The sequence below is a fragment of the Clostridium sp. 1001283B150225_161107_B6 genome (assembly GCF_015556325.1).
In the GTDB taxonomy this organism is placed as follows: domain Bacteria; phylum Bacillota; class Clostridia; order Lachnospirales; family Lachnospiraceae; genus Enterocloster.
On the sequence record NZ_JADNMD010000002.1, the window covers coordinates 626,919 to 684,589 of the forward strand.

Annotated in this window: 52 protein-coding genes, 1 tRNA gene and 1 riboswitch (2 of these 54 cut by a window edge); of the genes, 37 read left to right on the plus strand and 16 right to left on the minus strand. The window is 49.1% G+C overall.

Going from position 1 to position 57,671, the window contains the following annotated elements; translation table 11 throughout:
* From I2H39_RS07935 to I2H39_RS07950, 4 genes are all read left to right on the plus strand, one after another.
* On the plus strand, window positions 1–213 hold the final stretch of the coding sequence (locus I2H39_RS07935; protein WP_138307870.1) for an ABC transporter substrate-binding protein. 903 nt of this gene lie to the left of the window's left edge; 213 of the gene's 1,116 nt are visible here — the last part of the coding sequence; its start codon lies beyond the left edge, outside the window; it ends in the stop codon at window positions 211–213.
* A 74-nt stretch (window positions 214–287) separates the two neighbouring features.
* Window positions 288–1,034, plus strand: coding sequence for an ABC transporter ATP-binding protein (locus I2H39_RS07940; protein ID WP_195626203.1), 747 nt, complete (start codon window positions 288–290; stop codon window positions 1,032–1,034).
* A 178-nt stretch (window positions 1,035–1,212) separates the two neighbouring features.
* Complete coding sequence (locus I2H39_RS07945; protein WP_227146952.1) at window positions 1,213–4,185, plus strand: EAL domain-containing protein; 2,973 nt, start codon at window positions 1,213–1,215, stop codon at window positions 4,183–4,185.
* Between the two features lie 58 nt (window positions 4,186–4,243).
* Window positions 4,244–4,999, plus strand: a complete 756-nt coding sequence (locus I2H39_RS07950) for an EFR1 family ferrodoxin (RefSeq protein WP_195626204.1) — start codon at window positions 4,244–4,246, stop codon at window positions 4,997–4,999.
* Between the two features lie 30 nt (window positions 5,000–5,029).
* Here the strand turns inward: I2H39_RS07950 and I2H39_RS07955 are convergent, their stop codons facing one another.
* Window positions 5,030–6,052 (minus strand): PTS sugar transporter subunit IIC, encoded by a 1,023-nt coding sequence (locus tag I2H39_RS07955; protein ID WP_195626205.1) that lies wholly within the window; start codon window positions 6,050–6,052, stop codon window positions 5,030–5,032.
* Window positions 6,053–6,260: 208 nt separating this feature from the next.
* On the opposite strand from I2H39_RS07955, the gene I2H39_RS07960 reads away from it, so the two are divergent.
* From I2H39_RS07960 to I2H39_RS07980, 5 genes are all read left to right on the plus strand, one after another.
* Window positions 6,261–6,827, plus strand: coding sequence for a phosphatase PAP2 family protein (locus I2H39_RS07960; protein WP_138307879.1), 567 nt, complete (start codon window positions 6,261–6,263; stop codon window positions 6,825–6,827).
* Window positions 6,828–6,867: 40 nt separating this feature from the next.
* Window positions 6,868–7,893 carry an MBL fold metallo-hydrolase gene (locus I2H39_RS07965; protein ID WP_195626206.1) on the plus strand — a complete coding sequence of 342 codons (1,026 nt, stop codon included), beginning with the start codon at window positions 6,868–6,870 and terminating at the stop codon, window positions 7,891–7,893.
* Between the two features lie 81 nt (window positions 7,894–7,974).
* Window positions 7,975–8,087: riboswitch (THF riboswitch) on the plus strand.
* A gap of 230 nt (window positions 8,088–8,317) precedes the next feature.
* The gene (locus tag I2H39_RS07970; protein ID WP_195626207.1) at window positions 8,318–8,890 is read left to right on the plus strand and encodes a folate family ECF transporter S component; all 573 of its coding nucleotides are present in this window, start codon (window positions 8,318–8,320) and stop codon (window positions 8,888–8,890) included.
* A gap of 318 nt (window positions 8,891–9,208) precedes the next feature.
* The gene (locus I2H39_RS07975) at window positions 9,209–10,456 is read left to right on the plus strand and encodes an NAD(P)-dependent oxidoreductase (protein ID WP_195626208.1); all 1,248 of its coding nucleotides are present in this window, start codon (window positions 9,209–9,211) and stop codon (window positions 10,454–10,456) included.
* A gap of 45 nt (window positions 10,457–10,501) precedes the next feature.
* Complete coding sequence (locus I2H39_RS07980) at window positions 10,502–11,353, plus strand: sugar phosphate isomerase/epimerase family protein (protein ID WP_195626209.1); 852 nt, start codon at window positions 10,502–10,504, stop codon at window positions 11,351–11,353.
* A 144-nt stretch (window positions 11,354–11,497) separates the two neighbouring features.
* On the opposite strand, the gene I2H39_RS07985 is transcribed toward I2H39_RS07980, so the two are convergent.
* Complete coding sequence (locus tag I2H39_RS07985) at window positions 11,498–12,871, minus strand: MATE family efflux transporter (RefSeq protein WP_138307889.1); 1,374 nt, start codon at window positions 12,869–12,871, stop codon at window positions 11,498–11,500.
* Between the two features lie 391 nt (window positions 12,872–13,262).
* On the opposite strand from I2H39_RS07985, the gene I2H39_RS07990 reads away from it, so the two are divergent.
* From I2H39_RS07990 to I2H39_RS08005, 4 genes are all read left to right on the plus strand, one after another.
* Entirely contained in the window at window positions 13,263–14,258 is a 996-nt protein-coding gene (locus tag I2H39_RS07990) for an ADP-ribosylglycohydrolase family protein (protein ID WP_138307891.1), read from the plus strand.
* Window positions 14,255–15,187, plus strand: a complete 933-nt coding sequence (locus I2H39_RS07995; RefSeq protein WP_195626210.1) for a PfkB family carbohydrate kinase — start codon at window positions 14,255–14,257, stop codon at window positions 15,185–15,187. The genes I2H39_RS07990 and I2H39_RS07995 overlap by 4 nt, the downstream gene beginning before the upstream one ends.
* A 26-nt stretch (window positions 15,188–15,213) precedes the next feature.
* The gene (pnuC, locus tag I2H39_RS08000) at window positions 15,214–15,900 is read left to right on the plus strand and encodes a nicotinamide riboside transporter PnuC (RefSeq protein WP_138307894.1); all 687 of its coding nucleotides are present in this window, start codon (window positions 15,214–15,216) and stop codon (window positions 15,898–15,900) included.
* Window positions 15,901–15,964: 64 nt separating this feature from the next.
* The gene (locus I2H39_RS08005) at window positions 15,965–16,690 is read left to right on the plus strand and encodes a GntR family transcriptional regulator (protein WP_138307896.1); all 726 of its coding nucleotides are present in this window, start codon (window positions 15,965–15,967) and stop codon (window positions 16,688–16,690) included.
* A gap of 54 nt (window positions 16,691–16,744) precedes the next feature.
* Here the strand turns inward: I2H39_RS08005 and I2H39_RS08010 are convergent, their stop codons facing one another.
* The gene (locus I2H39_RS08010) at window positions 16,745–18,304 is read right to left on the minus strand and encodes a polysaccharide biosynthesis protein (protein ID WP_138307899.1); all 1,560 of its coding nucleotides are present in this window, start codon (window positions 18,302–18,304) and stop codon (window positions 16,745–16,747) included.
* A 107-nt stretch (window positions 18,305–18,411) separates the two neighbouring features.
* Complete coding sequence (locus tag I2H39_RS08015; protein ID WP_138307901.1) at window positions 18,412–19,791, minus strand: MATE family efflux transporter; 1,380 nt, start codon at window positions 19,789–19,791, stop codon at window positions 18,412–18,414.
* A gap of 177 nt (window positions 19,792–19,968) precedes the next feature.
* Here I2H39_RS08015 and I2H39_RS08020 point away from each other — a divergent pair, with 177 nt between their 5' ends.
* The 7 genes from I2H39_RS08020 (at window position 19,969) to I2H39_RS08050 (ending at window position 30,132) form a co-directional block, all read left to right on the plus strand.
* A complete protein-coding gene (locus I2H39_RS08020) occupies window positions 19,969–21,756 on the plus strand; it encodes a sensor histidine kinase (protein ID WP_195626211.1) in 1,788 nt (595 codons plus the stop codon).
* 41 nt (window positions 21,757–21,797) lie between these two features.
* Window positions 21,798–23,456 carry a response regulator gene (locus I2H39_RS08025; protein WP_195626212.1) on the plus strand — a complete coding sequence of 553 codons (1,659 nt, stop codon included), beginning with the start codon at window positions 21,798–21,800 and terminating at the stop codon, window positions 23,454–23,456.
* 142 nt (window positions 23,457–23,598) lie between these two features.
* On the plus strand, window positions 23,599–24,978 hold the full coding sequence (locus I2H39_RS08030; RefSeq protein WP_138307907.1) for a sugar ABC transporter substrate-binding protein: 1,380 nt from the start codon (window positions 23,599–23,601) through the stop codon (window positions 24,976–24,978).
* A 103-nt stretch (window positions 24,979–25,081) separates the two neighbouring features.
* Window positions 25,082–25,996: a sugar ABC transporter permease gene (locus I2H39_RS08035; RefSeq protein WP_330640828.1), complete on the plus strand. Its 915-nt coding sequence runs from the start codon at window positions 25,082–25,084 to the stop codon at window positions 25,994–25,996.
* Window positions 25,997–26,008: 12 nt separating this feature from the next.
* Window positions 26,009–26,836, plus strand: a complete 828-nt coding sequence (locus tag I2H39_RS08040; RefSeq protein WP_138307908.1) for a carbohydrate ABC transporter permease — start codon at window positions 26,009–26,011, stop codon at window positions 26,834–26,836.
* A 48-nt stretch (window positions 26,837–26,884) separates the two neighbouring features.
* A complete protein-coding gene (locus tag I2H39_RS08045; RefSeq protein WP_195626213.1) occupies window positions 26,885–28,921 on the plus strand; it encodes an alginate lyase family protein in 2,037 nt (678 codons plus the stop codon).
* A 32-nt stretch (window positions 28,922–28,953) separates the two neighbouring features.
* Window positions 28,954–30,132 (plus strand): glycoside hydrolase family 88 protein, encoded by a 1,179-nt coding sequence (locus tag I2H39_RS08050; protein ID WP_138307913.1) that lies wholly within the window; start codon window positions 28,954–28,956, stop codon window positions 30,130–30,132.
* On the opposite strand, the gene I2H39_RS08055 is transcribed toward I2H39_RS08050, so the two are convergent.
* The 5 genes from I2H39_RS08055 to I2H39_RS08075 form a co-directional block, all read right to left on the minus strand.
* Window positions 30,129–31,490 (minus strand): ATP-binding protein, encoded by a 1,362-nt coding sequence (locus tag I2H39_RS08055; protein WP_138307915.1) that lies wholly within the window; start codon window positions 31,488–31,490, stop codon window positions 30,129–30,131. The genes I2H39_RS08050 and I2H39_RS08055 overlap by 4 nt on opposite strands.
* Window positions 31,483–32,400: a hypothetical protein gene (locus tag I2H39_RS08060; protein ID WP_195626214.1), complete on the minus strand. Its 918-nt coding sequence runs from the start codon at window positions 32,398–32,400 to the stop codon at window positions 31,483–31,485. Before I2H39_RS08060 ends, I2H39_RS08055 begins: the two co-directional genes overlap by 8 nt.
* Window positions 32,400–33,353 carry a hypothetical protein gene (locus I2H39_RS08065; protein WP_195626215.1) on the minus strand — a complete coding sequence of 318 codons (954 nt, stop codon included), beginning with the start codon at window positions 33,351–33,353 and terminating at the stop codon, window positions 32,400–32,402. The genes I2H39_RS08060 and I2H39_RS08065 overlap by 1 nt, the downstream gene beginning before the upstream one ends.
* Window positions 33,350–33,919, minus strand: a complete 570-nt coding sequence (locus I2H39_RS28835; protein ID WP_207746776.1) for a hypothetical protein — start codon at window positions 33,917–33,919, stop codon at window positions 33,350–33,352. The genes I2H39_RS08065 and I2H39_RS28835 overlap by 4 nt, the downstream gene beginning before the upstream one ends.
* A 504-nt stretch (window positions 33,920–34,423) precedes the next feature.
* Window positions 34,424–35,320 carry a hypothetical protein gene (locus I2H39_RS08075; RefSeq protein ID WP_195626217.1) on the minus strand — a complete coding sequence of 299 codons (897 nt, stop codon included), beginning with the start codon at window positions 35,318–35,320 and terminating at the stop codon, window positions 34,424–34,426.
* Window positions 35,321–35,501: 181 nt separating this feature from the next.
* On the opposite strand from I2H39_RS08075, the gene I2H39_RS08080 reads away from it, so the two are divergent.
* From I2H39_RS08080 to I2H39_RS08105, 6 genes are all read left to right on the plus strand, one after another.
* Window positions 35,502–36,275, plus strand: coding sequence for a hypothetical protein (locus I2H39_RS08080; protein ID WP_138307923.1), 774 nt, complete (start codon window positions 35,502–35,504; stop codon window positions 36,273–36,275).
* Between the two features lie 19 nt (window positions 36,276–36,294).
* Window positions 36,295–37,245, plus strand: coding sequence for a hypothetical protein (locus tag I2H39_RS08085; protein ID WP_138307925.1), 951 nt, complete (start codon window positions 36,295–36,297; stop codon window positions 37,243–37,245).
* Between the two features lie 35 nt (window positions 37,246–37,280).
* A complete protein-coding gene (locus I2H39_RS08090; protein WP_138307927.1) occupies window positions 37,281–37,850 on the plus strand; it encodes a hypothetical protein in 570 nt (189 codons plus the stop codon).
* Between the two features lie 18 nt (window positions 37,851–37,868).
* A complete protein-coding gene (locus I2H39_RS08095) occupies window positions 37,869–39,371 on the plus strand; it encodes a WG repeat-containing protein (protein WP_171042586.1) in 1,503 nt (500 codons plus the stop codon).
* 336 nt (window positions 39,372–39,707) lie between these two features.
* On the plus strand, window positions 39,708–40,478 hold the full coding sequence (locus tag I2H39_RS08100) for a hypothetical protein (protein WP_138307931.1): 771 nt from the start codon (window positions 39,708–39,710) through the stop codon (window positions 40,476–40,478).
* A gap of 32 nt (window positions 40,479–40,510) precedes the next feature.
* Window positions 40,511–41,344: a hypothetical protein gene (locus tag I2H39_RS08105; protein WP_227146956.1), complete on the plus strand. Its 834-nt coding sequence runs from the start codon at window positions 40,511–40,513 to the stop codon at window positions 41,342–41,344.
* Between the two features lie 134 nt (window positions 41,345–41,478).
* Here the strand turns inward: I2H39_RS08105 and I2H39_RS08110 are convergent, their stop codons facing one another.
* Entirely contained in the window at window positions 41,479–42,195 is a 717-nt protein-coding gene (locus I2H39_RS08110; RefSeq protein ID WP_138307936.1) for a LytTR family DNA-binding domain-containing protein, read from the minus strand.
* A gap of 367 nt (window positions 42,196–42,562) precedes the next feature.
* On the opposite strand from I2H39_RS08110, the gene nifS reads away from it, so the two are divergent.
* From nifS to I2H39_RS08140, 6 genes are all read left to right on the plus strand, one after another.
* Window positions 42,563–43,756 (plus strand): cysteine desulfurase NifS, encoded by a 1,194-nt coding sequence (gene nifS / locus I2H39_RS08115; protein ID WP_138307939.1) that lies wholly within the window; start codon window positions 42,563–42,565, stop codon window positions 43,754–43,756.
* Between the two features lie 57 nt (window positions 43,757–43,813).
* The gene (nifU, locus tag I2H39_RS08120) at window positions 43,814–44,251 is read left to right on the plus strand and encodes a Fe-S cluster assembly scaffold protein NifU (RefSeq protein WP_138307941.1); all 438 of its coding nucleotides are present in this window, start codon (window positions 43,814–43,816) and stop codon (window positions 44,249–44,251) included.
* A complete protein-coding gene (gene mnmA / locus I2H39_RS08125) occupies window positions 44,248–45,327 on the plus strand; it encodes a tRNA 2-thiouridine(34) synthase MnmA (RefSeq protein ID WP_195626218.1) in 1,080 nt (359 codons plus the stop codon). Before nifU ends, mnmA begins: the two co-directional genes overlap by 4 nt.
* Before the next feature lie 23 nt (window positions 45,328–45,350).
* Window positions 45,351–46,619, plus strand: a complete 1,269-nt coding sequence (locus I2H39_RS08130; RefSeq protein ID WP_330640832.1) for an N-acetylmuramoyl-L-alanine amidase — start codon at window positions 45,351–45,353, stop codon at window positions 46,617–46,619.
* A gap of 113 nt (window positions 46,620–46,732) precedes the next feature.
* A complete protein-coding gene (locus I2H39_RS08135; RefSeq protein WP_138307947.1) occupies window positions 46,733–47,536 on the plus strand; it encodes a DUF6612 family protein in 804 nt (267 codons plus the stop codon).
* Window positions 47,537–47,657: 121 nt separating this feature from the next.
* Window positions 47,658–47,746 (plus strand) — tRNA-Ser (locus I2H39_RS08140).
* A 150-nt stretch (window positions 47,747–47,896) separates the two neighbouring features.
* Here the strand turns inward: I2H39_RS08140 and I2H39_RS08145 are convergent.
* From I2H39_RS08145 to I2H39_RS08160, 4 genes are all read right to left on the minus strand, one after another.
* Window positions 47,897–48,076: a hypothetical protein gene (locus tag I2H39_RS08145; protein ID WP_138307949.1), complete on the minus strand. Its 180-nt coding sequence runs from the start codon at window positions 48,074–48,076 to the stop codon at window positions 47,897–47,899.
* A 5-nt stretch (window positions 48,077–48,081) separates the two neighbouring features.
* Window positions 48,082–48,264: a hypothetical protein gene (locus I2H39_RS08150; RefSeq protein WP_138307951.1), complete on the minus strand. Its 183-nt coding sequence runs from the start codon at window positions 48,262–48,264 to the stop codon at window positions 48,082–48,084.
* Between the two features lie 64 nt (window positions 48,265–48,328).
* Window positions 48,329–49,201, minus strand: a complete 873-nt coding sequence (locus I2H39_RS08155; RefSeq protein WP_138307954.1) for a DUF3298 and DUF4163 domain-containing protein — start codon at window positions 49,199–49,201, stop codon at window positions 48,329–48,331.
* Window positions 49,170–49,721: a sigma-70 family RNA polymerase sigma factor gene (locus I2H39_RS08160; protein WP_195626220.1), complete on the minus strand. Its 552-nt coding sequence runs from the start codon at window positions 49,719–49,721 to the stop codon at window positions 49,170–49,172. The genes I2H39_RS08155 and I2H39_RS08160 overlap by 32 nt, the downstream gene beginning before the upstream one ends.
* 189 nt (window positions 49,722–49,910) lie before the next feature.
* Between I2H39_RS08160 and I2H39_RS08165 the strand changes: the two genes are divergently transcribed.
* Window positions 49,911–50,870: a peptidoglycan recognition family protein gene (locus tag I2H39_RS08165; protein WP_195626221.1), complete on the plus strand. Its 960-nt coding sequence runs from the start codon at window positions 49,911–49,913 to the stop codon at window positions 50,868–50,870.
* A 40-nt stretch (window positions 50,871–50,910) separates the two neighbouring features.
* On the opposite strand, the gene I2H39_RS08170 is transcribed toward I2H39_RS08165, so the two are convergent.
* Window positions 50,911–51,720: a histidinol-phosphatase HisJ family protein gene (locus tag I2H39_RS08170; RefSeq protein ID WP_195626222.1), complete on the minus strand. Its 810-nt coding sequence runs from the start codon at window positions 51,718–51,720 to the stop codon at window positions 50,911–50,913.
* A 274-nt stretch (window positions 51,721–51,994) separates the two neighbouring features.
* On the opposite strand from I2H39_RS08170, the gene gap reads away from it, so the two are divergent.
* The 4 genes from gap to gpmI all read left to right on the plus strand — a co-directional run bounded on the left by gap (window position 51,995) and on the right by gpmI (window position 56,978).
* Entirely contained in the window at window positions 51,995–53,026 is a 1,032-nt protein-coding gene (gene gap / locus I2H39_RS08175) for a type I glyceraldehyde-3-phosphate dehydrogenase (RefSeq protein WP_002569449.1), read from the plus strand.
* Between the two features lie 149 nt (window positions 53,027–53,175).
* Window positions 53,176–54,390: a phosphoglycerate kinase gene (locus I2H39_RS08180; RefSeq protein WP_138307963.1), complete on the plus strand. Its 1,215-nt coding sequence runs from the start codon at window positions 53,176–53,178 to the stop codon at window positions 54,388–54,390.
* 32 nt (window positions 54,391–54,422) lie between these two features.
* A complete protein-coding gene (gene tpiA / locus I2H39_RS08185) occupies window positions 54,423–55,175 on the plus strand; it encodes a triose-phosphate isomerase (RefSeq protein ID WP_138307965.1) in 753 nt (250 codons plus the stop codon).
* A 261-nt stretch (window positions 55,176–55,436) separates the two neighbouring features.
* Window positions 55,437–56,978 carry a 2,3-bisphosphoglycerate-independent phosphoglycerate mutase gene (gene gpmI, locus I2H39_RS08190; RefSeq protein WP_195626223.1) on the plus strand — a complete coding sequence of 514 codons (1,542 nt, stop codon included), beginning with the start codon at window positions 55,437–55,439 and terminating at the stop codon, window positions 56,976–56,978.
* An 87-nt stretch (window positions 56,979–57,065) separates the two neighbouring features.
* Here the strand turns inward: gpmI and I2H39_RS08195 are convergent, their stop codons facing one another.
* A protein-coding gene (locus I2H39_RS08195; RefSeq protein WP_195626224.1) for a cation:proton antiporter crosses the window boundary here: on the minus strand, window positions 57,066–57,671 show its 3' portion. The gene runs 783 nt beyond the window's last position; 606 of the gene's 1,389 nt are visible here — the last part of the coding sequence; the start codon falls outside the window, past its right edge — the gene reads right to left on this strand; its stop codon occupies window positions 57,066–57,068.

Sequence of the window (57,671 nt, forward strand, 5' to 3'; positions counted from 1 at the left end):
GACATTCTGTTAAAGGCTGCGCCGGAGCTGGACCCGGAGCTGGTAAAAGCCAGTCAGGAATACCTGGCGGATAAATACCGGGCCGACGCACCCCAATGGGGATACATTGACCAGGAGCGCTGGGATGGGTATTACGCGTGGCTGAATGAAAAAGGGCTTACGGAAACGCCCATTGAGGCGGGAACCGGATTTACCAACGATTATCTGCCGTAAGGCCGGGGACGGAAAGGCAGTGGACAGATTGTCCGGCGGAGAAAAGGCCGGACCAGCCGGGCCAGGAGGAGAACATGGAGCAACTGAAGGTAGAGGGAATTTCAAAATCCTTTGACGGGGAGCCGGTGCTGGCGGATATATCCATAACCCTGAACAAGGGTGAGCTGGTGTCGCTTCTGGGAATCAGCGGAGGCGGAAAAACCACGCTTTTTAATATCATTGCAGGGCTGTCAAGACCGGATGCAGGGCGGGTCCTTCTGGACGGGGAGGACGTGACCGGCTGTCCGGGCCGGGTGAGCTATATGCTGCAGAAGGACCTGCTCCTTCCCTACCGGACCATAGAGGACAATGTGTCCCTTCCGCTGGTTGTAAAAGGAATGAAGAAGGGGAAGGCGCGGGAGCAGGCAGCGCCCTACTTCCGTCAGTTCGGCCTGGAGGGCACACAGAAGAAATATCCGGCCCAGCTGTCAGGAGGCATGCGTCAGAGGGCGGCCCTGCTTCGCACCTATCTGTTTTCAGGCAGTGTGGCCCTGCTGGACGAGCCCTTTTCAGCACTGGACATGCTGACCAAGAAATCAGTCCATGACTGGTATCTGAAGGTGATGGATGAAATCCACCTGTCCACCCTGTTCATTACCCATGACATTGAAGAGGCCATATTGCTGTCCGACCGGATATACCTGCTGACAGGCAGGCCTGGAAGGATAACGGAGGAGCTTGTTATAAGAGAGCCCAAGCCCAGGGACAGGGATTTCAGCCTTACGGAAGAATTCCTGGAATATAAGAGGCACATACTGAGACATCTGGAAAGAACAACCTGAAAAAGAACAGCCTGAAAAATGAGGAGCCCTTTCACCGGTTCCTTATTTTATTTTTCTATCTATTATGTTTATATATATTGTTTTCCTGTATTTTACCATAAGGTTGACGGGGACAGGTAAAAAATATTATAATTAATATATTTCAATGATAAGCTGCGTGCGGAAAAGAGGTACTTGCATGAGTACGAAAAGAAGCAGTGATGAGACAAGCATTTACATTATAGACAGGGATTACAGGCTGGTGCATTTTAATGACGCCCTGAAGCGGCGGTTTAAGGATGTGCGCTGCGGTGATTTCTGCTATGAGAAGCTGTGCAGCGAGGACAGGCCCTGCCAGGGCTGTCCGCTAAATGAAGATTCGGACGGGGCTGTCATGTTTTATAACAAAGCCATCCAGCAGTGGGTGGAAGTGAGTACAGGTGACATGGACTGGCCGGGACATGGGGCCTGCCGGGTGATTCTGGTCCGGGAAATCTATGAGGGCAATAAGAATCTCTTTTACAACCTTACCAGCATTTCTGCCTATGACGAATTGTTTGAGCTGAATTTCACCAGGGATTACTATAAGATACTGTACCATCAGGAGGGGAAGTATGTAATTCCTGCGCCGGAGGGAACGCTGGGCTCCATGGTCCGGGATGTATCGGAACACATGATTCACCCGGACGATGCCCGGCGGTTCCTGACGTTCTGGGACCCGGAGCGCATCACATCCTGCCTTTGGGACCGTGATGACAGCCGCGTCCTGAAAGGGGAGTTCCGCAAACGGAAGGTGGACGGAACCTGGTGCTGGGTGGCGCAGATTGTAGTGCCTATTTTAAACGGCGCTGAGGACGAGAACATTGTCATGTGCTTTATACAGGACATTGACGAGCAAAAACGCAGGGAAGAATCATTGACCCGGGGAAATCAGGAGCCGGAGGAGCGCCCGGACCCCGTCACCGGGCTTTGCAGGAGGCCGGTGTTTTTCAGGCAGTCGGACGCTTTCCTGAAACATGTAAGAAACCCTGAGGATTACTGCCTCATGGCCATTGATATTGAGCATTTCAAGCTATTTAATGACTGGTATGGGCCGGAAACAGGGGACCGCCTGCTGGCCATGATTGGGGCACTGCTGGATAAGACGCGGGCAGAGGAGGGCGGACTGGCCGGTTATATGGGCGGGGACGATTTCGTTATACTGCTTCCGGATGCGCCCGCTGTCCTGCGCAGGCTGCAGGAGGAGATAACCAGGTACATGAAGGAGTATGGCGGCACAGCCGGCTTCCTTCCGGCCTTTGGCATCTATGGAATTGACGGTGGGGGCCTCCCTGTCAGCAACATGTATGACCTGGCCGTCATAGCCCTGTCCTCGGTGAAGGGTAATTACGCCCAGAGGGTCAGCCGGTATGACAGCCGCATGAAGCAGAAGATGGAGGAGGACCACAGGCTTTTATCTGAGATACAGCGGGCCCTGGCCAATGGCGAATTCACCTTCTATGCCCAGCCCAAGTGCAATATGCGGACCGGAAAGATTGTGGGGCTGGAATCCCTGGTGCGATGGAACCACCCGGTGCGGGGCCTTATAGCCCCCGGCGTGTTCATTCCCCTTTTGGAGAACAACGGGCTCATAACAAAGCTGGACCTGTATGTATGGGAGGAGGTCTGCAGGAATGTCAGAAAATGGATAGACAGCGGCCGCAGGCCCATTCCCATATCGGTCAATGTGTCCAGGATGGACATTTATGCCCTGAATGTGACCCAGGTATTCCAGGAGCTTATCAGACGCTACTGCCTGGACCCCGGACTGATAGAGATAGAGATTACGGAGAGCGCCTATGTGGAGGAATACAAGGTCATAACAGCTGTGGTGGAGGAGCTGCGGACCGCAGGCTTTACCGTGCTTATGGATGATTTCGGCAGCGGTTATTCATCCCTGAACATGCTGAAGGATGTAAATGTGGATGTCCTGAAAATCGACATGAAATTCCTGGATATGGACCGCAGCAGCATGGACAAGGGCATGGGAATCCTGGAGGCGATCACCCGTATGGCCAATATTGTGGGCATACGCATGATAGCGGAGGGAGTCGAGAGCAAGGAACAGATGGAGCTGCTTCTGGACATGGGCTGCACCTACGGGCAGGGATATTATTTCTACCATCCCATGCCCATAGAAGTTTTTGAACCGCTTCTGTCAGATGAGGCCAACATTGATTTCAGGGGAATCAAGGCGAGGCAGATTGAGCGGATTCGTCTTCAGGAGCTGATGAACGGGGACATGGTAAGCGATGCCATGATGAACAATATTCTGGGCGCTGTTGCATTTTATGATTTATACGAGGGCAGGCTGGAGCTTCTTAGGGTTAATGAGCAGTACTGTTCCGTCACCCGCACCACGGGCATGGACCTGGAGGAAGTACGCAAATCCATTATGGACACCATATTTGAGGAGGACAGGAGCCGTGTGATGGAAATATTCAGCCGGGCCAGACAAAATCCTATAAAAGGAGCGGAAGGGGACCTGCGCAGCAGGCGGGGAGACGGAACTTCCATGTGGATGCATCTGAGGGTATTTTTCCTCAGGGAGCAGGACGGCCACTGGCTTTACTACGGAGCCATAAGCGATATATCCCAGCAGAAGCACAGGGAGCAGCAGCTGGAAGCCTCCCGGCGCGCCCTGTCGTCCGCAGTATATATATCGGAAAAGGACGAGTCCTTCATGAAGCTGGACGAGGAGAACCGCAGGGCCGCTGCCTCCATCTTTGCCCAGATGATGCCCGGCGGCATGATAGGAGGTTACTGCGAGGAAGGATTTCCGCTGTATTTTGCCAACCATGAGATGGTAAAGCTGCTGGGCTATGAAACCTTTGAGGAATTGCGGGAGGCAATCCGGGGACAGGTTATCAACACCATTCACCCGGATGACCGGGAACGGGTGGCGGCAGACATAGGACCGCGGTATTACACCGGCCTGGAATACACCACCACCTACCGCATGCCCAAGAAGGACGGCACCTGGTTCTGGACCCTGGACAAGGGCCGCGTCATTGAGGCGGAGGACGGCCGCCTGGCTATCATCAGCGCCTGCACGGACATCTCCGAGAGCATGGAGGCCCGGCGCCTGCTACACCAACCTTTGGGAGATACGGCGGATAATGAATTCAATTGACCTGTCATAATAGAAAAGACGGACAACCAGCCATATAAAGCAGAAGGAGACAACCCTTATGATTCTATATTTTTCTGGAACAGGAAACAGTGAGTATACAGCAAGGAGAATCAGCCTTGAGACAAAGGACAAAATCCTGAATCTGGAAGAAAAAATACGCAGCCGTGATTTTACAGGCATGTACTCGGATACCCCATGGGTGGTGGTTTCCCCCACCTATGCATGGAGAATCCCGCGCATTGTGCAGGAGTGGCTGGAAAACACGGAATTAACCGGAAACAGAAACATATATTTTGTAATGACCTGCGGAGGAAACATTGGAAACGCCGGTAAATACCTGAAAAAATTAGCTGCCGCCAAACACCTGGACTATTCAGGCTGCGCCCAGATAATCATGCCTGAAAACTACATTGCAATGTTTACCACGCCCACACAGGAAGAAGCAGCACGGATAATCCGCCAATCCCAAAGCGCAACCGACAAAACCGCCCGGCTCATCAAACACGGCAGGCCTATCCCCCGGCTTCCCGTAACGCTGAAGGACAGAATCAACAGCGGCATTGTAAACGCACTGTTTTACCCTGTCTTTGTCCACGCCAAAAAGTTCCGCTCCACAGATGCCTGCATCTCCTGCGGAAAATGCGCTGCCGTCTGTCCTTTGAACAACATCCGCCTGAAGAACGGAACTCCTGTATGGGGGCAAAGCTGCACCCACTGCATGGCCTGCATCAGCCGCTGTCCGGCCAAAGCCATTGAATACGGGAAACACAGCCAGAACCTGCCGCGTTACACCTGCCCTGAACATATAAGCTGAATACGAACCACAAGAATAAACCCTTCCATTTTACAAATTCAGCTTCAAATCCCCCTCCTTAATCCACCCCATCTTCCGCAGCACCTCTCCAAACACAAAGGTCAGCACAGCGGGCAGCAGGAAGCACACCAAAAGGATGCCCACCCACATCCTGGTCCCGCCGCCCATGGCCGTGTATACGCCGATGGGGCCTACCAGACCGCAGGTGCCCATGCCTGACCCGGCAGGGATGTTTTCCAGGCAAAAGACCATGGTGGCTATGGGGCCGGTAATCATGGATGCCAGTGTGGGAGGTATCCAGATACGGGGATTCAGCACGATGTTGCCCATCTGCAGCATACTGGTTCCCAGGCCCTGGGCCATCAGTCCGCCCACTTTATTCTCCCGGTAGCTCATGACGGCAAAGCCAATCATCTGGGCGCAGCAGCCGGCTGTGGCTGCTCCCCCGGCCAGTCCGTCCAGGGATAAGGCGATACAGATGGCTGCACTGCTGATGGGAAGGGTCAGGGCAATGCCGATAAGGGCCGACACCAGGATTCCCATGATAAAGGGCTGCATTTCCGTGGCCGTCTTTACCAGATTCCCAAACCAGCTCATGAATCCGGCCACGCCGGGTCCTACAAACTGGGCCATCAGCACACCGGATATAATGGTGAGTCCGGGGGTTACAATGATGTCCAGGCGGGTTTCCTTGGATACAATTTTGCCTAGTTCAGCCGCCACAATGGTGGCCACCAGAGCGCCAACAGGACCTCCCAGGGCATTGCCCGCAATGCCTACCGTGGCGGCGGAGAACAGCACCAGCTGGGGCGCTTTTAAGGCGTGGGCAATGGCGATGCCAAGGGCTGCGCCGGTAGCGCTTTTTGCATAGTCCGCAATGACATTGAAAATTTCTATCTGGAACTGCTGCCCCAGGGTACCGAAAATAGTGCCGATGAGAAGGGAAGCAAACAGGCCGAAAGCCATGGCTCCCAGGGCGTCAATCAGATAGGTCTGTACCGTGATGTTTACATTTTTCCGCTTCAGGAATTCTTTCACACTTGATTTTGTCATACTCATATTCTCCCTTTTTCCGGGCTGGGGGGTGTATTAGCATTGATACGCTCCGGAGCCTTTATTTTGTTAGGGATTTTATCACATATTCATAAAAATGCAAGGATTTTGACTAAAATCGCAATTTTTGTTAAAATATTAACAGATTGCAAAATGATATGGTGTGGGATATAATGGTATGAACAGGGGATATTAACCTGGAAATGAGGTGGACGGTATCGAATTCCGGATTTTATATACACTGCAGGAACTTCACACGCCTTTGGTAGACGGGCTTATGGTGTTCATTACCTCTCTGGGCGACCACGGATGGTTCTGGCTCCTTATGGGTGTCCTGCTTTTTTCATTTCCCAGAACCAGGCTTTTGGGAGGATGCATGCTGGTATCCATAGCAGCCGGATTCCTTTTGGGCAATGTACTGCTTAAGAATATGATAGCCAGGCAGCGGCCCTGCTGGCTGGAGCCTGCCGTGGAGCTGCTGGTCCGTGTGCCCGGGGATTATTCCTTTCCCTCCGGACATTCCCTGGTGAGCTTTGAGGGAGCGGTCTGTATTTTCCTTTTTAACAGGAAATGGGGAATTCCCGCCCTTATGCTGGCTGTGCTCATCGCATTTTCCAGACTGTATCTCTTTGTCCATTTTCCCACGGATGTGCTGGCAGGAAGCATGATGGGAACCCTGATTGCCTGGTCCGTGGTGAGTACAGCTAAAAGGCGGCGGCAAAACAGGGATTGTATAGGGGAAGAACCATGCCAAGGTGGCAAACCCGCAGAATAAAATGACCATAGAATGACAGAATGAAAGACAGGTGGAAGTTATGTTGGAACGCGCTCCGGGAATTTTTGAAGTGGAGCTTCACAGCAATCAGAAAAGTATTGATGAGATTAAGATATTCCTCATTCCCGGAAAGGATGGGGGAAGAAGCCTGATGGTGGACGCTGGTTTCCGCAGCAGGACGTGTCTGCGCGTCATGGAAGCGGAGCTGGAAAAGCTGGGAATCACCTATGACAGGCTGGATATATTCCTGACCCACAAGCACCATGACCACTGCGGCCTGGCCAGCGAGTATGCGGCCAGAGGCGCAAGGCTGTTCATGAATCCCCAGGAAGACAGGCACTGCTATGACTGCCTTTACTACAATCACAGCCACGGCTCCACGGAGGACCAGCCCCAGGTGCTGCAGAGCGTTGGGGTGACAGAGGATGGGACGCCGGAGATTTGGAACATGTTTATGGAAGTGAACCGCAGGATTCGGGAGAACAGGGGATGGGAATTTGAGATACCGGGATATCCCTACACACCGGTCAATGAGGGGCAGATTCTGAGCTATGGGGATTATGACCTGGAGACAGTGGGGCTTAAGGGACATACCTACGGGCAGATGGGACTTTACGACCGGAAGCATAAGATTCTCTTTAGCGCGGACCAGGTCATTGACGGCATTGTGCCTATTGTGGGCACCACCTATCCGGATGAGCATCTGCTTAAGGGGTATTTTGATTCCCTGGAAAGGCTGAAGCACCAGTACGGTGACTGCCTGATTCTCCCGGCGCACAAGGAACCCATCCGGGACGTGAAGCGGGTGGTGGACCGGATTGTATTTGCTTATCTGGATAAGACGGATTTAATCAAGCATATCCTGGACCACGGCCATCACAGGATGACCACCAAGGAGGTGGCCTGCCTGGCTTACGGCATAGACCATGTGCCCAGGGACCAGTCGGAGTTTATCAAGCTTAAAATGGTTATCAGCAAGACCTTTTCCTGTCTGGAATACCTGTATGATGAGGATTTCGCCATCCGCACCCTGGAGAATGGGACTTATTACTGGGAAGCTCCGTAAGGGGTAGCGGGAGCGGGAAAATAAAAAAGTGCTTGCATATCTTTATATATGGTGTATAGTAGAAGATACAATAAAAACAGAAGCAGAGTAGGTATATGTGCGTTAAGTGCCGGCTGGACAGGGAGTTGTCAGCTGGACGAAAGAGGATTCCCCAAGGGAATCTCCCTGCGGTGCATATGCTGCATCCCGCTGCAACAGAGATAGATGGAGCGGCCTGTTTTATGTGCAGCCGGTTTACACCGGTTAAAAGCGTGTTTGGAATTCTGTGACGAAGCACGTTCTCGCACAGGGAAGCCATGTCCCGGCATAAATGTGGATATGGTTCCCGGGGCCGTTTTTTGTATGCCAGGAAGAAAGGTTCCTGCACCTGCCATTGTATATCTCCGTTTGTAGTCCGTGAAATCTGCAAAGGAGGTAATGAATCATGAAGAAATTAGCAGAACTGTTTGGCAGCTCCTCCCGGGAGCTAAAGAGTGTCAGGACCATCACTGTGTGCGCCATGCTGGCGGCGGCCGCAATCATCCTGGTGAATTTCCGTATTGAGCTGACCAGCACCCAGAGAATCGGTTTTTCCGGCATACCCAACCAGTTAGTGGCCTATCTTTTTGGTCCTGCGGTCAGCTGTCTGTTCGCAGGGGCGCTGGACATTGTCAAATATCTCATAAAGCCGGTGGGCGCCTTTTTTCCCGGCCTGACGCTGGTGACCATGATGGCCGGCCTGATTTACGGGTTTTTCTTATACAGGAAGCCGTTAAAATTCACCAGGGTTCTGGCAGCCCATTTCCTGGTCTGCCTGGTGTGCAACGTGATTCTCAACACCCTGTGCCTCAGTATTCTGTACGGGCAGGCATTCATGATACTTCTGCCTCCCAGAATCATACAGAACCTGGTGAAATGGCCCATTGATTCCTTTATCTTTTACAATGTGGCCAGGATGCTGGAGCTGTCCGGCGTGTTCCGGATTGTCAGGGGAAGCAGGGCAGCGGTGACGCGGTAGCCGGAAGCAGATTAAAAGTTATTTATTTAACGGGTGAAGCATTTAACAAGAACCGGCAGGGACAGACACGCAGAGTCCCCTGCTGTTTACAGCAAATTGCCCCCGGGCTTCAGGTGTAAAACCTGTCCCGGGGGCATTCTGCTGCCATGGGGCCGGGGCCGGTGGGAATTCTCTCTCAGAATTGCCGGTGGGCCCCGTTATTTTTGCGACAGGCTGTTTTGCAAAAAGTACATTGGCGCTGTTGATTCGCCCGGAGGGCTGTGCTATGATTGGGGCTGCAAAAATGAGATGAAAGCAGTTTAAAGGAGGAACCATGCCATGGCAGTTCATGTAATCGACGAAGCCAGCCGTTGTCTTCAGTGTAAGAAACCCATGTGTCAGCAGGGATGCCCAATCCACACCCCCATACCCGCAATGATTAAGGCCCTGAAAGAAGGGGGACTGGAAGAAGCAGGCGCCATGCTGTTTTCCAATAACCCCATGTCATTGGTGTGTTCCCTTGTATGCAATCATGAGCGGCAGTGCGAGGGCCACTGTGTCCTGGGAAGGAAGGGACAGCCGGTCCATGTGAGCAGTATAGAAAATTATATATCAGATACATGCCTGGAGCGCATTGACATCCGGTGCCAGCCAAAGAACGGAACAAAAGTGGCTGTTATCGGGGCAGGACCCGCGGGAATCACCATCGCCATCCTGCTGACAAAGAAAGGATACAGTGTGACCATCTTTGACTCCAGGGACAAGATTGGCGGCGTACTGCAGTATGGAATACCTGAATTCCGCCTGCCAAAGTCCATTCTGGAGCGCTATAAGAAGAAGCTTCTGTCCATGGGAATCAGGATTCGTCCCAACACCACCATCGGAGGCGCGCTGGAAATCAAGGACCTGTTCCGGGACGGGTATGAGAGCATTTTCATCGGCACCGGCGTGTGGCGTCCAAAGAAGCTGGGAATCAAGGGAGAGTCCCTGGGAAATGTCCATTTTGCCATTGACTATCTGGCCAACCCGGATGCCTATGACCTGGGGGACCGGGTGGCCATCATCGGGGTGGGGAATTCCGCCATGGACGTGGCCAGGACCGTTATCCGCAAGGGCTCCCACCATGTAACCCTCTATGCCAGGGGAAGCCACTCAGACGCCAGCCTTCACGAAACCCAGTATGCCATGCTGGACGGGGCTAAATTCGAGTTTAACCGGAATGTGGTGGAAATCAATGACAATGGACCTGTATTCCAGCAGATTCTGTACGATGAGGAGGGAAATGTGACAGGTTATTCCCGGGAGCAGGAGCAGATTTACGCTGACTCTGTCATTATTTCCATCAGCCAGGGGCCAAAGAGCAAGCTGGTCAACACCACACAAGGACTGAAAGCCACCAGAAACGGCCTTCTGGAGACAGATGAACAGGGGGAGACAACGGTGGAGGGAATCTTTGCCTCCGGCGACGTGGTTTTGGGAGCCAAGACAGTGGTGGAGGCTGTGGCCTATTCCAAAACCGTCGCAGATGCCATGGATGTCTATATGAAGGAAAAAGCAGGGAAGAAAAAGATGGAAAACCTGGAATAACCGTGGTAAAATAGGACTTGAGAACGTTTGCAAAGGAGAGAGGCCATGAAACTGAATACAGGCATGAGATGCCATGATTTATGTCCCAGGATGGAAATGGAAAAGCTGTTTGCCCGGGTGAGGGAACATGATATCCATCAGATTCAGCTGGCATTTGGAAAGTCCATCAGCGATTATGATTTTACCACAGGCCGTTACAGCAGCGGATTCGCCCGGGCCATTGCCGGGGAGCTGGAGAAGAATAGCATCCATGTGGCTGTGCTGGGCTGTTATATCAATCCCACCAATCCCGTTGAGTCCAGACGGCGGTCAGAGGTGGCGCGTTTCATAGAACACCTGAAATATGCCAGAATCATCGGGGCAGATATGGTGGGGACTGAGACCGGACGCCTGGACCCGGATTTCAGGGTCACAGAGGAAACCTATACAGAGGACGCCTACCAGCTGCTTCTCAAGAGCATGAAGGAGATTGTGGCTGCGGCTGAGAAGCTGGGTGTCATCGTGGGCGTGGAGGGCGTATTTAACCACACTCTGTACAGCCCGGCCAGGATGAAACGCTTCCTGGAGGACATTGATTCCCCCAATGTGGAGGTGATACTGGATGCTGTAAACCTGATTCATCCGGATGAAACGGAGCCTGAGGCCCAGGAGCGTGTCATTGACAGAGCCTTTGCATACTACGGCGACCGCATAGGGGCCCTTCATGTGAAGGATTTTGTCTTTGACGGGCAGGAACAGCTGTTCCGCCATGTGGGAGACGGGCTGTTCCGGTATGAACCCCTTATGAAGCATGTAAAGAAAATGAAGCCTCACATCGCCATGCTGCTGGAGAATTCCAGCCAGGAGCGGTATCATGGGGATGTGGAGTTCCTTCAGAGGATTTACGACCAGGTCTGAAGCCTGGACAGGGACCAGAGATAAATTTAACATAACAACACCCCAAGGCTTCCGAAAACAAGGCAGCCTTGGGGTGTTGTATATTGTGTGGGCATTCTGCTCCAATTATCTGCCTGAACCGTCTGCTCCGGCTGGCTGGCGGAATCAGGCGGAAAGCTCCCGCTTCATTTTCCGGAAGGAAAGAATGAACAGGGTTACGGTGGTGCACACTGCGATGGTGTCGGCAATGGGTTCGGCCACAAATACGGCAAATACCTTATTTTCAAAGAGGTTAGGCAGAATATAAATAAGGGGTATCAGCAGGATGACCTTGCGCAGCAGGGCCAGGAACAGGGAGGTCTTGCTGTCGCCGATGGCGATAAAGGTCTGCTGGCATGCCAGCTGGGCTCCAAAGAGCAGGGAAGCCGCCATATAGATGCGGATGGACCACTGGCTGAACGCTGTCAGGGCAGGGTCCTGGGTGAAAATACGGATATAAACCATGGGAGCGAACATGGCTACGGCCCAGAGCGCAGTGGAGTAGGCCATACATGAAGCCAGCAGCAGGCGGAAGGTCCTGCTTACACGGTCCAGCTTCCTGGCCCCGTAGTTAAAGCTGATGATGGGCTGGGCGCCCTGGGTCAGTCCCTGGAGGGGGAGAAGGGAGAACTGCATTACGCTTCCCATAATGGTCATGGCGCCTACTGCCACATCGCCTCCGTATTTTAACAGGGAGGTATTAAAACAGATGTTCAGGATGCTTTCCGTGAACTGCATAACAAAGGGGGCGGCGCCCAGTGCAATGGCCGGCATGAGGATTTCCCTTCTGGGCCGCATGTAACAGGTGCGTATCTTAAGGTAGCTTTTATTGGATATAAGAAACAGGACCACCCAGGCAGCGGAGATTCCCTGGGAGATAATGGTTGCCAGGGCCGCGCCCCGTACGCCCATGTGGAACACAAACATGAGGATGGGGTCCAGGATGATGTTGCATATGGCTCCGATGAGCACGGTGTACATGCCTGTCTTGGCATATCCCTGGGCGTTGATGAAGGCATTGAGTCCCAGGGCCAGCTGTACGAAAATGGTTCCCAGGGAATAAATCTGCATGTAAGCCCAGCCATATTCTATTGTGTTGCCGCTGGCGCCGAACATCAGCAGAATGCGGCGGCCGAAGATGAGGAAAAAGGCGGTCAGCACAACGGCCACGGTTATGAGGGCAGTGGTGCAGTTGCCCAGGATGTTTTCGGCCTCCTCCTTCCTGCCCTTGCCCAGCATGATGGACGCCCTGGGAGCGCCGCCCATGCTCACCAGGGCGGCAAAGGCTGAAATTGCCATGATGACCGGGAAGGTGACGCCTACGCCTGTAAGTGCGTTGGCGCCTTCGCCGGGCAGATGGCCGATGTACATACGGTCTACCATGTTATACAGCACGTTGATGATTTGGGCTGTAATGGCCGGCAGGGCCAACTGAAAAAGAAGTTTCCCCACGCTTCCTGTGCCCAGGTCCACCTCTTTTGCTTCTCTGTTTTTTTCCATATAAATCACAATCCTTTCGTATTTCAAAAATAACCATTTAAATACTATATCTCGAAACCATGGGAAAGTCAACCTGGGAAGCGGATGGCAAAAAGCTGAAAAAACCGGCCCTTCGGGACGTAATCCATGCTGTATGGAATTCATGACAGACCGGTATACCACATCCCTTCCCCTTTTAAACAGAAATGGGCGGTTTAGGATGATTTCTGCTTTGGTTGTGTAAAATACACAAAAATAAGAGGGGAAAAAACGAAAAATAATTATGTTTTATGTCTATATGCATAAAGATACAATTTTATATTGACAGGAATGTCAGATAAGATTATAATGCAAATAAAAATACAAGTTGTAATGACAAAATGTAATAATAAATTTACCAGGAGGAAACAGTATGAAAGACAAAATTGCCGGCGCCCTGTACGGGATGGCTCTGGGCGATGCCATGGGCATGCCTGCCGAGTTGTGGGGAAGGAAGAGAGTGAAGGCGTTTTTCGGCCGGATTGAGGGATTTTTAGACGGACCGGCTGAGAATGATGTGGCATTTAATTATAAAAAAGGCCAGTTTACCGATGATACGGGCCAGGCCCTTGTGCTGCTGGATTCCATTGCATCCACTGGTTATGAACCGGACACCAGGGACATTGCCTTAAGAATGCTGGCCTGGGCTGAGAAGGAAAATGCCTTTGAGAACAATATCCTGGGCCCCACCTCCAAGGTGGCCCTGGCCAATTTCCGGGACGGCATCCAGGATTCCAGGATTACGGACAAGGCATTATCCAACGGAAGCGCCATGAGGATTGCCCCCATCGGCTGCCTCTTCAGGCCGGAGCAGAAGGAGGATATAGCCAGGTACGTGTACCAGGTGTCAAGGGCCACCCATACCAGCGATGTGACCATAGCCGGTGCAGCCATGATTGCAGCCGCTGTGAGCTCGGCCATTGTGAAGGATGATTTTGAGGAAATTATGGAGGATGTGTTTGGGATTGAGGAGATAGGCTGCAGCCTGGGATGTGAGACGTTCAGCCCGAAACTGGGAGAGCGCCTGCGGATTGGACTGGAGATTGCCAGGACGCATAAGGGGGACGAGGAAGGATTTATCCGCAGGCTTTACGATGTGGTGGGCACCGGAGTGGGCATCATCGAGTCTGTACCGGCTGCCCTGTCCGTGGCATATTTTGCCCAGGACCCAAACCGGTCCTGCCTGCTCTGCGCCAATATGGCAGGCGACACCGATACCATCGGGGCCATGGCAACGGCTGTCTGCGGCGCATTTACAGGGGCCGGACAGATAAAACAGGAATACATTGACACCCTGAGACAGCAGAATGATGCTGACTTTGACCATTACATCCGGATACTGGAAATAGGAAGGGAGAGACTTGCATGAAAACCCTGGTAATAGGCGCAGCCATCATTGATATCATAATGAAAATCAAACGCCTGCCCAAAAGCGGAGAGGACATTCTGTGCAGCGAAACCATGACCACGGTGGGGGGATGCGCTTACAATGTGGCCGGCACCCTGCGGGGCTTTGGCGTGGAACACGACCTGTTTGTGCCTGTGGGAAGGGGGATGTACGGGGATATGATTGCCGGGGATTTGGAGAACCTGGGATACCCCATCCTTATCAGGGAAGAGGAGAGGGACAACGGTTACTGCCTGTGCCTGGTGGAGGAGGACGGAGAGCGCACCTTCATCACGGTAAAGGGAGCTGAAGGCTGTTTCCGTTCATCCTGGTTTGAACCGCTGTCCCCGGATGCTTATGACAGCATCTATGTAGCCGGGTACCAGGTGTGCGGCGGCGGCGGCCGGGTTATATCCGGCTGGATGGAGGGCGCCGGGGACAGTCTGAGGGAGAAGCGGGTTTTCTTTGCTCCGGGACCTGTTATAACCGGGATAGAGTCACCGGTGATGGAGCGCATCCTGTCGGTGAATCCCATTCTCCACATCAATGAGAAAGAAGCCTTTGATTATGCAAAGCAGGCAACGGTGGAGGACTGCCTGAGGTACCTGCACAGTCTGAACCACAATCTTGTGGTGGTGACCATGGGAGCTGCCGGCACCATGTATTATGACGGCAGGGTGATGAAGTCAGTGCCTGCTGTCAAGACAAAGGTAAAGGATACCATAGGGGCGGGGGACAGCCATGTGGCTGCCATGATTGCGGGATACTATAAAGGGCTGGATACGGAGCAATGCGTAAGGCTGGCCAACCGGGTAGCCGCAAGTATCGTAGGCATACAGGGGCCGGTGATGACCATGGAGATGTTTGAGCAGCAGGATTTCATATCAGATATTCTGGATGGCTGTATATAAAAAACGAATGCGGAGGGGAATTTCATATGAATAAAATAAAAGAGTTCTTTCATGATTGGAGCATATTTGAAAAAGTCTGGCTGGTTTTTGTTTGCTCCCTGATGGCCGTCATATGGTTCATCAACGGGGATACGCCGTTCATGCTGGTGCTGAGCCTTACAGGCAGCCTGAACCTGGTGCTGGGAGCCAAGGGCAAGGTGGCAGGACTGTATTTTGCCATCATTAACAGCGCCATGTATGCGTACCAGTGCATGGGTATACCGCTGTACGGCGAGGTAATGTACAATGTACTCTACAGCATACCGGTCAGCGCCACGGCCATCTATCTGTGGAAAAAGAACGCGACCAGCGACGGCGAGGTCAGATTCCGCACCATGACGCCTAAGCTCATTGCAGGGGTAGCGGCAGCAACAGCCCTGGGAGTATGGGGTTATTCGGAAGTGTTAAAATACATGGGCGGTTCCTTCGCGTTTATGGATTCACTGACAACCGTGGTTTCAGTCATTGCCAGTATGCTCTACCTGCTCCGTTACTCCGAACAGTGGCTTATGTGGGTCATTGTCAACGCCCTTTCCATTATTATGTGGATTATGGTGTTTGCATCAGGAGATACCACGGCCCTGCTCATCATTGTGATGAAGACCGTGAACCTGCTGAATTCCCTCTACGGATACATGAACTGGAAGAAAATATCCCGGAAAACAGCGGCATAAGTTGAAAGAATGTCTCTCTCAGTATATAATGATAAAAACAGTAAGTGAACGGATTGAGGTTATCATGAGAGAGAAATTAGCCAAATATGAGCAAATCAGACAGGATATCATACATAAAATCGAGAGCATGGAATACAGGCCCAACCAGGTCATTCCATCGGAATATGAACTGTGCGCATCCTATGGAGTAAGTAGGATTACGGTCCGAAAGGCCATAGACGAGCTGGTCCATGAGGGGTTTCTCTACCGCATCAAGGGAAAAGGAAGCTTTGTCCGCGACCATGCGTCGGAGGGATTGTCACGCATCTACAGCTTTACCGAAGCCATCCTCCATCAGGGGAAGACACCGTCCAAGAAGCTTTTATCCCTGACTGTTAAGGAAGCGGATGCCGATGTAAGGCGCAGAATGGGTTTAAAGGAAAAGGAGGAGGTCTATGTCATCAAGAGCATTTACTATGCGGACGGCAGTCCGTACTGCATCAACACCTCCATTCTTCCAAGAAAGCTGTTCCCAAAGCTGGAGCTGTTTGATTTCAACCATAACTCCTTGTATGAGGTGCTGAAATCCTTTTACCAGCTCTCCTTCACAAAGGCGCGCCAGATTTTAAACGCCACATTGGGAAACAGTGAAATCTACGGGTATCTGGAGACAGAACAGAACCAGCCCCTTCTCAAAATAAACGCCACATCGTTCTGTCTGTATAATGATAATGAGACTGTGTTTGAGATATATGAATCTTATATATTGACGGACATCCTAAGCTATTATGTGGAAAAATATAATACGTAAGAAGTGTTCCGCAGATATACGGCGCACAGCCAGGGAAAAGCGGTCCCTGCCAGTCTATGGCAGGGGCCGCTTTTTGTGGAACAGGAGCAGAAGTCCCATGTAGCTGAAGCAAAGGAACAGAATCTGCACCGCTGTCATGATAAAGAGGGGCAGCTCCTTAAGCCAGACGCAGGCCTGGGTGAATGCCAGGTACATGCCGATGGATACCAGCAAAAGGAGCACAGGCTTAATAATCATGTTGGCGGTGTCCCAGCGGAAGGGGACCAGGCGTTTTACCGCAAGAAAGCACATAAGGGCCAGGGCCAGCTCACTGGCCAGCATACCCCACAGGTATCCCAGGATTCCGTATCGGGGGATGGCAAAGAGCACAAATGCCAGCCGGATGACCATGGCGCACACATTCTGGAAAAAGGTGGAGGAGGTTCTCCCGAGGCCGTTCAGGATGCTTCCCATGGTGGTTGCCAGGTACATGAAAGGACACAGCCAGGAAAGGATGGTGATATAGGTACCGGCATTCTGGTCGTGGAAAACGCTGACGCCAAGCTGGTTCCCGAAGAGAGTGAATATGCCGATGCACAGTACGCCCATATAGCAGCTGTAGCGCAGGGACATGGATATCATGGAGGAAATACGGGCCTCATTGCCGTCCGCCTGGGCTTCGGCCACCGTGGGCAGAAGAAGCACTGCCATGGAGTTGGTGATGGCAGAGGGAAACAAGATGAAAGGCAGGGCCATGCTGGTCAGCACGCCGTATACGGACAGGGCCTCGGAATTGGTAAGGCCGGAGCTCATCAGCCGGTTGGGAATCCATATGGCTTCCGCGCTTCCCAGCACATTAAGTATAAGGCGGTTTCCCATGAGGGGAAGAGCCAGGGCCATAAGAGGGGCAGCGGTGGCGCTGAAGGAGAGGGGGATGGCTGGCGCGCGGCGGGAATCCCCATCCTTATGGGGCGGAAAAAATCCAAGACAGAACACAGTGAATACAGCAGAGGCCATCTCGCCAATCAGGTGTCCGTATACAGCAAGGCTTACCGTAATCTGGCGTCCTGATTCCAGCCAGACGCTGGCAATGAGGAATACGGCGCCCATGCGTATGACCTGCTCCGCTACCTGGGAGAAGGCGGGGACCCGGGCTTTCTGCATGCCGTAGTAATAACCGTTGATGCAGGCGTGAAGGGCTGCAAAGGGGACGGACACTGCCATCACCGGAAGGTAGGGGGCGCACCGGGGCTCCAGCAGAAGCTTCTCTGCCAGAAATCCGGCATTTCCATAGATGCCCCAGGCCAGGAGGAAGGACATGCCCATGGCAATGACCAGACCCGTCCTGAACACGGCCTTGCCCCGGGACTGGTTGGCAGCCACGTACTGTGAAAGAGCAGTCTGGATGGAGCCTGCACAGACAGCAAAACAAATGCTGAATATGGGATGCACCATATTGTATATACCCAGTCCCTCTGCGCCGATGGTCCTGGACATGAAGATCCGGTAAAAGAATCCCAGAATCCTGCATATGAATCCGGTGGAGGTCAGAAGCAGGGTTCCGGTAATAAAGGCCATTTTCCTGGGGGAAAGGCGCTTGGAAACAGGGGAGGATGCAGTCAATGATTGATTCATAAACGCTCCTGGTGATGGGAATTATTAAAAATATATGATAAATTCCGGGATGTAGAACACATGGCAGGGAGATTTAGGGGCTGCTCTACGCAATTTTAAAGCGCTCCCTAAACAGCTGTTTTTACAGACTGTTCCATCCTGGTAAATTCCCTGAATATACCCCGTATAATGACCACTGTTAGAACCAGGGTGCCGATGTCGGCAATGGGCTGGGCAATCTGGATGCCAAACAAGCCCAGAAAATGGGTGGCAATGAGCAGCACCGGTATGAGGAACAGTCCCTGACGCGAGATGGCTAAAAGAGTGGCGCGGAACCCGTAGCCGATGGACTGGGACATCATATTGCTCATGGTCAGGAATCCGTTCATCCACATGGTGGCAATCTGCAGCCGCAGCGCCAGGGTGCCGATGGCAATGACCTCGGGGTCATTTTTCCGGAACAGACTGATTACATGTCCGGAGACAAGGAACCCGCCGGCGCAGACCGCCAGCAGCGCACAGGTGGTGAATTTCACGCAGAACCAGTAGGCCTGACGGACCCGGCTGTATTTTTTTGCGCCATAGGAAAAGCCGCACACTGGCTGGAAACCCTGGCCAAAACCGATGACGGCTGAGTTGACGAAGTAGACCAGGCGGTTCACAATGGCCATGGCGGCAATGGCAGCGTCGCCAAAGGGATGAGCCGTTGTATTTAAAACAATGGTTGCAATGCTGGCCATTCCCTGGCGGGTCAGGGAGGGAAGGCCGCCGTTCAGGATTTTGCCGTACAGGGTAATGGATGGGCGGAAATTGGAGAAACGGATGGGGATGCATTCCCTGCGCAGATTGCACTGGGCCAGGAGAATACAGAAGCTGATGAACTGGGACAGTCCGGTGGCGATGGCGGCTCCGGAGGTGCCCAGGCCCAGCCCGAAGATGAAAATGGGGTCCAGGGCAATGTTAAGGATACCGCCGGTGGTAATTCCCACCATGGCAAAGGCCGCCAGGCCCTGGAGCCGCAGCAGGTTATTCATAATGAAGGAACACATCATGAAGGGGGTGGCCAGGAAGATATAGCGGGCATACTCCACCGCATAAGGCTTGATGGTTTCCGTGGCTCCCAGAAGCATGACAATCTGGTCGATGTGGAACAGGCAGAAAGCGCCCAGGCAGGTGCCCAGGATGAAACCGGTGAAAAATGCCACGGAAACAGCCTGTTCCCCGTCCTCATGCCGTCCTGCTCCCAGACACCTGGCCATGTAGTTGCCGCTTCCCATGCCGATGGTAAAGGAAAGGGCCTGGATGATGGCCATGGCCGAGAATATGATGCCCACAGCGCCTGAGGCGCTGGTCCCCAGCTGGCTCACAAAAAATGTGTCAGCCATGTTGTAGATAGCGCTGACCATCATGCTGATGATGGTGGGAATGGCAAGGCGTGGGATGACCTTGCGGATGTCTCCGTTTACAAGCATTTCATACCGTTCTTTTTCCGCTTCATTTGTGCTCATGATGTACCGTCCTTTTGCGTATCTTTATCCCTCTATTATAAGATGGGGCGGAGGGGAATGTCAATGTGGGCGGAGATGGGGACAGGGGAGGAATTTGGGGTTAATTAGGGGGAAATGCTGACTTTATGGCGGCTTCGTGGTAAAATGGATGCGGAGTTTTGGCGCGGGGAGGTTTATATGAAGGAATTGGTTTGGGGGAGAACGCTGCGGTCCCGGTTGATTCGGTATAACTTTTTTATTATATGTGTGATTGCTATTTTTGTCAGTGTTTGCTCCTATGTTACTGCCAGCAGGAAGACGCTGGAGGTGGCTAAGAATTCGCTGCAGCATCATGTGGAGAGTATTTCTTACCGGTATCAGCTGGCTTATGAGGAAATGATTAATATTGTCCTGAACTGTACGGAGAGAAAGACCTTTAATCTGGGGGAGATTGGAAGGGGGCTGACGCCCGGGGCCAGGAAGAAGGGGCTGGATTATGCGGAGCTGATTAAGGATTACTGCGCTATTTCAGAGTACGGGGATTATATTGTGAAGCTGTCTGTGTTTGATGACAGGGGAGGAATGGTGCAGACCGGTTCTTCTTTTGGCAGTACGGATGATGCCAGGGGGATTCTGGATGGAGGCTGGCTGGAAGGGGAGCTGGATAAGACCATGGACAGCTATGAGCTGGATTTGGTGGATTCTCCTTTTTTCCAGCACGACGGACAGGTACTGCCCATTGCCAGAACGCTGACCGGGAGCAGGGTAAATCCGGGGGGCTGGGTGGTGCTCTGCCTGTCTACTGATTTGTTCCAGGATGTGCTGGGGGATACTACCGGGGGTCAGGAGGCTGTGGTGGTGACCAGTGAGGGGAAACGGATTGCTTCCCTCTATGAGCCGGAAGGCCATAGGGAGGAAAATGACCGGGTCATCCGGCGGCTCCAGCAGTCCGGACAGGATAAGGGGCTGCTGGAGATGAAGCTTCACGGCGGGAAAAGCCTGGTGGCTTTTGAGAAATATGGACGAAGCGGCGTCATGGTCTATGAGACAATTACCCTGGACAGCCTGAGCAATGACCGGCTGATGGTGGTTCAGACCGTTATCATTATGTTCGCCGCCTGCCTGATTTTCGGATTTATCCTGTCTGTGCTGATTACCAATCAGATAAAGAAGCCCATTGACCGGCTGGTCAGCCATATCGGCGATGTGGCGGCAGGGAATTTTACCAGGGACCCGGATATTGAAGGGGAGGATGAAATCGGCACCGTGGGCAAGGTGGTCAATGATATGTCGGAACGAATCGATACACTGATGGCTGAACGGCTGGAGGATGAGAAGGAGAAAGGTGATTTGGAACTGAAAATGCTTCAGGCTCAGATTAATCCTCATTTTCTCTATAATACGCTGGATTCCATCCGGTGGATTGCTGTTATACAAAAGAGCAGCGGGATTGTCAAGATGGTTACGGCTTTGTCGGGACTGCTTAAGAATATGGCCAAAGGGTTTAATGAGAAGGTGACGCTGCAGAAGGAACTGGATTTTCTGAATGATTATGTTACCATAGAAAAGGTGAAGTATGTGGAGCTCTTTGATTTGGAGGTCCGGGTGGATGAGCCGGAGCTCTATGAGGCGCTGGTCATTAAGCTTACGCTTCAGCCCCTGGTGGAAAATGCCATTTTTAACGGCATTGAGCCGGGAGGAAAGCATGGAACCATTGTGATTCATGTTTACAGGGAACATGACTGTCTTGTGATTCAGGTGAGGGATGACGGCGTGGGTATTCCAAAGGAAAAAATGGACGCCCTTCTGAATCATACGGAGAAGGTAAAGGGAAGCTCTATGAGCGGAATCGGCCTTCCCAATGTGGACCGCAGGATTAAGCTTAATTACGGAGACCAGTACGGGCTTTCCATTGAGAGCCGGGAAGGGGAATTTACGGAGATAACGGTCAGGATGCCGCTGGAATATGGACAGCAGGTCATATAGAAACATCCGGCGTCCTGAGAAACAGATAAGGGGAGAGATATATGTATCGTGTGATGATTGTGGATGATGAGCCGTTGATTCTGGCGGGCATTGCGTCTCTGCTTGACTGGAAGGAATATGGATGTGAGATTTCCGGAAAGGCGGCAAACGGACAGCAGGCATTAAAGCTTATGGAGGAGCAGAAACCGGATATTGTGATTACGGACATTAAAATGCCGGGAATGGACGGAATCGGATTCATGCAGGCTGTAAAGGAGCGGGGATGGGATGATGTGATTTTCATTCTGCTGACCAATCTGGAGGAATTCAGCCTGGCGCGGCAGGCCTTGTCCCTGGGGGCTGTGGAGTATCTGGTGAAGATGGAGCTGACAGAAGAAAAGCTGGCGGACAGCCTGAAGCTTGCCATGGAACGGCGGGAGATGAAGCGCAAGGCAGAGGCGGTTGATACGGCCGGAACGGTTTCTCAGGAAGAGGCGGTCAGGCAATACATCGAGAGGCTTCTGACGGACGGCGGAACGGTCAGCGGGTGCGCCGGCGCAAAAGACAATGACGGGAATGGCAGTGAAAACAGGGCGGAACAACGGGGAGAGGGGTACGATTCTTACCTTACGGCCCCGGTTCTGGCCATCATCAGCTTTAACTACGGATACGAGGGATTTTCCTCTGACTTTACAAGAGAGGACCAGAAAAAGGTTATTTCCTTTGCGGAAAATATTATCGGCCAGATGGTGAAGGGATATTTTGACCGCAGCTGCCTGGTGCGCCGGGAACTGAACAGCCTGGTGCTGGTGATGTCCACGGAGGGAATCCGGGATTACAGGGAACAGATACGCAGTCTGGGAGAAAAAATCATATCCGTGGTAAGGGACTACTTTGAGGTATCTGTGTCCGTGGCTGTCAGCAGCAGGAAGGAGAGCCTGGGGGAATTTGGGGCGCTGCTGTATGAGGCCATGAGCGCCACCAACCACTATTTTTACCACTCCGTGGACCCGGTTGTATTCTACTCCGAGGAATGTGAGACCAGCGCCAGGCATACGGGCAGCTTCCATATCGGGTTCCTGAAAAAGGACCTGTCCCAGGCTGTTGCCCAGAATGACAGCGGACGCCTGGAGGAGATACTGGACCAGGTGGCATGTCTGCTGAAGGAGCATAATCCTTCCAGGCAGCAGGCGGTCAATGCCTGCGCAAACCTGTATTTTTTCCTGTCCTCCTTTTTTGAGGACGGGGAGGAGCCGGATTTTCCTTATGAGGTCAATATAATGGAAAAGCTGGGACGGCTGGGGACCCTGGGACAAATTATCCAGTGGATTAACTGGTTCAAGGAGGCGGTTTCGCGGATTCTGGAACGCCGCAGGGATACCAGGGTGGACAGGATTGCGGAGCTGGTCCGGGAGTATGTGATGGAGCATTATAAGGAGCGGATTACCCTGGGACAGGTGGCCGAGGCCCTGAACATAAGCCAGGGTTATCTGAGCACTGCCTTTAAAAAACAGTCGGGGGAATCCTTTACCAGTTATGTGTCTGCCATCAAGATTGAGAAGGCAAAGGATCTGATTGCCAGCCACCGGTATATGATGTACGAGGTGTCGGATTTGCTGGGGTTTGATACGCCTTTTTATTTCAGCAAGGTCTTTAAAAAAGTTATGGGCATGTCGCCCAAAGAGTATGAGGCCCGGTGCCTGAAGCAGAAAAAATTGTAAAAACATGAAGATATTATATAAAAAAATAAAACTCATCTGAAAATTTTACAAAAAGTATGATATAGGTCGATTCGGTTTCGGAATTCGTTCTGGTATAGTTATATCAGAATTTGAAACAGCAAATTTTAAGGAGGGTTTTATTATGAGATTAAAGAAAACAGTGGCATTGGCACTGGTGACAGCCATGACTGCAACCATGGCAGCGGGCTGCGGCAGCTCTTCATCGGACAAGGGGGCTGCGGCTCCTGAGAGCACGGCGGCAGGCAGTGAAGCTGCAGGCAGTGAAGCTGCAGGCGGCGCAGCTGACAGCAAGGAGACAAAGGAAGCTGCTGCTTCCGGGGAAAAGCAGAAACTGACCGTGTCCGTGTGGGACAACGATGCCACCCCCCAGTTTACTTCCGTGACAAAGGCATTTATGGAAAAATATCCGGATGTGGAAGTGGAATTTATCGATGCGCCTTCTGACGAATATGCAAACAAGGTGACGGTTATGCTGGCAGGCGGCGATGCTGACCCGGATGTTATTTTCATCAAGGATACGGAGAACCAGGTTACCATGAAGGACAAGGGACAGATTCTGAGCCTGGATGAATATATTAAGAAGGACGGAATCGACCTGACCATGTACAATGGCGTTGCCGACCAGTTAAAGATGGATGGCAGCAGCTACACCCTTCCTTTCCGTAAGGACTGGTATATGCTTTACTTTAACAAGGATTTATTTGACAAGGCAGGGGTTCCTTATCCCTCCGCAGACATGACATGGGATGAGTATGAGGAGCTGGCTAAGAAGATGACAAGCGGCGAGGGCAGCGCCAAGGTATACGGAACCCATAACCACACCTGGCAGGCCCTGGTATCCAACTGGGCTGTACAGGATGGCAAGAACACCCTTATGAGCGAGGATTACAGCTTCCTGAAGCCGTATTATGAGCAGGCTTTAAGGATGCAGGACCAGGGAGTGGTACAGAGCTATGCCAACTTAAAAACAGGCAGCATCCATTACATCAGCGTGTTTGAGCAGCAGCAGTGTGCAATGATTCCCATGGGCTCCTGGTTCATCGGAACCCTGACGCAGGATAAGGATGCCGGCAAGTTTGACTTTAACTGGGGCGTGACCGCCATTCCCCATCCGGCTGATACCAAGGCAGGCGCCACGGTTGGTTCCACCACGCCGGTTGCCATCAATGCAAAATCCGATGTGCCGGATTTGGCATGGGAGTATGTGAAGTTCGTGACCGGTGAAGAGGGTGCAGAGGTTCTGGCTGATAACGGAATTTTCCCGGCAGCTGAGTCCCAGACCATCAGCAGCAAGCTGGCTGCAATCCCGGGATTCCCAGAGGATGGGCAGGAGGCTCTTAAGACCACCAGCTGGGTTCTGGACCGTCCGCTGGACGCCAAGATGGCAGCTGTAAGGAAGGTGCTGGAGGAAGAGCATGACCTGATTATGATTGGCGAGGAAGATGTGGACACAGGTATTGCCAACATGAACCAGAGAGCACAGGAAGCCAGGGAAGACTAACAGCATAAACCGGCTTATGAAGCAGTACGTGTATTAGGATAACAAGCAAAGAGCGTCTGATTAACGTGGCAGCGAGGGTTGGACGCTCTTTTTGCGCCTTAAAATGAGGAAAATGGTGATTAAAATGACAGGAAAACAGAAAAAAGTATTGAAGAGGAACGTCATCGGCTACTCTTTCATCCTTCCTAATTTTATCGGATATTTTATATTCATCTTTATTCCGGTAATATTGACCTTTGTCTTATGCGTGATGAAATGGGACGGCTCCAGCACACCCATGGAGTTTGTGGGACTTAAGAATTTCGTGAAGCTGTTCCATGACAGCGGCTTTCGGATTTCTGTCACCAACACCCTGTATTACGCGGTGTTTACCGTGCCCCTTACCATGGTGGCGGCCCTTCTCATCGCGGTGCTGTTAAATTCCAAGATAAAGGGGATTGTGGTGTACAGGACCGCATTCTTCTTCCCATACGTGGCCTCCCTGGTGGCAGTGGGCGCTGTGTGGAACATGCTGTTCCAGCCGGAATTCGGCCCTGTCAATGAGTTCCTGAAATTTATCGGCATCGCCAATCCGCCCAAATGGTGCGCATCCACGGACTGGGCCATGACGGTTATCATCATTGTCAGTGTGTGGAAGTATATGGGGTATTACATGGTGGTATACCTGGCGGCCCTCCAGGGCATTTCCCAGGATTTATATGAGGCTGCCAGCATCGACGGTGCCACAGGACTTAAGAAATTCCGCTATATCACCATTCCCATGTTAAAACCAACCACGTTTTTTGTCATCATCATGATGACCATCCAGTGCTTCAAGGTCTTTGACCTGATATATGTTATGACCGGCGGCGGACCCGGCAGGTCCACCAATGTGCTGGTGAACCATATCTACAACGCAGCCTTTGTGGACTTTAAATTCGGCTATGCCAGCGCCAGCGCCCTAGTGCTCTTTGCCATTGTGCTGGTAGTGACTCTGGTCCAGTTCCAGGGTGAGAAGAAGTTCACGGATTACGTATAGGAGGGGCATAGGATGGAGACAAGGACGTTAAAAAGTAAATTATTTATCTATATGCTGTTAAGTGCGCTGGCAGTGCTGGTGGTCATTCCCTTTGGATGGATGCTCCTGGCATCCGTAAAGACCAGCAACGAGGTGTTCAGTATTCCCATGAAGCTGTTTCCAAAGGAATTCCAGTGGGTGAACTACCAGACTATATGGGATAAGATTCCCTTATTGGTTTTCTTTAAAAATACCTTCAAGATAGCAGTATGCACCACCCTGCTTCAGGTGCTGACCAGCTGCTTTGCTGCCTACGGATTTTCCAAGGTGGAATTTAAGGGACGGGATTTCCTGTTTCTGGTATCAGTCACTACCTTTGCAGTGCCCTGGCAGGCGTATATGGTTCCCCAGTTTGCCCTTATCTCCAGGATGGGTCTGACGGATTCCCACCTGGGACTGATTCTGATGCAGGCGTTCTCCGGATTTGGCGTGTTCTTAATCCGGCAGTTCATGATTGGAGTGCCCAACGAGCTTTTGGAGGCAGCCAGGATTGACGGGCTTTCCGAGTACGGTATCTTTGCAAAGGTAGCGTTGCCCTTGGTGAAGCCGGGTATTGCAACCCTGGTAATCTTTACATTTGTAAATATATGGAATGACTTTATGGGACCTTTGATTTACTTAAACAGCACCAGGTTAAAGACAATCCAGCTGGGCATCCGCATGTTCATTTCCCAGTACGGGGCTGACTATGCGCTGATTATGGCTGCTTCGGTGTGCTCCCTCATACCTGTGCTGATTGTGTTTATGGTATGCCAGAAATGGTTTGTGGAAGGTATTACGGCCGGCGGCGTCAAGGGATAATAGATGCAGGGATGAGGCGGTAAACGGCTGTTTGATAGGAGGGCGCAGGTGAAGAATCATAAAATAGATATGAAATGGTGCAGTGATTACTGCAGGAAATACTGGCCGGAGGAATGCGCCCATATCCTGCGGATTGCAGATGACGCAGTGGAACAGAGGTTCCTGTTTGACCTGCCCTGGGATATGGAGCAGACGGCAAAGGCCGTGGAATTTAAGGGAAGGATAGACTGGCAGCATATGCCGGACGGGGACCCGGAATTCATATATCAGTTTAACCGGCACCGCTATTGGATTTGTCTGGGCCAGGCATATGCCCTGACCGGGGATGAAGCATATGCCGGATGTTTTGTCAGCCAGCTGTGTTCCTGGCTGGAGGACAATCCTGTCTGCCGGGAGACAAAAAATACTACCTGGCGTACCATAGAGGCGGGCATCCGGGGGGAAAACTGGGTGAAGGCCATGGAGTATTTTGAGGATTGCCCTGTTGTGACGGAGGATGTAAGGGCAAGGTTCCTGGAAGGACTCCGGGTCCACGGTGAGTATCTGATGGACTGCCGGGTGCCCTTCAGCGATAAGAGCAACTGGGGTGTGCTGGAGAGCCATGGGCTGTTTGATATCGGCGCATATCTGATGAAATGCAGGGGGAGCGAAGCTGGTGCGTATGCAGCAGCCCCGGCCCGGACAGGGCGGGGGGAAGCCTATGCGGCGGAGGCAGCTGCACGTCTGGAACGGGAGCTGGATATCCAGATTATGGACGACGGTGTTCATTGGGAACAATCTCCCATGTACCACAATGAGGTGCTGCGCTGTGTCCTGGAGGTTCTGCGTGTGGCGGAGCGCCAGGGTATCATCCTGCCTGCGTCCCTTTATGACAGAGCCAGGGCAATGGCCCATGCGGACCTGGCCTGGATGAAGCCGGACAGGACCCAGCCCTGCAATGGAGACAGTGACAGGACCGACCTGCGGGATGTGTTTACCCCTGCTGCATGGCTGTTAAAGGACAGACAGCTTCGGTATGCCGGATACAGCCGGCTGGATTTTGAAAGCGTATGGGAGCTGGGGGCGGAGGCTGCCCTGGAATATGAGAGCATGAGTCCCAAGATGCCGGAATGCCATTTTTATGCACTGAGGCAAAGCGGCAACTGGTGTCTGCGTTCCGGCTGGGGAGAAAATGCAGATTACCTGCATTTTAAATGCGGTTCACTGGGAGGGGGGCACGGCCATTTTGATAAGCTGCACATAGACCTGACCATGGCCGGTGAGGATATACTCATAGATTCCGGAAGATATACCTATGTGGACGGAAGCCTGCGCAGACAGCTTAAATCCTCCTGCGCCCACAATGTGCCGGTGGTGGACTGGCAGGAATACACCCAGTGCGTTGGTTCCTGGGATGTGAAGGGAAGGACGGCTGCCGGCGGACAGGACTGGAACCAAAAGGGGCCATATACATTTTTACAGGGCGCCCACCTGGGATATATGGAAAACGGCATACTGGTAAACAGGCGGATTCTTTCCATCGGCTCCCGCATCCATGTGATTGCAGATGAATTTTACGGCGCGGGAACTCATGTGTGCAGCCAGATATTCCATTTAAATCCGGCCGGAACCGTGGAAATGAGGGAGGATGGCTTTCTGTACCACGGGGTCAGGACAGATGCTGTTTTTTACCGGTTGGAACCATCTGCGGATGCATATACGGGAGGAATGGAACTGGAGGAAACACCTGTGTCCTTCCATTACAATCAGATGGAATATGCGCCCTGCGTCAGCTTCTGGAGGGAATGCCCCCTGTTCTGTTCCATGGTGACCGTGGCTGCGGGATATGAAAAAGGAACTGAACATCCTTACACGGTCAGCCGCGTGCCTGTAACCTCGCCTGTAACCGGCAGATGCCTGGGCGGGGATGAGGCAGAGGCCCTGCGGATCCAGGATGGAACCCATTCCTGGCTGGTGGTTGTAAACCACAGGGAAACCGGGGCGGACGGAGAATACATCGGGGCAGAGGGACATTACGGCCTGGGCCGCATGATGGCCTGCGACGAGACGGATGAGGGGAGCCGGATGACCGTGCTCCAGTGGTAGGACAGAAAAATGATTCAGAAAAGGAGCAGAACATGCAGACAAAGGACCGTTTACAGACCTATAAAATCATTGACAAAAGAGAGGCGGAAACCTGCCTGGATACAGCCGTGGACCTGGTGCGGGAGAATCTGAAAACCTTTACAGAATGGTTTCCGGATTCCAACAGCCGGAACCGGTTCTATCCCAGGAGCGCCAACCGGGAGTGGACCACGGGATTCTGGACCGGGGAAATATGGCTGGCCTATGAGAGGACAGGAGAGCCTGTTTTTAAAGAGGCTGGCCTGCTCCAGGCAGAATCCTTTCTGGAGCGCATAAGAAACCGGGTGGATGTGGACAACCATGATATGGGATTTTTATACACCCCCTCCTGCGTGGCTGCTTACCGGCTTACCGGCAGCCGGACTGCCAGAAAGGCAGCCCTGATGGCTGCGGACAACCTGATGGGAAGGTTCCAGGAAAAAGGCCAGTTCTTTCAGGCCTGGGGGGAACTGGGAGCAAAGGACAATTACCGGCTGATTATAGACTGTCTTCTGAACATGCCGCTGCTGTTCTGGGCCAGCGAGACGACCGGAGAGGAACGGTACAGGAAAAAGGCAGAAGCCCATATACGGACAGCCATGAACTGTGTTATCCGGCCGGACCACAGTACCTACCATACATATTTTTTTGACCCGGACACAGGCCTTCCCGTAAAGGGTGTCACCCACCAGGGCAACCGGGACGGCTCTGCCTGGAGCCGCGGCCAGGCATGGGGAATATACGGAAGCGCTTTGAGTTACAGGATTGAAAAAAAGCCGGAATATATGGATATATTCCGCAAGGTAACGGATTATTTCCTGGAGCATTTGCCGTCGGACCTGATTCCTTACTGGGATTTTGACTTTGACGACAACAGCCCGGAGCCCAGGGATTCCTCCTCAGGGGCTATTGCTGCCTGCGGAATGCTGGAGATGGCCAGACATATGGAGGCCAGGGAGGCTGCTTACTACACGGATATGGCCGGGCGGCTGGTGAAGGCTCTTGCCAGCCAATGCGCCGTAAAGAGCCCGGATGAGTCCAACGGCCTTCTTCTCCACGGAACCTACGCCAGGGCCAGCGCAGGCAATCCATGCGCGGACCGCGGGGTGGATGAATGCAATACCTGGGGGGATTACTTTTATATGGAGGCATTGACCAGGCTGGCGGGGGAGTGGGAGCCGTATTGGTATTAAAGCGCGGCCTCGCTGCTTTCCGGCAGCAGCAGGGCGGCAGAGGCAATGAAGGTATCGGATTCATGCTCAATTGTCAGCTGCCCGCTGTACCTGCCGGTGATGCGTTCAATCAATTTGATGCCGTATCCATGCTCATCCGGATTTTCCTTGGAGGTTTTAAAGAGCCCGTGTTCCATGATAACAGGGGTTTCGTATGTGTTTTCTGTTTTTACAATTAAGAATCCGCCGGACACATTTGCTTTCAGTGAGATGTGTTTCTGGTGCTGTGTCACCTTTTGGCAGGCTTCAATGGCATTATCCAAAAGATTGCAGAACAGGCTGCATAAATCAATTTCGGCAATGGTCAGGACCGGGGGAATTCTCGCGCTTATATCCAAAGGGATACCCTTTTCATCCGCCATCTGTTTTTTGATGGTGAGGACGGCATTGATAATCTCATGCTCGCAGTAACGCGGGAGTGCGTTTTTATCCAGGCAGCTGCGGGATTCCTTCAGTAAGCCAGGTATTGTATCCAGGCTGTTTTCATTTTTCAGTGACTGGCGGATGGCCTGCAGATGGGCGGAAAATTCCTGTTTCATGATTTCCATGTTGTCCATATGTTTCTGCGCCAGCTGATAATATCCCATCTCAGTCTGACGCTGGGCATAAAGGGCAGTCAGATTTTCTTCAATTTCTATTTTTTCCACCAGATTGTCGATGGAAAAAATCATGATTAAATCAACGATAATATTGAGAAACAAAATAAAATTACCCATTGAGAATGCAGTCCTGTCCGGCATCTCGTAGGTTTTAAGAGAGATGCAGAATAAAAGCAGCTGATACAGGGGTAGGATGATATATAATAACAGCTCTTTATGTTTCAGCCTGTTTTCCGTTATTTTTCTGCACGAAATAATCAGTATGATAATTGCCAGGAAAATCATGGCCTGCAAAGGGATGGATATGATTTCCATGATACCCTGGGGCGCTGTGAGAATCTGGTCTTTTGAAAACAGATGAGGCAAAAGCCGGCCTGCCAGGAAAAAGGCAGACAGCTCGGCGGTAATTAACGTAAATATTGCAAGTGACTTCATGGATAAGGTGCCGTCAAAGGCCAGAAGGGCCATGGAGACGAGGCATAGGAGGTTGATAAAAATGTAAATGCCGGAAGCTGGCAGCAGCAGGACACGGGGACTTGCGCACAGGATTAGGGTCCCCATGGAGGCTATCATCAATACTGCAAAAAGAGTCAGTTTCCACCATTTATTAAACAGACGGTGCTTTTTTATATGGAGCAGGCTGCAGAGAAAAAAGGCAGATATGGCACAGTGGAGCATACAATCCAGCAGAATGGATTCCATCATCATAAAATCAGTCATTTGTTACACCTCTTTCGCGGTTCTTTTCTATTATATTTTGTTGTTTTAGCTGGTTACAGGAATTTGTTATCATGGTTTCTATATCAGCAATCGGAGCTTGATTGGATATCAGGGCGTATATGGTAGAGAGCTGGTTGGCAAAGTCATGCTTTAAAAGCCGGTGTTCATGCAGCTGTTTTTGAATCTGTATATAACATTCATATTCATTTTTTTGCTGAAGCGCCAGAAGTTCCAGTTCTTCCTGGCGCTGTTTCTTATGTATCAGATTTGTAAGTGAAGACAGGAGTATAAAATCAACAATAAATCCTAAGATAAGAAATATATTCCCCACAATAATCATCCATAGGGATGGTTTATCAAACAGGCACATGCATACAGTAAATGTTATGTATTGATAGATGGGAAACAGGCAGTACAGGAACAGCATTTTTGAATGGCGGTACGCTTTAATCATCCACCAGACAGCAGGAGCGGTTGCAGTGAGAAGGAGCATGGACATATTGGTAAAGGTTATACCGGCTAACATATAAAGATTATTGCCTGCAAAATCCGCGTATGCTTTAAGATGCAGATACGTGTAGAAAGAATAAATACATATCAGCTCAGCGCCCATTGAAAGAGATAATATGTAAAACAGCATTCCAAAGCATTTGGCAATGGTATCTGAATATAACAGCCGTATAAGGAAAAATGTAAAGCTGCAGACCATGAATGCATGTAACTCTATGTACTTCTGCAGGGGCAGGAAGATTAGACCCAGAAGGAAAAACCCCAAGGCGAAAAGCAGCCATGTTTTAAATTTTGTAAAAAATCTGGGAGTTCCTATGGACATGGTTGATAATGTGACGATTAGGTTGCTGATTAAATACGATAGCTGGATATATATAAAATATGTGTCATAGTGAATCATTACGGGCGTGCCACCTCCTCCTGCGTATATTGTTTTGATTTATAATTAGAAATACCGTCATTAAAAGCAGTATATTTTAAGCCGGAATTTAAAAGGCAGTTTGAAGAATCAATCATATTGTTAATATCATCCATGGATGCGTGGTCGGAAACCATTGCATGGATGGTGGAAAGCATATTTGCAAATTCATGTTTTACCAGTCTGTGCTGTTCCAATTGCTTTTGAATTTTCAGGTAACATTCATACTCATTTTTTTGCTGAAGCGCCAGAAGTTCCAGTTCTTCCTGGCGCTGTTTCTTATGTATCAGATTTGTAAGTGAAGATAAGAGTATAAAATCAACTATAATCCCCAATATAAGAAATATGTTTCCAACAATAATCATCCAGGGAGATGGTTTTTCAAACAGGCACATGCAGACAGCGAAGGTTATGTATTGATAAACAGGAAGCAGGCAATACAGGAACAATACCTTTGAATGAAAGCAGGCCCTAATCATCCACCAGACAGCAGGAACAGTAGCGGTGAGAAGGAGCATGGACATATTGGTAAAAGTAATACCTGTTAATATATAGAGATTATTTCCTGCAAAATCCACATATGCTTTGAGATGAAGAAATGCCCGGAAAGAATATATACATAATAATTCGGCACTGATTGAGAGTACTGACAGATAAAGAGTTATACCTGTACTTTTTAGAAACGAATCTGAATACAGCGACCGTATAATGAAAAACGTAGCACAGGTAGCAGCAAGCACATGAAGTACCACATGGTTCTGTAAAGAAAAAAGAAACACAGTCAATAGTAAAAAAATTGCGGAGAACAAGAACCATGTTTGTAATTTTGAAAAAAATCTGGGAGTTCCCAGGGCTGTAACTGTCAGGCCCAAAATAAGTGTGCTTATAAAATAGGAAAAGATAATGGAAAAAAAGTAAGTGCCAAAGTGAATCATTCTGGATGCCTCGCCTCCCGGACAGATTGTTTTGGTCTGCGGTCACAAATACATTCATCAAAAGCCATATAAGTTGGTTCGGAATTTAAAAAGCAGTTTGAAGAAGATATCATATTATCAATATCATCCACAGAAGCCTGGTTATAAACCATTGCATAAATGGTGGAAAGCTGGTTTGCAAATTCATGTTTTACCAGTCTGTGCTGTTCTAATTGCTTTTGAATTTTCAGGTAGCATTCATACTCATTTTTTTGCTGAAGCGCCAGGAGTTCCAGTTCTTCCTGGTGTAATTTTCTTTTTATCAGATTATCCAGGGAAAACATGAGAATCCAATCAATGAAAAAGCCTAATATCAGGAATATATTTCCTACAATTATCATGTGTGCAGAAGGAGAGTCAAATAGGCTTATGCAGATGTAAAATAAAACAAACTGGTAAATTGGAAATATACAATATAAAAAGCTTTCCTTGCATCGTATATAGGGCCGCAAAATCCAATATATTGGTGGTATTACAGCGGTAAGTGTAAGTAATGACATGTTACTGAATGTAATTCCAACCAGCATAAACAGATTATTACCTGTAAAATCGTCATAAGCCTTTAAATGGAGAAATTTCCAAAGCAGTAATATACATATTATTTCAGCCGGACAGGAGATGGTAGTAGTGTAAATGCTCATGACGGCACAATTTTTTGGGAACTGAGGAAAAATAAACATGAGCATGATAAAATTCAGTAATGTAGCCAGACAAATATGTAAAAGTATATTTTTTTGTACCGGTAATAACAAAACAAAAATAAATAATATGCCAAAGGAATACAATAAGATATCTTTTATCTTGAATTTGTTCCTGGGCATTCCAATGGATATTGTAGAAAAGGACACAATGAGATTACCTATGAAGTAGGATATAAAAATAGGATAAAGGCAGCTATCAAGAGTAAGCATAATCATTCTCCAGTTTGGTTGTGTAATAAAATATCACATCTGTACACGATATATTTAATATTTTCTAATAGTTCATAATTCGATATCAGTGCGTTATTCATCCAAAAATGGTTTATGATATCAAAAAGGCGGCTGAAAGGACTCTCCCTTTTCTTCAGCAGAACATAATACAGATGCTATGAAGCTATCCAGCATATCGGATGAAGCGCCTGTCTGCTGTAAAGCGTATAATGTCTGGAGCTGATTAGCGTACTCATGTTTCATGAACCGCTGCTTTTCCAATTGTTTTTGTATCTGATAAAAGTAATGGTACTCATCATTTCTCCTGTCATGAAGCTGGCTGAGGTTTTCAGCGGCTTTTTTCTTTTCTTTCAGATGTTCCATGGAGAAAAATAGAATAACATCAATTATTAAATCAAGGGCGAGGAAAAGATTCCCAATCACGGCTGTCTGTAAGGATAGCTGTGAAAGTATGTTTAAACATATAAAAAACAATATGAACTGGTAGATGGGAAACAGGCAGTAGGGAATGATATCCAGAACATCCTTTTTATTCCGAAGCAGCTTGAAAACCATGGAGGAAAGCATCATCATTGCCAGCAAAAACATATTGGAGAAGGTAATGCCAACAGAAAACTTTATATTGTTGTCAAGGCCCTGATACATCCTTGTGCCGAGAAGATAGGTCAGGCATACCATGCAGCCTAATTCTCCGGCAATCCCCATAAATGCATAATAACAGGTCAGACACATTGTTGTGCGCACGGATGTTCCGAATAAAAAATAAATATTAAAAAAAGTAAAACAGAAAGCCAGGAATATATGCAGGGGAATTATCCTCTGCAATGGTATGGCAGCCAGTATAAATCCGATATTTAAAGCTGCAAAGCCAAACCAAATGAAGAGCTTTGAATGCTTTTGAGGCGTATACATCATAATCATCCCAAAGGACCCCACGAATCCTCCGATTATATATGAGAGAATGGGCAGCCATATATCACAATCTAATTTAACCAATGTATTGCTCCTTTTATTCATGGACAACAGGTTACTGTAAATATTATAAGCAGAAAAGGGGAGACAGACAATGATGAATTATGCATATTTTGCAGGAATTATGTAAATCATGCAAACCGTATTGTAAAAGTTAGGAAGTACTTTAAAATATTATATAAAATCCGGCGGAGGAGGTAATGTAATGACAAAAGAGAAAAAGAATATCATATCCCGATGTGTGATGTGCGGCGCATTCATACTCTGTTTTTTTGCAGGTACAATTTTTTCACCACTGGAAGCTGGTGCGGCAGCATCGTCTATCATCAATAGACACAATAAAAATTTTACAAAACCTGAAGATGCGATTGAATACTATGTAAAGAAGATATCTGAAGGTGACTTTTCGGGAGCGCTGGATGCCTGTGCAGGAAATGGAGGATTTGACTTTGTCGCATTTAGTGAGGAAGCTGGTTTTATTATACCTTTCAACCAATGGCCTGACCAATATAAAATGTATAAGGATATGAACGAGATATATGATGCAAACAATCTGGTAAAACAGACGAAAGAACTGATTTGGTCACTATTAGAACCCGATATTGATTTTGCACAGACTTATAGCACACAAACTTTAAACGCGGCAGAGATAAGTAACAATCTGAATCCGTCCAGGTTGGCATCGCTTGAGGTGGTTAGGATGGAAGATGATTACATCAGAGAAAGCAATAAACAAAAAATGGCGGATAATTGTAAAAAAATGGCCAAACGATATAGAGCGGATGAGTATAAGGAATATGCTGTTTTATATAAATGGGAAGACAGATACTATTCAGGAGGTTATACCTTACTAAAATTTGGAAAAAATTGGAATATCCTTGGCCCTTATGCTACCTATTGGGGCAGCACCCAAGAATTGACCGAGACAACTGAAAAGGCTTTTAATCAAAAGATAGTTGACTATAAAAAAGAAAAATAATGATGTAGCAGGAGATGAAATGGAAAAGATAAAAGGTGGAAAAATTACTTTTATAGGGGCGGTCATGGTTTTAACTATGTGCATGACCATTACAGCATATGCAGGCTGGCAGAAGAATGGAAGCGCGTGGAAATATGACTATAATGGAAGCTATTTGACTGGAGCATGGGATATCAACGGAAAACGGTATTATTTTGACCAAAACGCAAACATGGTTACTGGGTGGAAGGCGATAAACGGTAACTGGTATTATTTTAATGCAGACGGCCCTATGGCATTTAACCAGTGGGTTGGGGATTATTATGTTGGAAGTAATGGGGCAATGCTTACTGACTCCTGGGTTGGCTCCTATTATGTGGGGGCGGATGGTAAATGGGACCGGCAGAAGGCGGCGGGAGGCCTGATTCAAGATAACATTATGGACAATTTGGGCAATTCCAACAATGAGTATTTCATATGTGATATACAGAGTTTTGAAGATGCAGGCGGTGCCTACAGGACAAAATGTACGATAGCAAAGGCAGTTACAGTCCCCTCCTCTTTTGAAAGTAATAGAAGGATTGGTGAAAAGGTGAGGATTGGAAATTATAATTATACTGTTACACAGGGAACTGCTAACAGCAGATTTAATTACATAAGGGAAAATGATGGGATACAATGTTATTTGCTTCCCAATGTTTGTCCAAACGGAAATTCTGCTATGCGTTTCATGACTCTGGACGGGGAAGGATGGCTTTTTGACGGAGCTGGGACAGACGGATATGTATATATAGCCAAATATGCAGAGATAAAGTTGATTGATGCCTCAAACGATTTCCAATTCCTTGGAAATCTTCCGGTATCAGCAACGGAGTATGTCAATGGTGAATGGAATCGGGAAGGGGTATACGCCTTGGATAACTGTCCGGGCTGGATTGAGACGGACGCAAATGGAATTATAAAAAAGATTACTGTATTGTATGATGATTAATTTAAAAACAAGCTGTTGTTTGGAGAGGATATGATATGCCATGGAAATTAATTGAAAAGATAAAGGGGCTTTTGGAGGTGCCATACACTTTTTTTCGCATTTTAGTTTTTTTCTGTACCATAAGCTTTATAAGCATTATTTATCAAAATGGCCTATCTGGCAGCCTGCTGGCTGTTCCGGCCATAATAGTTTTATATGTTCTGTTTTTCCTTTTTAGAGCGACAGGTAAAAAGATAAATAAGGAAGCCAGTGACGAATACTATTACGCAAGGTACCGAAAATCATTGCCACCGCAGGTGGAAAAGGACTTGTTTGAGTTCCTGGCATCATCGGGCAGTTTACCGGATTTTATTGATGTAGGTAAGGGCGGTATAAAAGTTGGTTATAGAAATTTCTTATTTAGGGATTATCTGTGTGAGGATATAGGTGATGCAGCAGATATGGCAGGTGTTGCCAATTGGCTGGCAGAAACCATATACTCACGGTACAAAAAAAGTTATGAAGTCAAAATAGTTTATTTTCACGATACAGAGTTTCAGGAGAATCATATAACCGGCTTTCGCCTGGAGGTAAAAAGGGAAAAGCCTGTATTACAAAAGTGGTAGGAGCGAGGAGGAATGAGAATGAATAAAGTTATGTGGAGCGTTTTGCCGATGGCTATTGTATTATGCTGTGCATGCGGAAAATCGTATACGTGTGATGAATGTGGAAAAACCTTTCATGGAGATGCCTACTATGATAGTTTCGACGAAGATTTCATTATGTGTGCATCCTGTGCAGAGGAATACTATTCTCCGTTACCCTACAGTAATTTTAAGCTTACTGGCAGCAGGCAGAATCAAGATGCTGATGTGAAGGAAATAAGTACGAAAGCAGATATCTCATCAGAAAAGAATCAGGAGAATTATAGTATTAAAGCGGGGAGCAGCTTTAGTGAGGGAAAGGCATTTGCTTATATTTACAGAAATGGCGGGGAGGAATATGCTTATATTGATTCACAGGGTGAAATCATATTTGAACTTCCGTCAGGATTTACATATGGAGATGAATTTCATGAAGGATACGCAGTGATAACAGACTGGGATTATGGGAAAGGCAAAGACCATACGGCACTTGGGCATATGTATGCGTTGATTGATGAAAAAGGCAATATTGTCATTGAACCGGGTATATATGATTTTATTGGCAGGGTATCGGAGGGGGCCGCATTTACATTTGTTTGTGAGAAGGATTATAAAGGGAACAGGATTGAAACAAAATTTGTATCACCCAATAACGAGGAGATATTTAGTGTTGACCCGGCCTTGGTGGTGGAAGATTATGATGAGGCCCCGGAATATGCAAAATATGTGATACATGATATAAAAAATATTTATTTTATTGATGGATTAGTGTCGATGCAGGGAGTCAATCAAGCGGCCAATGCAGGAGATATACTGGTCTATGACAGCAAAGGAAACCAGGTTTTTTTCTTTGAATGGCTGGGCGACGGGGACAACGCCAGACGTATCTGGAATAAGCCGTTAGGTTCAGAAAAAACGAATTATTTTCTTAACGCTCCGAATAATTGGAGCAAACGTGATTATCCTGCGGGGTTATTCCTTATTTACGACAGAAAAAATTGTACGATTAATAAATATTATCCGGATGCCGAATTTTCTACGAACCAGGAGGCAATGGCCGATGGTTATGTCATGGGATATTTGAAGGAGAAGAATCGCAGCTGCGGCGTTGTTGTTTATGATTATCAGGGCAGCAAAATCTCAGAAAACAGGGAATTGGATATAGAGAGTATAAGAGAGACAGATGCTAATTATTGGGTAGTTGAACTGCAGAATAAATATTACGGAATCATGGACCAAACATCCAAACTTCTTTTTGAACCAATTCAGGGCAAGATTGTATATGTTGGAGAGGGAAAGTTTTATTGTGATGGGACTGGTGATGTGATTGATGCAACGGGAACGGTTCTATTCAATACCCCCTATGATTTAAAGTATGGATATGCCGGATATGATAATGAATATGATATGGAGTATAGGATTTATAAGAATGGATATATCATGGTAAAAGATGGGAAGGACTATTATTATATGGATGATAATGGAAAAATTTTAAATCACTAAACAGATTTCCTCAGGAGGATACTGGTATGGGAATAGCAAGGTATTACCAGATTGTATGTGTTTCTTCACAAGACAATTTGGTATTGGTTTTTGAAAGAAGAGGTAATTGTGATGAAGGGTATAGTAAATAAACGATTCTGGCTGACTCTGCCTGTATTGGGGGCGGCTGTCATAATAACATTTTTCCTGATTCAAGAAATGGTATCCTATGGTGAAGAGCCCATTGACAGCAGCGTACAAAATGATTTTTCATATCAGGATGGGCAGTGGATATACTATATTGACCTGGGAAAAATTATGCGGCTGAATATCAAGGGCGATAAGGCGGAAGTTGTCATGCAGCCAGAATATACAGTTGATGGAAGCGGAAACCAGATTGAAGCAAATCTGACCTATTTGGGAAAGGCAGGAGGTAAAATAATATTTCAGTCCGGTACCTCTGAAATAAAAACGTTTACTGGAAAAAAAGCCAAAAAACTAAAAGGAACCACGGTAAACAATATTAATAAACAATTGGTTGTCAGTGCAGATGCAAAGAGGCTTGTGTGGTTGGAAAACCCTAATTTCAATGGGGATAATAAAAACACACTGGTGCAGCTTCCCATTGGAGGTGGCATTACGAAAAGAAAAAATCTGGAAGCTGAGAATGTGGAGCTGATTGGAGATTATGATAAGGTATGCTACTTTATAGAAAAGGCCGGAGAGGATAATGCGGAGGAAAATTCTTTGTGGAAGCTGGATTTAAGCAAAGGAAGGGTGCCGGACAAACAATTGATGATAAATAAATTTCCGGCGGTAAGTGCCTGCCTGGCAGAGGGAAATATATATTATGCTAGCGATAGTATATATAAGATTGATTTAATGGATTCCAATTTGAAAACAGTTAAAATATACGATGATAAACCCAATATAATAAAGTATTGCGATGGCAGAATATATTGCGGAAATAAAGAAAGAGGAATCATATACAGCATAGACCTTTCCGGCAGCGGGTACAGGGAACTGTATACCGGTTACAATGGAACAGCTATGGATGCCGGCAAAGACTATGTGTCAGTTGGATATCCGCAATCTGAGACATTCAGAATCATACGCATCAATGAATAAGGTAACCAATAACACGCTGAAAAGAGATGAAAATGAAAGAAAACATAATTCGAAAAGTTGTTTTTGCCGGAGCTGTCCTGGTTTCAATGCTGTCCATGTCTGCGCCGGCAATGGCGGCCTGGCAGCAGAGCGGAGATACATGGAAGTATGAGAACAACGGTACATATCTGACTGGTTGGTGGAAGATAGGTGGTTCCCGGTATTATTTTGACCCGGAAGGGAGAATGCTTACTGACTGGCAGTATCTGAACGGATTCTGGTATTATCTAAATGCAGACGGTTCCATGGCACATGACCAATGGGTAGGAAATTATTACGTTGGCAGCAATGGGAGAATGGTCAGGAATGCCTGGATAGGGGAGTATTATGTAGGGGGCGACGGGGCCTGGATTCAGGATAATCAGAATGTACAGCCAATGTATGAAGCATATTGTGAGCAGAACTACGGGAGCCGCGTTCAAAAAATACTGTTTGCAGATATTACTCATGATGGCAGGGATGACTGTATCGTGGTTTTAGCGCCGATAACAAGAGCATATGGCAACGTGGTAATTCTTACTGCGGATAATACCGAAGTGAAGTGTCTTACAGAACTGGAATGCAGTTTTAGGACGGATTTTTATCTATATGAACAGAACGGAAAGGAATATATCCTGGGAGCATATATCGGCATATATCAGGGGTCAGGAACTTATAGTTATGAGATATTCAACCTGAATTCGGATGGCTCTAGAGTTTGTCTGGAAGAAGCCTATGTTGAGGTTTCAGATTCATCACAGATTGAAAAACAGGAGCAGATATATTCTGAAATGTTAAGTCCGTATGTTAGGAATGCAAAACTTATATACCGTGGACTTGACAATTAACAGGATATATTTCAAAGCTAATCCATCCATTTATGCCCTGATGTGTGTTTAATGGTTTATGCGAGCATCATGCTGACAGGAAAAACAAGAAAATATAGGATGAAGCTCCTGGCAGATGTAGCAGGAGCTTCTTTTTATAGCGAAGAAGTGAGATAAGCCAGATATTCATTCTTAGAAGCCTGTTGGAAGGTACGTCCGATAGGAATTATTTCTCCATTTTTTAATACAAATTCCGTACTTTTAAATGTAGCAACATGTCTTAGATGGACAATATAACTGCCATGGCAGCGGACGAAATTAGGGCCAAGTAATGGTTTTAAATTTTTAAGGCTCATGGCGGCTTTAAATGATTTTGTTTCGGTAACTATAATGGAGTGATGCTCAATTTTTTCAACGTATAAAATTTTATCAATGGGTATCCTCAGCTCATAATTGGATATATTTAAAACCAGTGAGGGAGGTGTCTTTTTTAGTTGGTTGATTGCTTTTTCCAATGCCTTTGGCAGCATTTCTTCCAATTGTGTTTTTAAGACAAAATATAGGTGGTCGGCTTCATACACAAAAGGCGCGTAATCAATAAATCCTGTCAGGAAAATAATTTGACAGTTAGGGGCTTGCAAATTGATTTTTCGGGCGATTTCGATTCCGTTTATTTCCCCCAATCGTATATCTAAAATGATGATACTATAGTCAAAGGAATTTTCTTTTAATATATGTATCAGTTTTTCTGGTGATAACTGTGTAAAGGAGTATTTTTTATTTTCAGCTTGCTGATGCAGGAGGAAATTATATATGAATCTCTGCACATAAGACATCTGGTTTAAGTCGTCATCGCAGATACAAATTTTCATGGTTACGGTATACCTTTCTGGCAATATTTTATACTTTATATTATAAATTAGATACGTAACCCAAACAATATTAAATCCTTGTAAATAATGAAGATTAGATGTAAATTATGCAAATCCGGTTATATGTAAGAAGATAAATAAACCAGGCAAACCTTCGACAAAGTACGACAGTAAATTGGCAGCTGGCTTTATCCATTGTCTGAGCCGGAGGCCCGGTGTACGGATAATACCGGGCAGCGTATACTAGAGTATGACGGAAAAGACAGTAAAACAAGTATTCCTATTGAAATTGTAGGAATACTATGATATAGTAAAAAGCGTAGATGAAGCTTTTAACTTTAGGACTACAGAAAGGCGGATTTTGATTATGAAACAATTAATTTATCTGGATAATGCGGCTACCACGAAGACCAGGCCGGAGGTGGTGGAAGCCATGCTTCCATATTTCACGGAATATTACGGGAATCCCTCCTCGGTCTACGACTTCTCCACAGAGAGCAAGAAGGCCGTGAACCATGCCAGGGAAACCATTGCCCAGTCCCTGGGGGCCAAAACCAATGAAATATATTTCACGGCAGGCGGCAGCGAGGCCGACAACTGGGCCCTGGTGGCCACGGCTGAAGCCTATGAAAATAAAGGGAAGCACATCATTACCACAAAGATAGAGCACCACGCTGTTCTCCACACCTGCCAGTACCTGGAGAAGAGGGGATATGAGGTGACCTATCTGGATGTGGATGAGAACGGGGTGGTCAAGCTGGATGAGCTTAAAAGGGCCATCCGTCCTGATACCATTCTCATATCGGTTATGTTTGCCAATAATGAGATTGGCACCATTGAGCCCATCAAGGAGATTGGGGCCATTGCCAGGGAACACGGGATTCTGTTCCACACCGATGCGGTACAGGCATTTGCCCATGTGCCTATCCATGTGGATGAATATAATATTGACATGCTCAGTTCCAGCGGTCACAAGCTGAACGGGCCAAAGGGAATCGGGTTTCTCTATATCCGCACAGGCGTGAAGATTCGTTCCTTTATCCACGGAGGCGCCCAGGAACGCAAGCGCCGTGCCGGTACAGAGAATGTGCCGGGCATTGTGGGATACGGCAGGGCCGTGGAGCTGGCCATGGCTAATATGGAGGAGAGGGCTGCCCAGGAAACGGGACTGCGGGATTATCTGATGAAGCGGGTCATGGACGAGGTGCCATTTACCAGGATTAACGGCTCACGCACCAGCCGTCTTCCCAACAACGTGAATTTCGCTTTCCAGTTTATTGAAGGTGAATCTCTTCTCATTAAGCTGGATATGGCAGGAATCTGCGGTTCCAGCGGCTCGGCCTGCACCTCAGGGTCACTGGACCCCTCCCATGTGCTTTTGGCCATTGGGCTGCCTCATGAGATTGCCCACGGTTCCCTCCGTCTCACCTTAAGCGAGGAGAATACAAAGGAAGAAATCGACTACGTGGTGGAGCAGATTAAGGAAATCGTGGAGTATCTGCGCGGAATGTCGCCGTTGTATGAAGATTATATGAAACACAATGGAAACAAGGAAAAATAATATACAGGCAAATGCCTGTATCAAGGATAAGCTTAGAAGCATACCAGGAGGAAATAGATGTACACAGAAAAAGTAATGGACCATTTTGAGCACCCGAGAAATGTGGGTGAAATTGAGAACCCCAGCGGAATGGGGACAGTGGGAAATCCTAAATGCGGCGATATCATGAGGATTTACCTGGATATAGATGACAGCCAGGTTATCCGTGATGTAAAATTTAAAACCTTTGGCTGCGGAGCGGCCGTGGCAACCAGCAGCATGGCAACAGAGCTGGTAAAGGGAAAGACCGTACAGGAGGCCATGGCAGTAACCAACAAAGCTGTGATGGAAGCACTTGACGGACTGCCTCCTGTTAAGGTACACTGTTCTCTGTTGGCAGAGGAAGCAATCCATGCTGCCCTCTGGGATTATGCACAGAAAAACGGTATTACCATTGAGGGCCTGGAAAAGCCCAAGGATAATATTGAGGAAGAGGAAGAAGAGGAGAACTATTGAGCAAGAAAGTAGTGGTAGGCATGTCAGGAGGAGTTGACTCCTCCGTGGCAGCCTGGCTGTTAAAAGAGCAGGGTTACGATGTGATTGGCGTGACCATGCAGATATGGCAGGATGAGGATACTGAGGTCCAGGAGGCAGAGGGCGGCTGCTGCGGTTTAAGCGCAGTGGATGACGCCAGAAGGGTTGCCATGGACCTGGGTATCCCTTATTATGTAATGAATTTCAAGGAAGAGTTCCGCAAAAATGTAATGGATTACTTTGTGGGCGAGTATGTGGAGGGAAGGACGCCTAATCCCTGTATTGCCTGTAACCGCTATGTGAAGTGGGAGTCCCTGCTGAGGCGGAGCATGGCCATTGGAGCTGATTACATTGCCACAGGGCATTATGCACAGATAGACAGACTGCCGGGAGGCCGTTATTCCCTTAAGACCTCAGTGACCGCATCAAAGGACCAGACTTACGCCCTTTACAATCTGACCCAGGACCAGCTGTCCCATACCCTGATGCCTGTGGGCAGCTACCACAAGGAGGAGATACGGGACATGGCGGAGCGCCTGGGGCTTCCGGTGGCCCATAAACCGGACAGCCAGGAAATCTGCTTTATCCCGGACCATGATTATGCGTCGTTCATTGAGGAATACACCGGCAGGGAGCTGCCGCCGGGCAACTTCGTGGACCTGGACGGCAATGTGCTGGGGCGCCACAGAGGCATCACCCACTATACGGTGGGACAGAGAAAGGGGCTGAACCTTTCCATGGGCCGCCCAGTGTTTGTGGTGGAAATACGCCCTGATACAAATGAAGTAGTCATCGGTGACAACAATGATGTATTTACAAATGTGCTCCGCTGCGATAAACTGAACTGGATGGCAGTTGACGGACTGCATGGTAAATCCATGGAGGTAACAGCCAAAATCAGATACAGCCACAAGGGAAGTCCCTGCACCATCCGTGAAATCGGGGAGGGTATGGTGGAATGCCGGTTCCATGAGCCGGTCAGAGCCGTGACACCGGGACAGGCCGTGGTATTTTATGACGGGGATTATGTGGCAGGCGGAGGTACCATAATAAGATGAGACAAACAGCAGGCAGGAACAGCATGTTACGTAAAAAAAGACAGGTAAAGGGTCTGGCAGCCATTGGTCTGGCAGGAATCATGGCAGCCAGCCTGGGTCTGGCCGGATGCGGCAAGTATGAGTCCAGCAGTGAGATGAAGGCCAGAATGGAGTCAGACAGCGGAGCGGTTTCCCAAATCCAGGACAGTCCGGCTGTCTGCGGTGAGTCCGGCGCACCGGATGAAAGAAGTAAGGCTGAGACCATTAAGCTGGATACAGAACGCACCACGGCGCCCATGCCCCAGTTTGAGGATACGGCGGACACGGTTTATGTGAAATCACCGGACGGCGGCAGCGTACGCATACGCTCTGCCTGCGATACAGGGGATGATTCCAACATTCTTACATATGCAAGCCCGGGGACCGGACTGAAGCGCACCGGCAAGGGCGAACAGTGGACCAGAATCGACTATAACGGAACGCCGGGCTATATATCGTCGGAATTTATAACCACCCAGGTGCCTGAGACCACGGCAGCGGCTCCCCGGGTGTGCGTGGACAGCGGGGAGATAACTCTGAATCCATCGTGGAAATACGCGGAATTTTCCAAAATCAATTCAGGCGCAGCCGTACTGTACCGTTCCGAGGCAGCAAGCCCCAAGGGCATTACGGTTTGCGTCAATGCAGGCCATGGAACCAAGGGCGGTTCTTCCGTCAAGACCCTGTGCCATCCCGACGGCACGCCGAAGGTAACCGGAGGCACCACCGGGGCAGGGGCAACCTCTGCGGCAGCTGTGTCAGGCGGCATGACCTTTGCAGACGGAACCGCTGAGAGCAGGGTGACGCTGTCCATGGCAAACATACTGAAGGAAAAGCTTCTGGCAGCAGGATATGATGTGCTGATGATTCGGGAGAGCGACGATGTCCAGTTGGATAATATAGCCAGGACCGTCATTGCAAATAACGCAAGCGACTGCCACATTGCCCTTCACTGGGATTCCACCACCAATAACAAGGGAGCCTTCTATATGAGTGTTCCCAATGTGGAATCCTACCGGAATATGGAGCCTGTAAAATCCCACTGGCAGCAGCACAACGCCCTGGGGGAAAGCCTGGTGGCCGGGCTTAAGGGGGCTGGGGTCAAGATATTCTCCGGCGGCTCCATGGCCATGGATTTGACCCAGACATCCTTTTCCACGGTTCCGTCCGTGGATATAGAGCTGGGAGATAAGGCGTCTGACCATTCTGCGGCCACGCTGAATACACTGGCGGACGGCCTGGTGGCCGGGGTAAACCAGTATTTTGGGCAGTAAACTGAAAACTGTAAATGTAAGGAAAATGTAATTCCTTCCGCATTTACAAATAAAACCCCATGCGTTACAATGAACATAACACCAAAGTTTTGTTCAAGATAAGGAGGGATTACATGAGATTAATGAAACGCCTGCTGGCAGTGGTTCTGGGAGCAGCCCTGTTATGTCCCATGACCGCTTATGCGGCTCAGTCACAGGAGGCATTGGAGCTGTATAAGGCAGTGGAAGCCAGGAACCAGAACATGACGGATATGAACGCTTTCTACGATTTCAAGATTAAAATGACAGGCAGCTTACTTGAAAATGAAGGCGTGGGTCCCCTGGACATGAGGCTGGAGATGAATATGAAGATGAATCATATGCAGGACCCCAGCCAGCTGCGCTATATGGCCTATTGCCGTATGACAGTTCCGGACAGCGAGCCCATTACCTATTCCATGTATTATATGGACGGCTACACCTATATGGATATGCTGGGACAGAAGGTGAAGTATCCCATGGCCATGGGCGACATGATGAATCAGGCCATGGCGTCATCCAATGCCTTTGATGTGCCGGAGGATTTAATTGGAGATTTCAACCTGTGGGATGAGGGCGAGAACAAGGTCATCGGCTATACCATTAACGATGCCAGGATGAACGAGTACATGCAGATGGTGCTTGGCTCTACCGGATTGTCAGGTATGCTGGACGGACTTGATATGAAGCTTCACAATATCCGCGGCGAGTACGTGGTTAACCCGGCCGGGGACTGCATTAAGATGCGTCTTAAGATGGATATGGATATGACCATGCAGGGCGAGACCTTCAGCGTGAACCTGGACGGCGATGTTGGAATCGCAGACCCGGGCCAGCCCGTGGATGTTCCGGCTCCAAACCCGGCAGAGTATACCGAGATGCAGGCACCGGCAAATTAGCCGGATTTAGAGGCTGTTTTTAAGATAGTTTGAAACTGTGCTGAAAATGTCTAAAAAATTAACGCCAACTACTACACAAAACACGGATTTTAGTGTATAATGCAGTAGTTGGCATTTTTTTGGAGGAGTACCCAAGTGGCTGAAGGGTCTGGCTTCGAACACCAGTAGGTCGGTAGCACCGGCGCGAGGGTTCAAATCCCTCCTCCTCCGTTTTGCAGACAGTACAGTCCGCGGGGACTGTGCCATAATAGGAACACATACCGGCGCAATGCCCGGAAGGGCCGTATTCACGGCTTTCCGGGCATTGCGCTTTTTGGCTGTCACTGCTGCCAGGCATACAAAAAATGCAGCCCTGGTTCATCAGGACTGCATGCGGTTTTCAGGAAATTCCTGAGGGAAATCATGTGTGGCGTTGTCGCCGCAGGGTAAATCAATTTCAGGAATGTCCCCATCCCCATAGGTGCTGCTGTTTCTGCCTGGAAGCTCCAGAGGGCCCTGTCTGTCAGGCTCCTGCCTTCCCGGTACCTGTATACCTTCCATGTGCCTCATCCCTCCGTAAACATATTTTCCACGTAGTTGCGCATTTCCTCATGACTTTTTATGCTTCTGGCCCTGTTTACCACCTGTTCCTGTTCCGGCGTGGAAAGACCGGAAAAACGGCTCATGGCTTCCGGGTTCATGGCCAGTTCCATGGTAAAGCCAATGGGAAGTTCATCTCTCTCTATCATCTTCATCACCTCATGGTTAGTATGGAAGGCGGGGATGGAAAATATGCATGGACGGATTCAGTATTTAAAACGTACCTGTGACAGAACCGGGAATGGTAAACTGTACAGCGCCCATGTAACCCGGCGCAACATCATATTCATTAAATGTAATCACAAGTTCGCCGTTTTCATTGAAGTAATAGCTCTCGTCGCCTGTCAGTCCTTTGAAATCCTCATCCGGCATATCGGATTGGTAGAAATACGCAACAGACTCATCCTGTGCCATCTGTTCCGCCATCTGGCTCTTTATATTGGCGCTGATGGCATCCAGCATTTCCGGCCGGCCGCTGAACAGGTCTTTTAAGGAAATGACATTGCCGGTGGCCTTATCTATGGTGAATACCTTGACGAACTGGGCCCCGCTGGCCATGGTAAGAGTGGTGTCAATGCGGATGGACAGGTATTTGCTGTTGTCCGTTACCACCTCGTAGCGGGAATCCAGACCATAGTGTCCTTCGCCGTTGTCCTTGGACAGTTCTTCCTCGTACATGGCAATGAGTTCATTGCCATATTCCTCAATGGACTTGTTTGCAGGAACCTGGGCGCCTTCGGTTCCTTCAATGGTTACCTGGGGAACCTTGATATCAGCCTCAAAATTATCCTTTTTATCTTCATAGGTGCGGAAAGTCACTACCTTTGCAATGGAGCCAATGACCGGAATCTGTTCCATTGCATTGGCCAGGGCCGGTGTGGAATTGGCCAGTACGGTTATGGCAATCATGGCAGCAGCAGCAGCCCCGCCTGTCTTTTTAGCAAATTTCATGATAATCACGCCTTTCTGTTCTTTTTTTGCCTGGGCAATGCCCGCAAGCATGCGTTCCTTTGCTTCCTTTGGAACCGGTATGCTTTCATATTCTGATTTCAACTTATCCATCTGTCTGCTTTCTTCCTGTTTCATGAGCATGGCTCCTTTCTGAAAAATGGTTCTGGTTACCGCCTGACGGCACCGGCTCCAGTTCCAGTCTTAACCGTTTCAGGGTGCGGTAAAGCCTGGCCTTTACCGTGTTGAGATTTTCACCTACTATGACAGCAATGTCTTCTAATTTAAGGTCCTCAAAATACCGCAGTATGATGACGGTCCTGCTTTTTTCATCCAGCTGGTTTATCATCTGTTTTAAATCCAGGTCCTGGTAATAATCCTCTGTCGGAGTTTCCGGCATTTCTTCTGTGGGGGTTTCTTTCTTTTTCCTGCGCAGCATATCCAGGCTGGTGTTGACTACGATTCGGTATATCCATGTGGAAAGGTAGTCTTTATTTCTGACCCCTTTGCAGTCCTTGATTGCCCGGTAGGCGCTTTCCTGGACCACATCCAGGGCATCATCTTCGTTACGCATTAATTTAAATGCAAGGCGGTAGTATCGTTCATAATTTTCCGTAAGGAGACGTTCTGTTTCCGCCGTATGGTTGTGGAAGCCCATGTATCTGCATCCTCCTTTCATATCCTTCTGACTGTTAGACGTCTGAGGCAATGATAAAGTTGCATCTATTTTAAGATTTTACAGATTGATTCATAAAATGCAACATCCATTGTGTTTTAAGCTGAAAAATGTTATATTGTTCATGTGACAGAATCAGTGAGACAGGAACAATGAGAGGTGTACAAAAGCATGAGAGAGGAACGTACCAAGGATATAGATGGGATGAATGATTACGAAGACATCCGGCAGGTACCGCTGGAGCCGGACAGGCCCTTGGCAGGCCGGCAGAATCCTCCTGTGGGGGATTCCTACATAGGGGGCAGACCCAGGCGCGACCGGGTTTCCAGGAGGAAACCCGGTATGGGAGACAGGGAGCCCCAGGCCCGGAAACCTGCTGCCAGGACAGGGCAGGAGAAAACAGACAACAGAAAACAGGAGGACCGTCCCCGGAAAACGAAAAAAACAGGGGATGCAGGTTCAGGAGAACGCCGGAAAGGTTCTAAAAAAGGCGTGCCCGTCCTGGCGCTTTTGTTGGTGCTGGTGCTGGGCATAGGGGCCGGTCTGGGCGGAGGCTATTACCTTTGGGGCTGGGAGCGGCCCTATACCGTGGATTTGAAAGCAGTGGAAGTGCCGGATTACGTGGAACAGGATTTTATAAGAAAGAACATTTTTTCCAGGCCGGATGTGGGGCGTCAGAAGGTGGATAAAATTGTCATACACTATGTGGCCAACCCCGGCTCCACAGCCAAGAATAACAGGGACTATTTCGACAGCCTGGCGGACCAGGACCCGCAAAAGAGCGGTTCTTCTGCCAGCAGCCATTTCGTGGTGGGCCTGGAAGGCGAGGTCATCCAGTGCATTCCGGTAAGCGAAATTGCCTACGCCAACGCCCCCCTGAACAACACCACTGTTGCCATCGAGGTGTGCCATCCGGATGACAGCGGAAAGTTCAATGATGCCACATATAAATCCGTGGTGGATTTGACAGCCTTCCTGTGCAGGCAGCTGAAGCTGACCCCGAAGGACGTCATACGCCATTACGATGTTAATGGAAAGCTCTGTCCTAAATATTATGTGGAAAACGAAGATGCCTGGGAACAGTTTCTGAAGGATGTGAAGGCAGCTATGAAGACAGAAAGTGCTGGATGAGATTATGGGGAGGGGGCAGGAAAACCCGCCCCCGTCATTACTAAAGCAAAACAAATTCCGGTTTCCTGCCATGATACACAGTAAAATATTTGAAGCCGCAGTCCAGCAGCAGTTCCCGGCAGGTGTCAAAGGCATAGCCTACGTACTCCGGCGTATGGGCGTCGGAGCCGATGGTAATCATCTCGCCTCCCAGTTCCCGGTAGCGGATGAGAATCTCCCGGCAGGGATTTGGCTGGCCCAGGCCGTACTTAAAACCGCCTGTGTTGCACTCCAGGGATTTGCCGTTTTCAATGAGAATCTTTAACAGGGGGTCAATCCACCGGCTCAGGTGCTGGTAGTCATAAAAGTCATTCTGGTGGGGGGCGTAGCGCACCGCATAATCCAGATGGCCGAAGGAATCAAAGGTGTGACACAGGTTCCTGACGCGCATCAGGGAGGCTTCAAAGAAGTCCTCAAAGCCGGGCACCTCTCCCCGCTTATTCCAGTATTCCGGGTCGTACGGGTCCATGCTCTTTACAAAGTGGCTGGAACCGATGATGAAATCAAAGGAATCACCATAACGCTTTACAAAGTGCTCCAGATATTCCTTAAGATGGTCCTGCAGCCCCAGTTCAATTCCAATGTTGATGCGGATGCGGTCCCTGTACTCTGCCTGGAGCATGCGCAGGGATGTAAGGTAGGTTGGAATATCCAGAATAAAATCGCAGTCGCAGAATCCGGAGTCGTAGTCGTGATGGTCGGTGATGCACATCTCCTTCATGCCAAGTTCTATGGCCTTCTCAATCTGCAGACCTATAGGGGTGTTGGAGTCACCGGAAAATTCAGTGTGCAGATGGCAGTCGTATATCATTGGAGCTTCTCCTTTGCTTCTATAAGTAATGACTTTTTTACGAAAATAAGAGCATTTTTATACATAACAGCATTTTCATACGCATTTCATAACAACATTATAGCAGAAAATACCCGAATGGCAAGATTCCAGTATTTTCTTAGTATAAAAAGGTCAAATATCCGTAAAAATAAAAAAAGGACTTGCCAATTCATTAGAAATTGATTACAATAGAGAGAGGTTGATTAATATTTAACAATAATATATTTTTTAACAAACTAGGAGGAATTGAATCATGGCAGTAAAAGTAGCGATTAATGGATTTGGACGTATTGGACGTCTGGCTTTCCGTCAGATGTTCGGAGCAGAAGGTTACGATGTAGTAGCTATCAATGACTTAACCGATCCTAAGATGTTAGCTCATCTGTTAAAGTATGATACAGCACAGGGCGGATATGCCGGCGTTTATGGCCAGGGACTGCACACTGTTGAGGCTGGAGAGGATTCCATCACTGTAGACGGCAAGAAGATTACCATTTACAAGGAACCAAAGGCTGCTGACCTTCCATGGGGCGAAATCGGGGTAGATGTTGTTCTGGAGTGTACAGGTTTCTACTGCTCTAAGGACAAGGCTCAGGCTCACATCGAAGCTGGCGCTAAGAAAGTTGTTATCTCTGCTCCGGCAGGCAATGACCTTCCTACTATTGTATATAGTGTAAACGAGAATGTACTGACAGCTGATGACAAGATTATCTCTGCTGCTTCCTGTACAACAAACTGCCTGGCTCCTATGGCTAAGGCACTGAATGATTATGCTCCTATCCAGAGCGGTATCATGTCCACCATCCACGCCTACACAGGCGACCAGATGATTCTGGACGGACCACACAGAAAAGGCGATTTAAGAAGAGCAAGAGCCGGCGCAGCCAACATCGTTCCTAACTCCACCGGTGCTGCTAAGGCTATCGGCCTGGTTATCCCAGAGCTGAACGGCAAGTTAATCGGTTCCGCACAGCGTGTACCTGTACCAACCGGTTCCACCACAATCTTAACAGCTGTTGTTAAGAAGGCTGGCGTTACAAAGGAAGACATCAATGCCGCTATGAAGGCAGCTGCCAGCGAGTCCTTTGGATACAACGAGGATGCGATTGTATCTTCTGACGTTATCGGTATGAGATATGGTTCTCTGTTTGATGCAACACAGACCATGGTAGCTCAGATTGCGGATGACCTGTACGAGGTTCAGGTTGTTTCATGGTATGACAATGAGAACTCCTACACAAGCCAGATGGTAAGGACAATCAAGTACTTTGCTGAGTTAGGCTAATTGTGACAACAGGACAGTGATTTTTAAGTAGACTCATGAAGGGTCCGGTCGTTTGGGCCGGGCCCTTTGTTACATGCAATGGTCCGCCGGCCCTGCCTGCGGGCGATTGTTTGCCAAAAGTAAGAATGACTCTGAAAGGGGATTTGACGATGTTAAACAAGAAAACAGTTGATGATTTAAAAGATTTACAGGGCAAAAAAGTACTGGTACGCTGCGATTTCAACGTTCCGTTAAAGGAGGGCGTTATCCAGAACTATAACCGTATCGATGGAGCCATCCCTACTATCAAGAAGCTGCTTGACCAGGGCGCTAAGGTTATTCTGTGTTCCCATTTGGGAAAACCAAAGGGCGAGCCTGTTCCGGAGATGAGCCTTGCACCGGTTGCTCCTGCTCTCAGCGAGAGACTGGGCGTAGAGGTTAAGTTTGTGGACGATGCCAAGGTAACAGGACCTGAGACACAGAAGGTTGCTGCCGGCTTAAAGGACGGCGAGGTTCTGCTGCTCCAGAATACACGCTACAGAATTGAAGAGACTAAATTCAAAGACGGCGATGCTGCCAGCGAGGCGTATGCAAAAGAACTGGCTGACCTGTGCGACGGCATTTTTGTAAACGACGCGTTCGGTACTGCCCACAGGGCGCACTGCTCCAACGTAGGTGTTACCAGATTCACCAAGGAGAATGTGGTTGGCTATCTGATGGAGAAGGAAATCAAGTTCTTAGGCCAGGCCGTAGAGAACCCGGTTCGTCCGTTCGTTGCCATCCTGGGAGGCGCCAAGGTTTCCGACAAGATTAATGTAATCAACAACCTGCTTGACAAGGTTGACACCCTGATAATCGGCGGCGGCATGGCTTATACCTTTGCAAAGGCACAGGGCCAGGAAATCGGCAACTCCTTATGCGAGGCGGATAAACTGGATTATGCTCTGGAGATGATTAAGAAGGCAGAGGAGAAGGGCGTTAAGCTGCTGCTTCCTGTTGACCATGTGGAAGGAAAGGAATTCTCCAACGAAACAGAGCATAAAGTAGTGGATGTAATTGATGCAGGCTGGTCAGGATTTGACATTGGGCCTAAGACCATTGCTCTCTATAAGGATGCATTACAGGGTGCCAGGACAGTTGTGTGGAACGGACCTATGGGCGTGTTCGAGTTCTCCAACTTCGCAGAAGGCACACTGGAAGTCTGCCGTGCTGTTGCCGGCCTGGCAGATGCCACCACTGTAATCGGCGGCGGTGATTCCGTTAATGCTGTGAAGAGACTGGGCTTTGCTGATAAGATGACCCATATCTCCACTGGCGGCGGCGCTTCCCTGGAATTCCTGGAAGGCAAGGAACTGCCGGGCGTGGCTGCAGCTGACAATAAATAGTGATTGTGCGTGAAAGGGAGAGGTAAAATACAATGGCAAGAAAGAAAATTATAGCAGGCAACTGGAAGATGAACATGACTCCGTCAGAGGCAGTTGCCCTGGTTAACGAGTTAAAACCATTGGTAGTGAATGAGGATGTGGATGTGGTATTCTGTGTACCTGCCATTGACATCATTCCTGCTATGGATGCAGCTAAGGGCTCTAATATCTGCATCGGAGCTGAGAACATGTACTATGAGGAGAAGGGCGCTTATACAGGTGAGATTTCTCCCGGCATGCTGGTAGATGCCGGTGTTAAGTACGTAATCATCGGCCATTCTGAGAGACGCGAGTACTTTGCTGAGACAGATGAGACTGTGAACAAGAAGGTGCTGAAGGCATTTGAGCACGGCATCACTCCAATTGTATGCTGCGGCGAGACACTGACCCAGAGGGAGCAGGGAATCACCATTGACTGGATTCGCCAGCAGATTAAGATTGCATTCCTGAATGTGACGGCTGACCAGGCTAAGACTGCAGTCATTGCTTATGAGCCAATCTGGGCAATCGGCACAGGCAAGGTAGCTACCACAGAGCAGGCTGAGGAAGTCTGCGCAGCGATTCGTACATGCATTGGTGAGATTTACGATGAGGCTACAGCTGAGGCAATCCGTATCCAGTACGGCGGCTCTGTATCCGCATCCTCCGCTCCGGAGCTTTTCGCACAGCCGGATATTGACGGCGGACTGGTAGGCGGAGCCTCCTTAAAGCCTGACTTTGGCAAAATTGTAAATTACAACAAGTAACAGCGGAATGTGTGCCCTGCCCCTGACGGAGCGTGTCCCATAGCGGGATTCACGTTCTTCAGAGCGTATTTGAAAAATTACTGTGGCCGTCTGGCCGCCCCAATTTGCGGCCTGCCGAGACCCGATTTCGTCAGCGCAGCCCAGCTGCGCATCCTCAATCGGGCCTCAGTACCCCGCAAGCTGGAGCCGCCGGCCGGCCACAAGCATTTTTTAAATCTGCTCCAAGGCGGCAGGGCATTTAAAACAGAAGGAGATTGAACAATGATTAAAAAACCAACCGTATTAATGATTCTGGACGGCTACGGGCTAAATGATAACTGCGACCATAATGCTGTATGTGAGGGCAGGACTCCGGTTATGGACCAGCTTATGAGCCAGTGCCCCTTTGTAAAGGGAGAGGCCAGCGGCATGGCAGTGGGTCTTCCGGAAGGACAGATGGGCAACTCTGAGGTGGGCCATCTGAACATGGGAGCAGGCCGTATTGTGTACCAGGAGCTGACCAGAATCACAAAATCCATTCAGGACGGGGATTTTTTTGATATTCCGGAGTTTCTCTCAGCAGTTGAGAACTGCAGGAAGAATGATTCCGCCCTTCATATGTTCGGACTGGTGTCTGACGGCGGCGTACACAGCCACAACACCCATATCTACGGCCTGCTGGAGCTGGCTAAAAAGAACGGCTTAAAGAAGGTATATGTACACTGCTTCCTGGACGGCCGCGATACGCCTCCTGAATCAGGAAAAGGCTTTGTGGAGCAGCTGGAAGCAAAGATGAAAGAGATTGGCGTAGGCGAGGTGGCCTCTGTCATGGGACGCTACTATGCCATGGACCGTGATAAGAGATGGGACCGCGTGGAGCTGGCATACAATGCCCTCACAAAGGGCGAGGGCAATCAGGCAGACAGTGCTCCGGCAGGCATTCAGGCTTCTTATGACAACGGCAAGGCGGATGAGTTTGTGATTCCTTTTGTGGTGGTGAAGGACGGTAAGCCTGTGGCCACCATCCAGGATAAGGATTCCGTGATATTCTACAACTTCCGTCCGGACCGTGCAAGGGAGATTACCCGCGCATTCTGCGACGACAGTTTTGACGGTTTCCCAAGGGAGAAAAGACTGGACCTGGTGTATGTATGCTTTACGGATTACGATGAAACCATCCAGAACAAGCTGGTTGCATTTAAGAAGGAGAGCATTACCAACACCTTCGGCCAGTTCCTGGCAGCACACAAAAAGACCCAGGTAAGGATTGCAGAGACAGAGAAATATGCTCATGTGACCTTCTTCTTTAACGGCGGCGTGGAAGAGCCAAACGAGGGCGAAGACCGCATCCTGGTCCCCTCTCCAAAGGAAGTTGCCACTTATGATTTAAAGCCGGAGATGAGTGCAATGGGCGTTTGCGACAAACTGGTGGAGGCCATTAAGTCCGGCAAATATGACGTTATCATCATCAACTTTGCCAACCCGGACATGGTAGGCCACACCGGTGTGGAGGATGCTGCCATCAAGGCTATCGAGACTGTGGACGCCTGCGTGGGCCGTGCAGTGGAGGCCATCAGGGAAGTGGACGGCGTCATGTTCATCTGTGCAGACCACGGCAATGCGGAGCAGCTGGTGGATTATGAGACCGGCGAGCCGTTTACCGCCCATACCACCAACCCGGTTCCATTTATCCTGGTGAATGCAGACCCATCCTGCAAGCTGCGTGAAGGCGGCGCCCTGTGCGATATCGTGCCTACCCTCATTGAGCTTATGGGAATGGAGCAGCCTAAGGAAATGACCGGCAAATCACTGTTGGTTAAATAAGCATAAAAATGATAAAGCCAGTTCCGGATGTCCGGAGCTGGCCTTTTTTAGTGAGAGGGCTGCGGCAAGGGGGAATGACTGTAAAAACTAGACTACCGCATGTCTCGGATGAATGTGCTGAGCCGATACAGTTCCGTCCGTTTCCTGGCTGTCGTCCGCCGGATTTTTATGAATGACATTAATCTCCCGGACATCCGCCTTTACCCTTGAGGCGGCTGCATTATCCATCACAGATGTATTGCCGGCAGATGTTTTATCCACGGATGATTTGGATACAGCCGCTTTCCCCGGAACACTTCCGGATAATTTGATGGAAGCCTTTGCACAGGCAGGCCCTACCATTTCATACAGAAGACCGCTGGACAGAATGATGGTGGACAGCAGCTGGCCGCTCTCAGCAGGAAGCATACGCTGTCCCAGCACAGCCAGGCCAATGGATACACCGGCCTGGGGAATCAGCGCCAGGCCAAAGTAACGGCGGATTTCCGGTGAGGCGTGGGTAACCGCGGCGCCCAGAGCGGAACCCGTGTATTTTCCTGCAATGCGGACCAGGAAGTAAACAACACCAATGATTCCTGCGGCTGCCAGGCTGGGGATGGAAAGCCTCATGCCGGAGAGCACGAAAAACATTACCAGAAGGGGCGGTGTGAACTGGTTCAGCTGTTTAAACAGGTGTTTATTGCCGCTGGCATT

Bases quoted from the DNA above. Each gene is read 5' to 3' on its own strand.
- I2H39_RS07985 (WP_138307889.1), bottom strand. From the start codon at position 12,871: ATGGAAAAAAACAGAGAAGCAAAAGAGGTGGACCTGGGCACAGGAAGC.
- I2H39_RS07970 (WP_195626207.1), top strand. From the start codon at position 8,318: ATGAAGAAATTAGCAGAACTGTTTGGCAGCTCCTCCCGGGAGCTAAAG.
- I2H39_RS07940 (WP_195626203.1), top strand. From the start codon at position 288: ATGGAGCAACTGAAGGTAGAGGGAATTTCAAAATCCTTTGACGGGGAG.
- I2H39_RS08165 (WP_195626221.1), top strand. From the start codon at position 49,911: ATGAGAGAGGAACGTACCAAGGATATAGATGGGATGAATGATTACGAA.
- I2H39_RS08015 (WP_138307901.1), bottom strand. From the start codon at position 19,791: ATGAGCACAAATGAAGCGGAAAAAGAACGGTATGAAATGCTTGTAAAC.
- I2H39_RS08155 (WP_138307954.1), bottom strand. From the start codon at position 49,201: ATGAAACAGGAAGAAAGCAGACAGATGGATAAGTTGAAATCAGAATAT.
- I2H39_RS08035 (WP_330640828.1), top strand. From the start codon at position 25,082: ATGAGGAAAATGGTGATTAAAATGACAGGAAAACAGAAAAAAGTATTG.
- I2H39_RS07945 (WP_227146952.1), top strand. From the start codon at position 1,213: ATGAGTACGAAAAGAAGCAGTGATGAGACAAGCATTTACATTATAGAC.
- I2H39_RS08090 (WP_138307927.1), top strand. From the start codon at position 37,281: ATGCCATGGAAATTAATTGAAAAGATAAAGGGGCTTTTGGAGGTGCCA.
- I2H39_RS07990 (WP_138307891.1), top strand. From the start codon at position 13,263: ATGAAAGACAAAATTGCCGGCGCCCTGTACGGGATGGCTCTGGGCGAT.
- nifU (WP_138307941.1), top strand. From the start codon at position 43,814: ATGTACACAGAAAAAGTAATGGACCATTTTGAGCACCCGAGAAATGTG.
- I2H39_RS08105 (WP_227146956.1), top strand. From the start codon at position 40,511: ATGAAAGAAAACATAATTCGAAAAGTTGTTTTTGCCGGAGCTGTCCTG.
- I2H39_RS07950 (WP_195626204.1), top strand. From the start codon at position 4,244: ATGATTCTATATTTTTCTGGAACAGGAAACAGTGAGTATACAGCAAGG.
- I2H39_RS08025 (WP_195626212.1), top strand. From the start codon at position 21,798: ATGTATCGTGTGATGATTGTGGATGATGAGCCGTTGATTCTGGCGGGC.
- I2H39_RS08130 (WP_330640832.1), top strand. From the start codon at position 45,351: ATGTTACGTAAAAAAAGACAGGTAAAGGGTCTGGCAGCCATTGGTCTG.
- I2H39_RS08010 (WP_138307899.1), bottom strand. From the start codon at position 18,304: ATGAATCAATCATTGACTGCATCCTCCCCTGTTTCCAAGCGCCTTTCC.
- I2H39_RS08060 (WP_195626214.1), bottom strand. From the start codon at position 32,400: ATGATTCACTATGACACATATTTTATATATATCCAGCTATCGTATTTA.
- I2H39_RS08020 (WP_195626211.1), top strand. From the start codon at position 19,969: ATGAAGGAATTGGTTTGGGGGAGAACGCTGCGGTCCCGGTTGATTCGG.
- I2H39_RS07980 (WP_195626209.1), top strand. From the start codon at position 10,502: ATGAAACTGAATACAGGCATGAGATGCCATGATTTATGTCCCAGGATG.
- I2H39_RS08135 (WP_138307947.1), top strand. From the start codon at position 46,733: ATGAGATTAATGAAACGCCTGCTGGCAGTGGTTCTGGGAGCAGCCCTG.
- I2H39_RS08150 (WP_138307951.1), bottom strand. From the start codon at position 48,264: ATGATAGAGAGAGATGAACTTCCCATTGGCTTTACCATGGAACTGGCC.
- I2H39_RS08085 (WP_138307925.1), top strand. From the start codon at position 36,295: ATGGAAAAGATAAAAGGTGGAAAAATTACTTTTATAGGGGCGGTCATG.
- I2H39_RS07965 (WP_195626206.1), top strand. From the start codon at position 6,868: ATGTTGGAACGCGCTCCGGGAATTTTTGAAGTGGAGCTTCACAGCAAT.
- I2H39_RS08065 (WP_195626215.1), bottom strand. From the start codon at position 33,353: ATGATTCACTTTGGCACTTACTTTTTTTCCATTATCTTTTCCTATTTT.
- I2H39_RS08040 (WP_138307908.1), top strand. From the start codon at position 26,009: ATGGAGACAAGGACGTTAAAAAGTAAATTATTTATCTATATGCTGTTA.
- I2H39_RS08170 (WP_195626222.1), bottom strand. From the start codon at position 51,720: ATGATATACGACTGCCATCTGCACACTGAATTTTCCGGTGACTCCAAC.
- I2H39_RS08005 (WP_138307896.1), top strand. From the start codon at position 15,965: ATGAGAGAGAAATTAGCCAAATATGAGCAAATCAGACAGGATATCATA.
- I2H39_RS08030 (WP_138307907.1), top strand. From the start codon at position 23,599: ATGAGATTAAAGAAAACAGTGGCATTGGCACTGGTGACAGCCATGACT.
- I2H39_RS28835 (WP_207746776.1), bottom strand. From the start codon at position 33,919: ATGCTGGTTGGAATTACATTCAGTAACATGTCATTACTTACACTTACC.
- I2H39_RS08180 (WP_138307963.1), top strand. From the start codon at position 53,176: ATGTTAAACAAGAAAACAGTTGATGATTTAAAAGATTTACAGGGCAAA.
- I2H39_RS08145 (WP_138307949.1), bottom strand. From the start codon at position 48,076: ATGGAAGGTATACAGGTACCGGGAAGGCAGGAGCCTGACAGACAGGGC.
- pnuC (WP_138307894.1), top strand. From the start codon at position 15,214: ATGAATAAAATAAAAGAGTTCTTTCATGATTGGAGCATATTTGAAAAA.
- I2H39_RS08055 (WP_138307915.1), bottom strand. From the start codon at position 31,490: ATGACTGATTTTATGATGATGGAATCCATTCTGCTGGATTGTATGCTC.
- I2H39_RS07975 (WP_195626208.1), top strand. From the start codon at position 9,209: ATGGCAGTTCATGTAATCGACGAAGCCAGCCGTTGTCTTCAGTGTAAG.
- tpiA (WP_138307965.1), top strand. From the start codon at position 54,423: ATGGCAAGAAAGAAAATTATAGCAGGCAACTGGAAGATGAACATGACT.
- nifS (WP_138307939.1), top strand. From the start codon at position 42,563: ATGAAACAATTAATTTATCTGGATAATGCGGCTACCACGAAGACCAGG.
- gpmI (WP_195626223.1), top strand. From the start codon at position 55,437: ATGATTAAAAAACCAACCGTATTAATGATTCTGGACGGCTACGGGCTA.
- I2H39_RS07955 (WP_195626205.1), bottom strand. From the start codon at position 6,052: ATGACAAAATCAAGTGTGAAAGAATTCCTGAAGCGGAAAAATGTAAAC.
- I2H39_RS07995 (WP_195626210.1), top strand. From the start codon at position 14,255: ATGAAAACCCTGGTAATAGGCGCAGCCATCATTGATATCATAATGAAA.
- I2H39_RS08160 (WP_195626220.1), bottom strand. From the start codon at position 49,721: ATGGGCTTCCACAACCATACGGCGGAAACAGAACGTCTCCTTACGGAA.
- I2H39_RS08080 (WP_138307923.1), top strand. From the start codon at position 35,502: ATGACAAAAGAGAAAAAGAATATCATATCCCGATGTGTGATGTGCGGC.
- I2H39_RS08095 (WP_171042586.1), top strand. From the start codon at position 37,869: ATGAATAAAGTTATGTGGAGCGTTTTGCCGATGGCTATTGTATTATGC.
- gap (WP_002569449.1), top strand. From the start codon at position 51,995: ATGGCAGTAAAAGTAGCGATTAATGGATTTGGACGTATTGGACGTCTG.
- I2H39_RS08100 (WP_138307931.1), top strand. From the start codon at position 39,708: ATGCAGCCAGAATATACAGTTGATGGAAGCGGAAACCAGATTGAAGCA.
- I2H39_RS08050 (WP_138307913.1), top strand. From the start codon at position 28,954: ATGCAGACAAAGGACCGTTTACAGACCTATAAAATCATTGACAAAAGA.
- I2H39_RS08110 (WP_138307936.1), bottom strand. From the start codon at position 42,195: ATGAAAATTTGTATCTGCGATGACGACTTAAACCAGATGTCTTATGTG.